Source organism: Haloplanus sp. C73, assembly GCF_051195115.1.
Taxonomy (GTDB): domain Archaea; phylum Halobacteriota; class Halobacteria; order Halobacteriales; family Haloferacaceae; genus Haloplanus.
On sequence record NZ_JBNTJZ010000001.1, the window covers coordinates 162,822 to 216,368 of the forward strand.

Annotated in this window: 62 protein-coding genes and 1 tRNA gene (1 of these 63 cut by a window edge); 37 read left to right on the forward strand and 26 right to left on the reverse strand. The window is 66.5% G+C overall.

The annotated features are described in order from the left end of the window. Positions 1–28: 28 nt before the first annotated feature. The 3 genes from ACQUSQ_RS00875 to ACQUSQ_RS00885 form a co-directional block, all read right to left on the reverse strand. Complete coding sequence (locus tag ACQUSQ_RS00875; RefSeq protein WP_435066600.1) at positions 29–538, reverse strand: winged helix-turn-helix transcriptional regulator; 510 nt, start codon at positions 536–538, stop codon at positions 29–31. Continuing rightward, positions 535–852 (reverse strand): DUF7471 family protein, encoded by a 318-nt coding sequence (locus ACQUSQ_RS00880; RefSeq protein WP_435066601.1) that lies wholly within the window; start codon positions 850–852, stop codon positions 535–537. The genes ACQUSQ_RS00875 and ACQUSQ_RS00880 overlap by 4 nt, the downstream gene beginning before the upstream one ends. A gap of 140 nt (positions 853–992) precedes the next feature. Further along, positions 993–1,077: transfer RNA gene (locus ACQUSQ_RS00885), tRNA-Leu, on the reverse strand. A gap of 149 nt (positions 1,078–1,226) precedes the next feature. Here ACQUSQ_RS00885 and ACQUSQ_RS00890 point away from each other — a divergent pair. Then, a complete protein-coding gene (locus ACQUSQ_RS00890; protein ID WP_435066602.1) occupies positions 1,227–1,787 on the forward strand; it encodes a DUF420 domain-containing protein in 561 nt (186 codons plus the stop codon). Here the strand turns inward: ACQUSQ_RS00890 and ACQUSQ_RS00895 are convergent. Next, positions 1,784–2,059, reverse strand: a complete 276-nt coding sequence (locus ACQUSQ_RS00895; protein WP_435066603.1) for a DUF7521 family protein — start codon at positions 2,057–2,059, stop codon at positions 1,784–1,786. The two genes, ACQUSQ_RS00890 and ACQUSQ_RS00895, sit on opposite strands and share 4 nt — an antisense overlap. Continuing rightward, positions 2,056–2,433, reverse strand: coding sequence for a helix-turn-helix domain-containing protein (locus ACQUSQ_RS00900; RefSeq protein WP_435066604.1), 378 nt, complete (start codon positions 2,431–2,433; stop codon positions 2,056–2,058). Before ACQUSQ_RS00900 ends, ACQUSQ_RS00895 begins: the two co-directional genes overlap by 4 nt. Positions 2,434–2,530: 97 nt before the next feature. On the opposite strand from ACQUSQ_RS00900, the gene ACQUSQ_RS00905 reads away from it, so the two are divergent. After that, positions 2,531–2,929 (forward strand): MoaD/ThiS family protein, encoded by a 399-nt coding sequence (locus ACQUSQ_RS00905; protein ID WP_435066605.1) that lies wholly within the window; start codon positions 2,531–2,533, stop codon positions 2,927–2,929. Positions 2,930–2,995: 66 nt separating this feature from the next. Then, positions 2,996–3,628, forward strand: coding sequence for a helix-turn-helix domain-containing protein (locus ACQUSQ_RS00910; RefSeq protein WP_435066606.1), 633 nt, complete (start codon positions 2,996–2,998; stop codon positions 3,626–3,628). Here ACQUSQ_RS00910 and ACQUSQ_RS00915 read toward each other — a convergent pair. From ACQUSQ_RS00915 to ACQUSQ_RS00930, 4 genes are all read right to left on the reverse strand, one after another. Beyond that, a complete protein-coding gene (locus ACQUSQ_RS00915) occupies positions 3,625–4,353 on the reverse strand; it encodes a halocyanin domain-containing protein (protein ID WP_435066607.1) in 729 nt (242 codons plus the stop codon). The two genes, ACQUSQ_RS00910 and ACQUSQ_RS00915, sit on opposite strands and share 4 nt — an antisense overlap. 84 nt (positions 4,354–4,437) lie before the next feature. Then, entirely contained in the window at positions 4,438–5,916 is a 1,479-nt protein-coding gene (purF, locus tag ACQUSQ_RS00920; RefSeq protein ID WP_435066608.1) for an amidophosphoribosyltransferase, read from the reverse strand. A 127-nt stretch (positions 5,917–6,043) separates the two neighbouring features. Further along, complete coding sequence (locus ACQUSQ_RS00925) at positions 6,044–6,217, reverse strand: 50S ribosomal protein L37e (protein WP_435066609.1); 174 nt, start codon at positions 6,215–6,217, stop codon at positions 6,044–6,046. Next, positions 6,214–6,447, reverse strand: coding sequence for an LSM domain-containing protein (locus ACQUSQ_RS00930; RefSeq protein ID WP_435066610.1), 234 nt, complete (start codon positions 6,445–6,447; stop codon positions 6,214–6,216). Before ACQUSQ_RS00930 ends, ACQUSQ_RS00925 begins: the two co-directional genes overlap by 4 nt. Before the next feature lie 121 nt (positions 6,448–6,568). Here ACQUSQ_RS00930 and ACQUSQ_RS00935 point away from each other — a divergent pair, with 121 nt between their 5' ends. From ACQUSQ_RS00935 to ACQUSQ_RS00945, 3 genes are read left to right on the forward strand one after another with little or no spacing between them, the layout of a single operon-like run. Then, positions 6,569–7,333 (forward strand): ABC transporter ATP-binding protein, encoded by a 765-nt coding sequence (locus ACQUSQ_RS00935; protein WP_435066611.1) that lies wholly within the window; start codon positions 6,569–6,571, stop codon positions 7,331–7,333. Then, positions 7,330–8,934 (forward strand): hypothetical protein, encoded by a 1,605-nt coding sequence (locus tag ACQUSQ_RS00940; protein ID WP_435066612.1) that lies wholly within the window; start codon positions 7,330–7,332, stop codon positions 8,932–8,934. Before ACQUSQ_RS00935 ends, ACQUSQ_RS00940 begins: the two co-directional genes overlap by 4 nt. Before the next feature lie 46 nt (positions 8,935–8,980). Next, positions 8,981–9,283 carry a hypothetical protein gene (locus ACQUSQ_RS00945; protein ID WP_435066613.1) on the forward strand — a complete coding sequence of 101 codons (303 nt, stop codon included), beginning with the start codon at positions 8,981–8,983 and terminating at the stop codon, positions 9,281–9,283. Positions 9,284–9,290: 7 nt separating this feature from the next. Here ACQUSQ_RS00945 and ACQUSQ_RS00950 read toward each other — a convergent pair whose 3' ends face one another. Further along, the gene (locus ACQUSQ_RS00950) at positions 9,291–10,796 is read right to left on the reverse strand and encodes an RtcB family protein (protein WP_435066614.1); all 1,506 of its coding nucleotides are present in this window, start codon (positions 10,794–10,796) and stop codon (positions 9,291–9,293) included. 35 nt (positions 10,797–10,831) lie between these two features. Then, on the reverse strand, positions 10,832–11,242 hold the full coding sequence (locus ACQUSQ_RS00955) for an archease (RefSeq protein WP_435066615.1): 411 nt from the start codon (positions 11,240–11,242) through the stop codon (positions 10,832–10,834). 103 nt (positions 11,243–11,345) lie between these two features. On the opposite strand from ACQUSQ_RS00955, the gene ACQUSQ_RS00960 reads away from it, so the two are divergent. Next, positions 11,346–11,822, forward strand: a complete 477-nt coding sequence (locus ACQUSQ_RS00960; protein ID WP_435066616.1) for a GNAT family N-acetyltransferase — start codon at positions 11,346–11,348, stop codon at positions 11,820–11,822. Here ACQUSQ_RS00960 and ACQUSQ_RS00965 read toward each other — a convergent pair. Next, positions 11,819–12,667 carry a translation initiation factor eIF-2B gene (locus tag ACQUSQ_RS00965; RefSeq protein ID WP_435066617.1) on the reverse strand — a complete coding sequence of 283 codons (849 nt, stop codon included), beginning with the start codon at positions 12,665–12,667 and terminating at the stop codon, positions 11,819–11,821. The genes ACQUSQ_RS00960 and ACQUSQ_RS00965 overlap by 4 nt on opposite strands. A 368-nt stretch (positions 12,668–13,035) precedes the next feature. Next, positions 13,036–13,272, reverse strand: a complete 237-nt coding sequence (locus tag ACQUSQ_RS00970; protein WP_435066618.1) for a DUF5822 domain-containing protein — start codon at positions 13,270–13,272, stop codon at positions 13,036–13,038. A gap of 81 nt (positions 13,273–13,353) precedes the next feature. Here ACQUSQ_RS00970 and ACQUSQ_RS00975 point away from each other — a divergent pair, with 81 nt between their 5' ends. Next, positions 13,354–14,256, forward strand: a complete 903-nt coding sequence (locus ACQUSQ_RS00975; RefSeq protein WP_435066619.1) for a hypothetical protein — start codon at positions 13,354–13,356, stop codon at positions 14,254–14,256. Here the strand turns inward: ACQUSQ_RS00975 and ACQUSQ_RS00980 are convergent, their stop codons facing one another. Beyond that, positions 14,257–15,024, reverse strand: a complete 768-nt coding sequence (locus tag ACQUSQ_RS00980; protein ID WP_435066620.1) for an alpha/beta fold hydrolase — start codon at positions 15,022–15,024, stop codon at positions 14,257–14,259. Between the two features lie 169 nt (positions 15,025–15,193). Between ACQUSQ_RS00980 and ACQUSQ_RS00985 the strand changes: the two genes are divergently transcribed. From ACQUSQ_RS00985 to ACQUSQ_RS01000, 4 genes are all read left to right on the forward strand, one after another. Next, positions 15,194–15,433 (forward strand): DUF7127 family protein, encoded by a 240-nt coding sequence (locus ACQUSQ_RS00985; RefSeq protein WP_435066621.1) that lies wholly within the window; start codon positions 15,194–15,196, stop codon positions 15,431–15,433. After that, on the forward strand, positions 15,430–17,700 hold the full coding sequence (locus ACQUSQ_RS00990; RefSeq protein ID WP_435066622.1) for a CDC48 family AAA ATPase: 2,271 nt from the start codon (positions 15,430–15,432) through the stop codon (positions 17,698–17,700). Before ACQUSQ_RS00985 ends, ACQUSQ_RS00990 begins: the two co-directional genes overlap by 4 nt. 252 nt (positions 17,701–17,952) lie before the next feature. Beyond that, positions 17,953–20,589, forward strand: coding sequence for a hypothetical protein (locus ACQUSQ_RS00995; protein ID WP_435066623.1), 2,637 nt, complete (start codon positions 17,953–17,955; stop codon positions 20,587–20,589). A 58-nt stretch (positions 20,590–20,647) separates the two neighbouring features. Continuing rightward, entirely contained in the window at positions 20,648–21,685 is a 1,038-nt protein-coding gene (locus ACQUSQ_RS01000) for a pyridoxal-phosphate dependent enzyme (protein WP_435066624.1), read from the forward strand. Positions 21,686–21,691: 6 nt separating this feature from the next. Here ACQUSQ_RS01000 and ACQUSQ_RS01005 read toward each other — a convergent pair whose 3' ends face one another. Next, positions 21,692–22,120, reverse strand: a complete 429-nt coding sequence (locus ACQUSQ_RS01005; protein ID WP_435066625.1) for a universal stress protein — start codon at positions 22,118–22,120, stop codon at positions 21,692–21,694. Between the two features lie 237 nt (positions 22,121–22,357). On the opposite strand from ACQUSQ_RS01005, the gene ACQUSQ_RS01010 reads away from it, so the two are divergent. Continuing rightward, positions 22,358–24,148, forward strand: a complete 1,791-nt coding sequence (locus ACQUSQ_RS01010; RefSeq protein WP_435066626.1) for a bacterio-opsin activator domain-containing protein — start codon at positions 22,358–22,360, stop codon at positions 24,146–24,148. A 1-nt stretch (position 24,149) separates the two neighbouring features. Here ACQUSQ_RS01010 and ACQUSQ_RS01015 read toward each other — a convergent pair whose 3' ends face one another. Together ACQUSQ_RS01015 and ACQUSQ_RS01020 are read right to left on the reverse strand one after the other, a co-directional pair. Continuing rightward, a complete protein-coding gene (locus ACQUSQ_RS01015; RefSeq protein ID WP_435066627.1) occupies positions 24,150–25,067 on the reverse strand; it encodes a sodium:calcium antiporter in 918 nt (305 codons plus the stop codon). Positions 25,068–25,141: 74 nt separating this feature from the next. Beyond that, positions 25,142–25,537 carry a DUF2267 domain-containing protein gene (locus ACQUSQ_RS01020; RefSeq protein WP_435066628.1) on the reverse strand — a complete coding sequence of 132 codons (396 nt, stop codon included), beginning with the start codon at positions 25,535–25,537 and terminating at the stop codon, positions 25,142–25,144. 136 nt (positions 25,538–25,673) lie between these two features. Between ACQUSQ_RS01020 and ACQUSQ_RS01025 the strand changes: the two genes are divergently transcribed. Beyond that, positions 25,674–25,868 (forward strand): DUF2196 domain-containing protein, encoded by a 195-nt coding sequence (locus tag ACQUSQ_RS01025; RefSeq protein ID WP_435066629.1) that lies wholly within the window; start codon positions 25,674–25,676, stop codon positions 25,866–25,868. 10 nt (positions 25,869–25,878) lie between these two features. Here ACQUSQ_RS01025 and ACQUSQ_RS01030 read toward each other — a convergent pair whose 3' ends face one another. Then, on the reverse strand, positions 25,879–26,448 hold the full coding sequence (locus tag ACQUSQ_RS01030; RefSeq protein ID WP_435066630.1) for a phosphoribosyltransferase: 570 nt from the start codon (positions 26,446–26,448) through the stop codon (positions 25,879–25,881). 158 nt (positions 26,449–26,606) lie between these two features. Between ACQUSQ_RS01030 and ACQUSQ_RS01035 the strand changes: the two genes are divergently transcribed. Both ACQUSQ_RS01035 and ACQUSQ_RS01040 read left to right on the forward strand, forming a co-directional pair. Beyond that, the gene (locus ACQUSQ_RS01035; protein ID WP_435066631.1) at positions 26,607–27,164 is read left to right on the forward strand and encodes a response regulator; all 558 of its coding nucleotides are present in this window, start codon (positions 26,607–26,609) and stop codon (positions 27,162–27,164) included. A 41-nt stretch (positions 27,165–27,205) separates the two neighbouring features. Further along, positions 27,206–27,628: a universal stress protein gene (locus tag ACQUSQ_RS01040; RefSeq protein ID WP_435066632.1), complete on the forward strand. Its 423-nt coding sequence runs from the start codon at positions 27,206–27,208 to the stop codon at positions 27,626–27,628. A 4-nt stretch (positions 27,629–27,632) separates the two neighbouring features. Here ACQUSQ_RS01040 and ACQUSQ_RS01045 read toward each other — a convergent pair whose 3' ends face one another. Beyond that, positions 27,633–30,413: a PAS domain S-box protein gene (locus tag ACQUSQ_RS01045; protein WP_435066633.1), complete on the reverse strand. Its 2,781-nt coding sequence runs from the start codon at positions 30,411–30,413 to the stop codon at positions 27,633–27,635. A 421-nt stretch (positions 30,414–30,834) separates the two neighbouring features. Between ACQUSQ_RS01045 and ACQUSQ_RS01050 the strand changes: the two genes are divergently transcribed. After that, the gene (locus ACQUSQ_RS01050; RefSeq protein WP_435066635.1) at positions 30,835–32,277 is read left to right on the forward strand and encodes a sensor histidine kinase; all 1,443 of its coding nucleotides are present in this window, start codon (positions 30,835–30,837) and stop codon (positions 32,275–32,277) included. Here the strand turns inward: ACQUSQ_RS01050 and ACQUSQ_RS01055 are convergent. After that, entirely contained in the window at positions 32,274–33,248 is a 975-nt protein-coding gene (locus ACQUSQ_RS01055; RefSeq protein WP_435066636.1) for an LLM class flavin-dependent oxidoreductase, read from the reverse strand. The genes ACQUSQ_RS01050 and ACQUSQ_RS01055 overlap by 4 nt on opposite strands. An 89-nt stretch (positions 33,249–33,337) precedes the next feature. Between ACQUSQ_RS01055 and ACQUSQ_RS01060 the strand changes: the two genes are divergently transcribed. Continuing rightward, positions 33,338–34,108 carry an NAD+ synthase gene (locus ACQUSQ_RS01060; RefSeq protein WP_435066637.1) on the forward strand — a complete coding sequence of 257 codons (771 nt, stop codon included), beginning with the start codon at positions 33,338–33,340 and terminating at the stop codon, positions 34,106–34,108. 1 nt (position 34,109) lies between these two features. Here the strand turns inward: ACQUSQ_RS01060 and ACQUSQ_RS01065 are convergent, their stop codons facing one another. Then, a complete protein-coding gene (locus ACQUSQ_RS01065; RefSeq protein WP_435066638.1) occupies positions 34,110–34,502 on the reverse strand; it encodes a response regulator in 393 nt (130 codons plus the stop codon). Between the two features lie 219 nt (positions 34,503–34,721). Between ACQUSQ_RS01065 and ACQUSQ_RS01070 the strand changes: the two genes are divergently transcribed. From ACQUSQ_RS01070 to ACQUSQ_RS01110, 9 genes are all read left to right on the forward strand, one after another. Further along, on the forward strand, positions 34,722–35,150 hold the full coding sequence (locus ACQUSQ_RS01070) for a universal stress protein (protein WP_435066639.1): 429 nt from the start codon (positions 34,722–34,724) through the stop codon (positions 35,148–35,150). 72 nt (positions 35,151–35,222) lie between these two features. After that, positions 35,223–35,372 carry a twin-arginine translocation signal domain-containing protein gene (locus ACQUSQ_RS01075; RefSeq protein ID WP_435066640.1) on the forward strand — a complete coding sequence of 50 codons (150 nt, stop codon included), beginning with the start codon at positions 35,223–35,225 and terminating at the stop codon, positions 35,370–35,372. A gap of 2 nt (positions 35,373–35,374) precedes the next feature. Further along, on the forward strand, positions 35,375–35,602 hold the full coding sequence (locus ACQUSQ_RS01080; protein WP_435066641.1) for a hypothetical protein: 228 nt from the start codon (positions 35,375–35,377) through the stop codon (positions 35,600–35,602). A gap of 55 nt (positions 35,603–35,657) precedes the next feature. Next, positions 35,658–36,296: a phosphoribosyltransferase gene (locus ACQUSQ_RS01085; RefSeq protein ID WP_435066643.1), complete on the forward strand. Its 639-nt coding sequence runs from the start codon at positions 35,658–35,660 to the stop codon at positions 36,294–36,296. A 112-nt stretch (positions 36,297–36,408) separates the two neighbouring features. Beyond that, entirely contained in the window at positions 36,409–36,567 is a 159-nt protein-coding gene (locus ACQUSQ_RS01090; RefSeq protein WP_435066644.1) for a DUF7563 family protein, read from the forward strand. Between the two features lie 30 nt (positions 36,568–36,597). Next, positions 36,598–37,938, forward strand: a complete 1,341-nt coding sequence (locus ACQUSQ_RS01095) for an erythromycin esterase family protein (protein ID WP_435066645.1) — start codon at positions 36,598–36,600, stop codon at positions 37,936–37,938. 157 nt (positions 37,939–38,095) lie between these two features. Beyond that, entirely contained in the window at positions 38,096–39,193 is a 1,098-nt protein-coding gene (nirK, locus tag ACQUSQ_RS01100; RefSeq protein ID WP_435066646.1) for a copper-containing nitrite reductase, read from the forward strand. 377 nt (positions 39,194–39,570) lie between these two features. Further along, positions 39,571–40,857, forward strand: coding sequence for an MFS transporter (locus tag ACQUSQ_RS01105; protein ID WP_435066647.1), 1,287 nt, complete (start codon positions 39,571–39,573; stop codon positions 40,855–40,857). A 214-nt stretch (positions 40,858–41,071) separates the two neighbouring features. Beyond that, positions 41,072–41,512, forward strand: a complete 441-nt coding sequence (locus ACQUSQ_RS01110) for a dual specificity protein phosphatase family protein (RefSeq protein ID WP_435066648.1) — start codon at positions 41,072–41,074, stop codon at positions 41,510–41,512. A 57-nt stretch (positions 41,513–41,569) separates the two neighbouring features. Here ACQUSQ_RS01110 and ACQUSQ_RS01115 read toward each other — a convergent pair whose 3' ends face one another. Next, positions 41,570–43,006, reverse strand: coding sequence for a PQQ-binding-like beta-propeller repeat protein (locus tag ACQUSQ_RS01115; RefSeq protein WP_435066650.1), 1,437 nt, complete (start codon positions 43,004–43,006; stop codon positions 41,570–41,572). A gap of 304 nt (positions 43,007–43,310) precedes the next feature. Between ACQUSQ_RS01115 and ACQUSQ_RS01120 the strand changes: the two genes are divergently transcribed. The 3 genes from ACQUSQ_RS01120 (at position 43,311) to ACQUSQ_RS01130 (ending at position 45,758) form a co-directional block, all read left to right on the forward strand. After that, a complete protein-coding gene (locus ACQUSQ_RS01120) occupies positions 43,311–43,919 on the forward strand; it encodes a trimeric intracellular cation channel family protein (RefSeq protein WP_435067256.1) in 609 nt (202 codons plus the stop codon). A gap of 853 nt (positions 43,920–44,772) precedes the next feature. Beyond that, positions 44,773–45,348: a cyclodeaminase/cyclohydrolase family protein gene (locus ACQUSQ_RS01125; protein ID WP_435066651.1), complete on the forward strand. Its 576-nt coding sequence runs from the start codon at positions 44,773–44,775 to the stop codon at positions 45,346–45,348. A gap of 251 nt (positions 45,349–45,599) precedes the next feature. Further along, positions 45,600–45,758 (forward strand): hypothetical protein, encoded by a 159-nt coding sequence (locus tag ACQUSQ_RS01130; protein ID WP_435066652.1) that lies wholly within the window; start codon positions 45,600–45,602, stop codon positions 45,756–45,758. A gap of 30 nt (positions 45,759–45,788) precedes the next feature. On the opposite strand, the gene ACQUSQ_RS01135 is transcribed toward ACQUSQ_RS01130, so the two are convergent. Then, the gene (locus ACQUSQ_RS01135; RefSeq protein WP_435066653.1) at positions 45,789–46,106 is read right to left on the reverse strand and encodes an RPA12/RPB9/RPC11 RNA polymerase family protein; all 318 of its coding nucleotides are present in this window, start codon (positions 46,104–46,106) and stop codon (positions 45,789–45,791) included. Between the two features lie 139 nt (positions 46,107–46,245). On the opposite strand from ACQUSQ_RS01135, the gene ACQUSQ_RS01140 reads away from it, so the two are divergent. Continuing rightward, positions 46,246–46,446, forward strand: a complete 201-nt coding sequence (locus ACQUSQ_RS01140) for a hypothetical protein (protein WP_435066654.1) — start codon at positions 46,246–46,248, stop codon at positions 46,444–46,446. A 24-nt stretch (positions 46,447–46,470) separates the two neighbouring features. On the opposite strand, the gene ACQUSQ_RS01145 is transcribed toward ACQUSQ_RS01140, so the two are convergent. Both ACQUSQ_RS01145 and ACQUSQ_RS01150 read right to left on the reverse strand, forming a co-directional pair. Then, complete coding sequence (locus ACQUSQ_RS01145) at positions 46,471–46,707, reverse strand: DUF2249 domain-containing protein (protein WP_435066655.1); 237 nt, start codon at positions 46,705–46,707, stop codon at positions 46,471–46,473. A gap of 206 nt (positions 46,708–46,913) precedes the next feature. Next, a complete protein-coding gene (locus ACQUSQ_RS01150; RefSeq protein ID WP_435066656.1) occupies positions 46,914–47,177 on the reverse strand; it encodes a DUF2249 domain-containing protein in 264 nt (87 codons plus the stop codon). Positions 47,178–47,415: 238 nt separating this feature from the next. On the opposite strand from ACQUSQ_RS01150, the gene ACQUSQ_RS01155 reads away from it, so the two are divergent. Together ACQUSQ_RS01155 and ACQUSQ_RS01160 are read left to right on the forward strand one after the other, a co-directional pair. Further along, complete coding sequence (locus tag ACQUSQ_RS01155) at positions 47,416–47,790, forward strand: cupin domain-containing protein (protein WP_435066657.1); 375 nt, start codon at positions 47,416–47,418, stop codon at positions 47,788–47,790. Then, entirely contained in the window at positions 47,787–48,092 is a 306-nt protein-coding gene (locus tag ACQUSQ_RS01160) for a cupin domain-containing protein (protein WP_435066658.1), read from the forward strand. The genes ACQUSQ_RS01155 and ACQUSQ_RS01160 overlap by 4 nt, the downstream gene beginning before the upstream one ends. A 1-nt stretch (position 48,093) precedes the next feature. Here the strand turns inward: ACQUSQ_RS01160 and ACQUSQ_RS01165 are convergent, their stop codons facing one another. Beyond that, on the reverse strand, positions 48,094–49,458 hold the full coding sequence (locus ACQUSQ_RS01165; RefSeq protein WP_435066659.1) for a hypothetical protein: 1,365 nt from the start codon (positions 49,456–49,458) through the stop codon (positions 48,094–48,096). A 111-nt stretch (positions 49,459–49,569) separates the two neighbouring features. Here ACQUSQ_RS01165 and ACQUSQ_RS01170 point away from each other — a divergent pair, with 111 nt between their 5' ends. The 4 genes from ACQUSQ_RS01170 to ACQUSQ_RS01185 form a co-directional block, all read left to right on the forward strand. Further along, entirely contained in the window at positions 49,570–50,142 is a 573-nt protein-coding gene (locus ACQUSQ_RS01170) for a hypothetical protein (protein ID WP_435066660.1), read from the forward strand. A 127-nt stretch (positions 50,143–50,269) separates the two neighbouring features. Further along, entirely contained in the window at positions 50,270–50,935 is a 666-nt protein-coding gene (locus ACQUSQ_RS01175) for a helix-turn-helix domain-containing protein (RefSeq protein ID WP_435066661.1), read from the forward strand. Between the two features lie 157 nt (positions 50,936–51,092). Further along, the gene (locus tag ACQUSQ_RS01180) at positions 51,093–52,106 is read left to right on the forward strand and encodes a PAS domain S-box protein (RefSeq protein ID WP_435066662.1); all 1,014 of its coding nucleotides are present in this window, start codon (positions 51,093–51,095) and stop codon (positions 52,104–52,106) included. A gap of 164 nt (positions 52,107–52,270) precedes the next feature. Further along, positions 52,271–53,547: the 5' portion of a PAS domain S-box protein gene (locus ACQUSQ_RS01185; RefSeq protein ID WP_435066663.1), read on the forward strand. The gene runs 409 nt beyond the window's last position; 1,277 of the gene's 1,686 nt are visible here — the first part of the coding sequence; it begins with the start codon at positions 52,271–52,273; the stop codon falls past the right edge of the window.

Genomic DNA, 53,547 nt, shown 5'->3' on the forward strand with positions numbered 1-53,547 from the left:
CAAAGCGGGTTGTGGTTCGCCTCTCGAATCACTCCACCAGCGTGTCGACCAGCCGGGTGAAGCGGTCGACCAGACGGTCCGGGACCGAGGGCTCGACGGTTCGGAGCAGTGCCGCCGTCTCCTCGGGGTCCGCGAGCGCGAGCGTCACCCGTCCGCGCTCGTCGCGTCGCTTCTCGACCAGCGCCTGTTCGTGCAGGTGGTCGGCGTGCCATTCGAGCGTGCTTCGGGCGATTTCGAGCGCGTCAGCGACCGATTGGGGACTGCTCGCGCCCGCCTCGGCCAGATAGAGCAACACGTCGCGGGCCGTCTCGCGGCGCATCACGGCGACGGCGCCGCGCTCCCACGCGTCGTACTCCGGCGTGTAGTAGTGGGTGCGGCCGTACAGCGACTCCGCGACGACAGCGTCGTCGCGCCGGAGTTTCCCGAGGTGATACTGGAGTTGGCCCGTCGCGAGGTCGAGTTCGCGCCCGAGTTCGTTGAAGTGGATGCCGGGGTGGTCGTCGATGTGTCGATAGATTCGGTCGCGCTGGTCGGTCACGACGCCGACACCTCCCGCGTCACCGTCCGGGCGTAGTACACCGCGGCGACGACGAGCGCCACCAACACCACGTCGAGGCCGTGTTCGAGCAGGTGGTGTTGGGCGGGCGAGAGGACGCCCACGAGACTGAGCCCGACGACTGCCGACCGGCCGAGCAGCGCCGCGAACGCGGCGACGAGCAGGAGATAGGGTCGGGAGCGCCGGCGGACGAAGGCCGCGAACGCGAGGCCGAGAAGGACTGCCGTCCCGAGACCGGCGACGGTCACGAGAGCGACGAGGGCCGGTGAGGAGACGGTGTGGAGCGCGACGACCATATCGGCCGTTCGCAGTGGGCGTACCTCAACGCTTCGCCGGTGGCTCGTCGGGTAGCGTCGTGAGAAGTTGTGCGTGGGTGATGTCCTGGATAGGAATCACCTGCATCTTTCGGCACTCGCGTATGCTCGTGCCGATGCGATGCGTGGGACCGGATTTGAACCGGCGGACCTCTACAGGACAGCGCCCTCAACGCTGCGCCGTTGGCCTAGCTTGGCTACCCACGCTCGCATGGGTTCTGTTGTGCGCATCTCTCTGTTACCGGGGGTATTTGAAATGGCTTTCCTTTTCCCTGCCGTCGGTCACGTGGCCGACACCTCCGCGCGGGCGACGGCGACCCGCCGCCGTTTTGTGGATTGCGGACCGACTGCGGGCCATGACCCGCAACGCACGCGACCACGTCCCCGCACTCACCGCCGTCTGCTCGCTCGCGTCGCTGGGACTCGTGTTCGGCGCCGTACTCGGTGTTATTCCGCGCGGCGCCATCCCCCGCGCACCCGCGGGCGTCGTCGCCGCCATCCCGCATCTCAACGCCGTCGTCAGCACCGTCGCCATCGGCACCATCGCCGCCGGCGTCGCCTTCGCCCGTCGCCGCGAGTTCGGCCGCCACCGCGCCGCGATGCTGACTTCGCTCGCGCTCTTTGCCACGTTCCTCGTCCTCTATCTCTACAAGGTGATTCTCGAAGGCCCGGCGACGTTCCCCGGCCCCGACGCCGTGTACCAGTGGGTGTATCTCCCGCTTCTCGCGGTTCACATCCTCCTCGCCGTCGTCTGTATCCCGCTCCTGTACTACGTCCTCCTGCTGGCGACGACCCGACCGGTCGCGGCGCTACGAGAAACCGCTCACGCCCGCGTCGGCCGCGTGGCCGCGAGTCTGTGGCTCGTCTCCTTTCTCCTCGGCGACGTCGTCTACGCGCTCCTGTACGTGGTGTACTAGTCCACGTACAGCGAGTAGACGATGACCGCGAACCCGAGGAAAGTGAGCGCGCTCTCGATGACGACGGAGTGGGCGAGTTCGAGCGACGTGAACTGGTGGCCGACGCCCGCGAGGAGGGCACCGACCGTCACGAGGCCGAACCCGACGGCGAGCGCCCGGAGCGCCGGCGACCCGGTTCTCCGATGCGCCTTCAGCGAGAGGTAGGTGATGAGCCCACCGAGCGCGAGCGTCCCCGTCTTGACGGCCACGAGTGCGACATCCAGATGGCTCATGTCTCCTTTCGCACCTCCGACCACAGCGACGCGAGTCGCTCCTCTGCGCTCCGTGCCGGTCGCGTGACGTCGACGGCGAGCGTCTGGTCCGCGGTCACCCCGATTTCGACTGCCTCGAAGTCGACGTAGTACCGCGTCGCGTGGTGGCCGTCGGGCCGAATCTCCGTGCTCTCTGCGAGCAGCGATGCCTCCGTCAGCAGGTCCAGTTTCCGATAGGTAGTCGACATGGGAATGTCACACGCCTCCGACACCTCGCTCGCCGTCATCGGCTCGTCGAGGTGGTGGATGATGGTCCGACAGTCGGCGTCGTCGAGGGCGTCGAGAACCGACTGCAGGCCGGGCGCCTCCGCTCCCGACTGCGGATTGCGCACCATGCCGATTGCTCGGCCGGGGACTCACTTATACTGTCGGATGGGCACGAACATGTTCGGATATATCTTTTCGGGGGTTCAATCCCACCTAGTAGGCGTCATGAGCGCAACCACCGACACCACGAGCGAGCGCGACACGACGACTGTCGCTCTCCGCGCGACTGGGCACGTCCGGGACGCGATGGAGACGCCCCATCAGGAGTTTACGTTCGAGGGCGACACGCTCCGTGACCTGCTGGAGACGTTTTTCGACGAGCAACCGGAACTCGCCGAGATGCTCATCGCAGAGACGGAGGCGGAGGCGACGACATCGGGATGGGCCGAACCGCCCGAGAACCTCCCCGGGACGTGGCACAAGAACCCCGAGGGCGAACAGACCAAGCCGTTCGCGCGCGTCCTCGTCAACGGGAAGTTCAACGAGGTACTCGACGGCTTCGACACGAAAATCGAGGACGGCGACCGCGTGAGTTTCGTCTACCCCTTCATCTTCTGCTGCTGACGGGGTCGTCTTCCGCGACGCACCGACAACGGACCGTATATGTCCGCGGCGCCAAAGAGTGGGGGTATGCCCACGGCGACGCTCGCGGTTACGCTCCCCGACGACATCTGGATAGCCGACATCTCGACGCGATTTCCCGACGCAACCTTTCGCGTTCTGGCGGCGCTTCCGGACGACGAAACCGGCGTCGGTCTGGTCGAAATCACGGCCGACGACATCGGCACCGTGCTCACCCGCCTCGACGAGACGCCCGGTGTCCGGGTGTTCGAGACGCTCTATCGCGGCGACGACCGAGCGCTCGTCCAGTTCGAGACTGACGACCCGCTACTTCTCCTCTCCATTCGCAACTCCCGTGCTCCCTTCGAGCCACCGGTGACGATAACGGACGGCATCGCGACCCTCGAAATCACGGCGCCACGGGACCGGCTCTCGTCGCTCGCCGAACAGTTCCGGACGCTCGGGTTGGAGTTCGACGTCCGGTCCGTCCGCACGACCATCGACTCCGAGTCAGTCGTGACCGAGGCGCAGCGACACCTGATAGAGACGGCCATCGAGGAGGGGTACTACGACACGCCCCGGACCTGCACGCTGACGGAACTCGCCGACCAACTCGATATCGCAAAATCGACCGCCAGCGAGCGTCTCCACCGCGCCGAGAGCGCGATTATTCGCGCCTTCGCCGCCGACGGACCGAGCTAGTCTTCGTGGCTCGCGCCGCCGTGTCCTGCGCCACCTGCCTCCTCGGGCGACTGGTCGCCCGTGTCGCGGAGCATCAGTATGAGGCCGAAGACGATTGGTGAGAGGAAGGCGGCGACCAGCGAGCCACCGACCATCAGCGACATGTTGAAGCCGCCCTGACCCATGCCGCTACCGCCTTCACCGCCGCTTCCGCCCTCGCCGCCGCCTCCGCCACCGCCGCCACCGCCGCCGCTGACGACTTCGGCGCTCGAAGGGACGTTGTCGCCGACGACGACGACGCCTTTCATGCCCATGGCCTGATGGGGCTGGCAGTAGTACTTGCTGACGCCGCCGGATTCGAAGACGTGTTCGAACGTGTAGCCGGCTTCCTGTGCCAGTTCGCTCGAGTAGTCGCCGCCGGATTCGGCGACGACGTTGTGCATCCCGCCTTCGCCCGTCCACTCCCAGACGACAGTCGTGCCGGGGTCGACCTGAATCGCCGCGGGGCCGAAGCCGTACGCGGCCTGATTCGCCTCGGCGCCGACGTCGACGGTTACCTCGCTCTGGCCCGTCATGTCGTGCACGCCGTCGTAGTTACTCACGTCGCTCATCCAGCCGCCGAATGGGCCTGACTGTGCCGCTGCGGTTCCACTCACACCTGCACCGACGAGTCCGGCTCCGACCGTGCCGGCACCCGCCCGTAGCAGCCCTCGCCGTCCCAGCCGAGCGTCGCGTTCGTCGCTCATGGTCGCTACCCCCTAAGCACGACCCCTCAAAAATGTTGCCGGTTTCGTCTCGTTTGCCGGAATCCCGGCCGTCGTGCCCGGGTTTCAGTCGTCGGCTGGCGCGGACTCCCCGCCGACGGTGGGGCGATTCACGTCGCGGTCGGTCTGTTCCCCCTCGATATCGTAGGGGTACTCGCCGGTCACACAGCCGAGACAGAGGTCGCCTTTCGTCCGCCCGAGGACGGAGGCAATGGCGTCGATAGAGAGATACGAGAGGCTGTCGGCGCCAATCGTCTCGCGGATGTCCTCGACGCTCTGGTCGGCCGCGATGAGTTCGTCACGGCTCGCCATGTCGATACCCATGTAACACGGGGCGACGATTGGCGGCGCGCCGATGCGGACGTGGACCTCCTCGGCGCCGGCGTCACGCACCAAGTCGACGAGTTGCGTCGAGGTGGTGCCCCGGACGATGCTGTCGTCGATGATGGTGACGGTTTGGCCTTCGACCGTGCTCCGAATCGGGTTGAGCTTCAGCCGGACCGCCCGCTCGCGTTCGTCCTGTGTCGGCATGATGAACGTCCGCCCGACGTAGCGGTTTTTCATCAGCCCCTCCGCGAACTCCACGTCGGTGCCGTCGGCGTTTGCGGCCTCCGCGTAGCCCGACGCGAACGAGCGCCCCGAGTCGGGGACGGGCATCACGACGTCCGTCTCGATGCCGCTCTCGGCCCAGAGTTCGCTCCCGAGTTCGCGTCGCACGTCGTAGACGAGCTGGTCGTCGATAATCGAGTCCGGGCGGGCGAAGTAGACGTGTTCGAAAAAGCAGTGGGCCGTGTCGTCTCGGTCGACGAGTTGATAGGAGTCGAACCCGCTTCCGTCCGGTTCGAGGACGATGAGTTCGCCCGGGTTCACGTCGCGGACGAGTTCGCCGTCGAGCGTGTCGATGGCCGCCGATTCCGACGCCAGAACGTACCCGTCTTCGAGTTTTCCGATGCAGAGCGGGCGATTCCCCTCAGGGTCACGAACGCCCAGAACGGACTCGTCGTGCATAATCGTCAGCGCGTAGGAGCCGTGAATGCGGCCCATGGTCCGTTTGACTGCACGCACCAAGTCTTCCTCCAACAGGTTGCGCGCGAGGTCGTGGGCGATAACCTCGGTGTCGCCGGTGGACGTGAAGGCGTGTCCCAGCGCCTCCAGTTCCGAGCGAATCTCCTCGGCGTTGACGAGGTTGCCGTTGTGCGCGAGGCCGAGCGACCCCGACTTGAACGAGACGGAGAACGGCTGGGCGCACGAGGCGTTGACGCCGCCGGACGTGGGGTAGCGAACGTGACCGATGCCCGCCGTCCCGTTCAACTGGTCGAGGTCGTCGGCGTCGAAGGCGTCGCCGACGAGGCCCATTTCGACGTGACTGTGTTGCTGAAAGCCGTCGTGTGTCACGATACCTGCCGACTCCTGTCCTCGATGCTGTAACGCGTAGAGGGAGTAATACAGGGGCCGGGCGGCGCCGCGGTCTGACAGTGAGACCCCGACGACGCCACACTTCTCGGTCATCCCGTTCGGGGTACGGTGGTCCCGCCCGTGTGCCATGGATGTTCGTTGTATGCCGCGGGGTAAAAAGCCACGCTATTAGGCTCGATTACAGGTGGTTTTGCCGAATCAGAACACGGCGGTTCAGCCGCTCAAACGGCAGCAGAACGTAGAAACGCCGAAAGAGTTACTCGCCGGCTTTGCCCTGCCACTCGTAGTCGCGGCGTTTGGCCGATTTGCCAAAGCCACACGACGAGCAGACCTTCTTCCGAACGTGGTACGATTTCTCACCGCAGCGTCGACATTTGACGTGGGTCGTCTTGTTCTTCTTGCCCTGACTCGGCGTTCCTGCTCCCGTCATGTACTTATCGTCACGACGTTGTCGCCGCGTATAATGGTTGTGTTGTCGACCGACTCGATTTCCGGTTCGCCGAGGATACCCTCGCCAACCTCGTCGGCCGGGTCGAGGACGACGTTCATGTGTTGGTCGTAGCCGCCGAGAACGCCGTGAAACGCTCGGCCGTCCTTGAGATGCACCGTCACTTCCTCGTCGAGTGAGGCCTCCAGCACGTCGAGGGGTCGTCCGCTCATGGCAACAAAGGCGGGGGGTGGGAATAATAAACGTACCGAAGGTCGTCACGCCGCTCCCGCCCCGACAGCCGCTTGCGGAGTCGTAACGATTAGGCGCGGCCGTGTGAAACCGGCACACGTCATGCCCTCCACAACTCCCGCCGTCGACGCCGCCGACCTGCGGAAGCGCTACGGCGACAAAGTCGCTCTCAACGGCGTCTCGCTCTCGATATCCGCCGGAACGGTGTACGGCTTTCTCGGCCCCAACGGCGCCGGCAAGACGACGACCATGCGACTCCTGACCGGACTGTCGACCCCCGATTCCGGCTCCGTTAGCGTGTGTGGCGTTCCCGCCACCGACCGGCGGGCGCTCGCCCCCCGTATCGGCTATCTCCCCGAGACGCCGCCGCTGTACGACGAGTTCAGCGCTCGCGAACAACTCGACTACGTCGCCGACCTCCGGGACATCGCCGACGCCCGCGACCGAATCGACACCTACCTCGACCGGTTCGACCTCGCGGCCGACGCCGACCGCCGTCTCGGGTCCTACTCGAAGGGGATGCGACAGAAGACGGCGTTCATCCAGAGCGTCCTGCACGACCCCGACGTGCTCTTTCTCGACGAACCCACCTCCGGACTGGACCCGCGCGCCGCCCGCCGCATCCGCGAGTCGATTACCGACTTCGCCGACGCGGGCACGACCGTCTTCCTGTCGACGCATATCCTGTCCGTCGTCGAGGCCGTCGCCGACGAAGTCGGAGTGCTGTTCGACGGGCGACTGGTCGCGGAGGGGACGCCCGAGGAGGTAACCGCCCGCGCCGAGACGGGGGCGAGCGCGTCGCTCGAAGACGCCTTCCTCGCCGTCACCGGCGCCGCCGACCGCCCCGACGCGGCCGAGGATGCATGAGCCTGCGCCGTGACCTCCGCCACGGCCGTCGCATCGCCCGCGCCGAGTTCCGGCGGAGCATCCGCCGCTACGCCCAGAACACGCGCCGTCTCGTCGGCCTCGGGGTCGCCGTCCTGTTTTTCGGCGGCTACCTGCTGCTCGCTCTCCCCGCGGCGTACGCCGTCGGGCTGACGGCCACCTCTCCCGACGCGATTCCGCTGTTCGGCGCGGGGGCAACGGCGATACCTGTCTTCCTCCTCGGCCTCGCCGTCCTCCGGACGATGGAGCGTCTCAGCCGCATCGACGCCGAACCGCTCGTGCTGCTGACTGTCCATCCGCGCGCCGTCGTCGTCGGCCTCGTCGGGGGCGAACTCGCTCGACTCGGGGCGTGGTTCGGCGTGCCGCTCGTGGCCGTCGTCGCCGCCTTCGCGCTCGGACTCGGCGCGCCCGCCCTCCTCGTCTCGGCCCCGCTCGTCGCCCTCCCGCTCGTCTGTGCCGCGTCCACCTGCGGGTACGCGCTCGGACTCGGCCTCCTGCGCGCCTTCCGCCGACTCCCCAGCCTCCGACGCGTCGCGAAAGCGGGGGGCGTCCTTGCGATGGTCGCCGTCATCGCCGGGTCGCAGTTCGCCGGGCGCGTCCTCGTCGAGTACGGCGCGTCGCTCTCGACGCTCGCCTCGCGGCTCACCGTCCCGCCGGTGGCCGACTACGTCGCACTCGCCCTCGTCCCCACGCCGCTCGGCCGCCCGCCCACCGCCTCCGCCCTCGCCGTCGGCCTCGCCTGTCTCGCGCTCATCCCGCTCGGACTCGCGGCCGCGACGCGACAGGCTTCGACCCTCTGGTTCACCGACGCGCCGACCCGCGACGCCACACGCGCCTCGTCGTCGGGCTGGTTCGACGTCCCGCGTCCCTTCGCGTGGCGGCCGGCGGGTCGCATCGCGTGGAGCCACCTCGTCCGCGCGGCTCGGCAGCCACAGGAGTTCGCCCATCTCGTGATGGTGCTGTTTTTCCTCGGTCCCATCGGGACGACGATGGCGGAGTCGTCGGGCGACGCCCTCGCCGTCCTCGTCGCCGCGGCGGGCGTCGGACTGGGAACCTATCTCGCCGGCGCCGTCTTCGGCTTGAACCCGCTCGGCGACGACGAGTCGACGCTCCCCCTGCTCCTGCTCACCGAGCGGTCGCCGGGGACGCTCGTCCGGGGGCGCGTCCTCGCCGGCCTCGCCGTCGGCCTCCCGATTGCGGTGGTCGTGCCGTTCGCGTCCGTCCCGTTCGGGACGGCCCCGCACTCGGCCGTCGCCCTCGCCGCGCTCGGGACCGGCACCTGTCTCGCCGCGTCGCTGTTCGCAGTCGGCCTCGGTTGCGCCTACCCCGTCTACGAGGCACGGACGTTCTGGGGCACCGAAACCGTCGTTCCGTCGACGCTCGTGATGTTGGCGTATCTCGCCGTCGTCGGCGCCGGGACCCTCATCTGTCTGGCCGCGACGTGGTTCGCGCTCACCGGTGCGCTCGCCCTCACGCCCGTCGCGCTCAGCGTCGCGGGCGGCTACGCTCTGTTCACCGCGCTCGTGTCGCTGGGGTCGTATCGCTACGCCGTTCGGCGCTACCGTCGGTACACGATGGCCTGACCCGCGCGGGCAGACGGTATAAGTTCGTCTCGCCCCTACGGCGACCATGAGCTATCCCGTCACCTACCACTGTCCGCACTGCGAGGCCATCGTCGAACTCGAACGCGAGGGGTATCTCGCCGACAAGTCGGTGACGCCCTATCCGCTCGTTGGGTGGGAGTACGCCGACGCCGACGGCGACATCGAGGCCGCCGACGGCGTCCGCTTCGTCTGTGGCGACGACGGCACGCTCCGCGACGACGACGCGACCGGGTGTGGCGAGCCGTTCTATCTGAGTTACGTCCGGTACGAGGACGGCGAGGAGGTCACGCCCCGCGCCGAGAGCGAGTACGTCAGAATCGGGCGCTGAGCGGCGGTTACCCCTTGATGTTACAGACGGGGAAGGTGCGGGCCACCTTGTCGCCGATGCCGAGGGCGTCCGAGACACGGACCACCTCGTCGACGTCCTTGTAGACGCCGGGGGCCTCCTCCGCCACCGTCGCGCCGCTCTGAGCCTTCACGTACACCTGATTCTGCTCGCGGAGTTCGTCCTGCACCGTCTCGCCCCAGAACTCCTGTTTGGCCTGCGTTCGGCTCATGAGCCGGCCGGCGCCGTGGGCCGTCGAGCCGAAGGTAAGGTCGAGCGACGACTCGCCGCCGCGGAGGACGTAGCTCCCCGCGCCCATGCTGCCGGGGATGATAATCGGTTGGCCCACGTCGCGGTAGGCCGTCGGCACCTCCGGGTGGCCAGCGGGGAACGCCCGCGTCGCGCCCTTTCGGTGGACGTAGAGTTCGCGCTCCTCTCGCTCGACGGCGTCGCCCGCTTTCGCCGGCCGTCCCTGCGCATCGAGTCCGACCTCGTGAACCTCCTTCTTGGCGATGTTGTGGGCCACGTCGTACAGCAGGTGCATATCCATCGACTCCCACGAGCGGTCGAACACGCGCTCGAACACCTGCCGGACTCGGTGCATGATGAGTTGGCGGTTCACCCACGCGAAGTTGATGCAGGCACACATGGCGCCGTAGTACGCCTCGGCGAGGTCCGACCCGGCGGGCGCCGCCGCGAGTTCCTTGTCGGGCAGGCTGTCGAGAAGGTCCTCGTGTTCCTGCTCGATTTTCCGGAGGTAGTCGGTGCAGGTCTGGTGGCCCAGACCGCGGCTCCCGCAGTGGATGAGGACGACTATCTGGTCGGGTTCGAGGCCGTACGAATCGGCGACGCCCTCGCGGTAGATGTCGGTCACGCGCTGGATTTCGAGGAAGTGGTTCCCGCTTCCCAAGCTACCGAGTTGGTTCTTCCCGCGGTCTTTGGCCTTCTGGGAGACGGCGCTGGGGTCGGCATCCGGGCGCCGCCCCTCGTCCTCGCAGTGTTCCAAGTCTGCGGGGACGGCCCACCCGGCTTCGAGCGCCCAGTCGACGCCGCGGTCGAGGACGGCCTCTATCGTCTCCCGGTCGCCGTCGACGACGCCGCCGCCGCCGAGGCCCGAGGGAACGTTGGCGAACAGCGCCTCGACGAGTTCCTCCTCGCGGCCCTGAACGTCGTCGTAGGTGAGGTTCGTTCGCATCATCCGAACCCCACAGTTGATGTCGTAGCCGACCGCTCCCGGCGAAATACAGCCGGTCTGGGCGTCCGTGGCGCCGACGCCGCCGACGGGGAAGCCGTAGCCCTGATGGCCGTCGGGCATACAGATGGCGTGGTCCGTCATGCCGGGGAGGTGGGTAGCGTTTTTGAGTTGCTGGAGCGTCTTGTCCTCGCCAATCTCGTCGAGTAGCGCCTCGCTGGCGAGGACGCGGGCGGGGACGCGCATCTCGCCCTCCTGTGGAATCTCCCAGACGAACTCCCGGACCTGTTCGAGCCGGATGCCGCCGATTTCGCGCGTGGTCATACTCGGGCCGACGTGACCGACGCGGGAATACGTTACTACACGTCGAGAACGACGTAGGCCTCCCAGCCCGTCTCTGTCTCCTCGATTCGCATCTCGGAGTAGGTGACGGCCTTCACGTCGCGCGCGGAGACGTCGTCGAAGGGCACGCCGCGGGCGCTGGCTTCGACGACCCACTCCCCGTCGCTCTCGCGGACCGTCGCCTCGTTCGCGACGGGGAGGACGCCCCGCACGTCGCGCTCGTAGATGAGTTGGTCGAGATAGTCAAAGAGTAGCGCCTCCAGTCCCTCGGCGCGGACGGTGAGCGAGAAGCGCTCGCCGCTCTCGGGAATCTGGTCGCACATGGCCGCGGCGAGGCCGTCGGCGGCGGCGGCAAACGTCTCCCCGAGCGTCGCGCCCGTCGCCGCCACGGCCACGTCGGCGGTGTGGGGGCGGAGTTCGTAGCCCATGCCGGCTCCTGTCGGGGGAGGGCCAAAACGGTTCCCTCCAAAGCCGGCGACGATGGTCGATGACGGTGAAGTTATATTGTCCGGCCCCGCTAGAACTGCGGTAGTGAGCGTCACCGTCGAGAAACGCGTCGATGGCCCCGGCGCGACCGAGTACGCCGACGAGGCCTGGGAGCTCAAAGAGCGCATTCGCCGGCGCGAAGGGGTTCTCAAGCAACGCAAGCGCTTCTTTATGGACGCCTATCGTCGAGCGACGACGCATCTGCTCTATCTCGACACCGACCTCGTCGGCTTCGCGACGGTGCGCCGCGACGGCTACATCCTCTTTCTCGCCGTCGCGCCCGAGCGCCGCGGCGAGGGCTTCGGCCGCCGACTCGTCGCGGAAGTGGCCGAGGAACACCGAACGGTCACCTGCCACGCGCGAGCGACCAACGACCCCGCACTCTCCTTCTACGAGTCGATTGGCTTCGAAATCAAGCGTCGCATCGAGAGCTACTACGAGGACGACGGCGACGCGTACTACCTTCGGCTCGGCCCGGACGAACGGCTTCGTGACCGTCTCTCAGAGTTGATTCGGCGCTAGAACTCGTAGAACCCTTGGTCGGTCACGACGCTGTCGACGAGAGTCATCGGCGTCGCGTCGTACGCCGGGTTCTCGATTTCGACGCCTTCGACGGGTTCGCGGATGATTTCGGCGGGTTCGCGCTCCTCGTTCTCGAAGACGAAGTCGTCCTCGATGATTTTCGACTGTGACCCGACGACGGTGACGGGGACGCCGACGACGTTCGCCGCGGCGGCGATGGGGAAGGTGCCGACGCGGTTGTAGAGCGTGTCCTCGACGATGCAGTCCATGCCGACGAGCACTCGCTCGCATCGGTCGAGGATGTGCCCGGCGGCGCTGTCGACGAGGAGATGGGGGTCGACGCGGTCCATCTCGGCGAGTTGGCGCGCAGTCTTGCGGCCGAGATAGCGGGGGCGGGCCTCGGTGACGTAGGCGGTGAGGTGGGCGCCCTCGGCAGCGGCGGTTTCGACGGCTTGGAGGACCGTCGAGGAGTAGTCGTGGGTGAGGAAGGTTTCGCCGTCGGTGAAGGTGTCGGCGGCGTGGTCGGCGGCGCGGCTCTTGCCCGTCTCTATCTCCTCGACGATGCGGTCGATTTCCTCGCGGGTTCGCTCCTTCGCGTCCTCGACGGTGTCGGCCGAGCCGAGGACGTGGTCGACGACGTCCTGCATCGCCTTGTGGAGGGAGGCGTGGGAGGGGTTGGCCCGGCGGAGCGCGCCCGCGTTGCGCTCCAAGTCGCGCTCGTAGTCCTCCACGTTTCGGTAGTCCCGGTCGAGGAGTTCACCCAGCGCGACGGTGGCCTTGATGGCGACTACCGACGAACTGTGGGTCTGCATCCGCTGAATCTCCTCGATAGTCTCGTCAATCATATCGGGAGGTGTCGTGTGGGCGGCAAAGCCTTTCCGGCTCTATCGGTGGTAGTGTTCAGATAAGCGGATGAAACTGGGACCACCTCGAAAGCCCCGCCTCGCTGGAGTCGGGAGCCTCGCTGTGCGCGCTCCCTTCGGTCGCGTGCTTGCGTCGGCCGCCTTCCTCCAGCGAGGCGCCCCTTTCAGTCCCGCCCGCATCGGCTGGTCAACCAGCCACCGCCGGGCGGGACTGAAAGGGGCCAGCGTCTCGGCGAACCCGGATGAAGCAAGCACCGCAACGCAGTGAGGAGCGCAGCGAGTCCCGGGAGCCGAGACGCTGGGGGCTTTCGAGGTGTCCGCAATCCAATCGCCCTAATCTGAACAGTACTCTATCGGTCCGCGGCGCGGCGGGCGTAGGCGTACGCGAGCAACGCGGTGACGAACCAGACGAGGGCGCCGACGCGGACGGCGAAGGCGGCGCGAGCGCCCCACGTCGGGAGCGTCGTCGTCGTCGAGAGAAGCGCGACGAGTGGCGCGCCGGCGACGATGGTCGTCACGAACGTCACCTGCATCACCCACCCGAAGTCGACGCCGTCGGGGTCGGTACGCTCGACGCGGCGTGGCACACCCGCAGTACCCCGGCGAGCGAGTAAGGTGTGGCGGTTCGTGGCAGGGTGATTAAGTGTGCCGCCGTCGACACCCCGGCCGTGTCTCCCTCGCCCTCCACCCGGCCGTGGTCACCGCTCGTCACCGAGTTCGCACTCGTCGGCGGTCTTCTCGTCGGCGTCACCCTGTGGTATCGGCTCGTCGGGCGCCTCCTTCGCGTCGTCGGGTCGGGGTCGTCGCTCCTCCGCGACGGTGCGCTCTTCGGCACTCTGTTTCTCGGCGGCTTGGTCGTCGGTGCCGCCGTCTACGTCGCCGCTCGCCATGTCCACGTCGGACTGGCGCGCCCGGCGTGGTCGGAGCGATGGACGCTCGCCGCGGCCGGTGCCGTCCCCGCCGTGCTCGTCGCGTGCACCAAACTCGTCGGCGTCGTCACGGGCGTCCCGTACAACTCGCTGACGCTGACCGCCGTCGCCGCCTCGCCGCCGCTCGGGCCTATCGTGGCACTTTCCGCGCTCACGCTCGCCGTTCGCGTCCCGGCGCTCGTGGTGGTGTCGCAGGTGCTGATACAGGGGAGTTTCGAGCGCGCGGGTGGCGACGCGTTGGCCGCCGTGGCGACGACGCTCGTGACCGCGTTCGCGCTGGTGGACACGACCGGAACCGTCGCGCCGGCGCCGGATGTGGGCAAACTCGCGGCGCTCGTGGCGTTGATGGGTGCGCTCGTGGTGTATCGGGCCGTCGCGACGCGGACCGACCGGCGGCGCGTGCGGTTTCTCGCTGCGATACCGTTCGTGGCCGGTCTCGGCGTCGTCGCCCTCGCGGCCGTCGTCTCGGTCACGTCGGTAGCGGGTGCGCTGTTCGCGCTCACACAGGTCGCCACGTTCGGCGTCGCCGCCGAGGCCTACCGCCGAACCGACTCGCTCGTGTCACCGGCGCTCGCGTACGCGTGCCTGCTCGTGGCGAATCGAGTCGTCGTGGTGAGCGAGGCGGGCGCGCAGGCGTGGTAACTACCCGTCGAGAAACGCCGACACGGGGGCGTCGAACGCGTCGGGGCGTTCGAGCATGGCGAGGTGGGCGGCGTCGTCGACGGTTTCCCACTCCCCGTTCGGAATCCGCTCGGCGAGCGCTTCGTGATACCACGGCGGGGTGAGCCGGTCGTACTCGCCGGCGAGCGCGAGCGCCGGCGTCGAAATCTCGTCCAGTCGCCCCCGGACGTCGAACTCGTGGCAGGTCCGGAAGTCGCGTTCCGTAACGGCTCGGCCCGCGGTCCGGAGCGCGTCGGTCGAGACATCGACCGGCGCCGAACTGGGGTCGTGAAAGAAGCGGTCCGGGCCGCTGAGGAACTCGATGGCGCGCTCGAAATCCGACTGGAGCCACCGGAGAAGGTCGTCCATGACGGCCAAGCGCGCGCCCGTACCGGTGAGGACGACGGCCGACGCGTCGAACTCGCGTTCGAGGAGGAGCGTCAACACGACGGCGCCGCCGAGGGCGTTGCCACACAGGACGCCGGCGTCGGTGGCCTCGGCGACGGCGAGCGTGTCGTCGACGTACGCCGAGAGCGCCTCGTACCCCGCCGTGGCGGCGATGTCCGGGCTGTCGCCGTGCCCGCTCAAATCGAGTGCAATCAGGGGCCGGTCGCCGTCGAGTCCCCCTAGCGGCTCCCAGACCGCGTGTGACCCCCCGCTCCCGTGGACACAGAGGACCGGTTCGCCGTCGCCGCCGCGGTCGTATCGGCGGTACGACGTCTCCCGGCCGTGGTGTGTGACCGTCTCCATAGTACGAGTAACGCGGGCGGCCGTATAAACCCGCCCGACGGTCGAACTGGTGTCTTCCACCGAGTGTGAACCGCAATACGACGGCGATTTCACGAGACAGTCGCCGTCTGGCGATTTTTAGGACAAAGATTTATATATCTGCGTGGCTAACGTGTGGTTAGGAATCAACATGGTAAGCCAACAATACACCGGTGAGAACGAGCAGTTCGTTCGCCGGTACGATTACGATGGTGAGTGGGTTGTCGCTGCGGACATCGGCGTTGGCGACGACCGGCTGGACGTCGACGTGGCCGGTGGGACGGCTATCGTCCTCGTCGACGGCCAGACCGAACTCGAGTTCGACGTTCCCGGCACCGCCGAGGACGTCGAGACGAACAACGGCGTGCTCGTCGTGCGGGGGAGCCAATGAAGCTCACCGTCAAACCCCTGAAACAGAAGGACGCCGGTCGCGGACTCGCCGCTATCGACCGCGCGGCCGTCTCCGAGATGGGGCTCGAAGTCGGTGACTACATCCGCATCGAGGGGAAGGAAGGCACCGCCATCGCACGCGTCTGGCCCGGTCACCCCGAGGACCAAGGCGCGGGCATCATCCGCATCGACGGTCAGCTTCGCCAGCAGGCCAACGTCGGCATCGACGACCGCGTCGAGGTCGAGAAGGCCGAAGTGAAGCCGGCCGAGACGGTGACCGTCGCGCTCCCCCAGCAAATCGGTATTCGGGGCGACATCGGTCACTACCTCCGCGACAAGCTGACGGACAAGCCGATTACGAAGGGCCAGACGCTTCGCGTCCCCTTCGGCTTCGGCTTCATGAGCGGCCGCCAGAGTCAGGCGCTTCCGCTGAAGGTAGCCGACACCGACCCCTCGGGGACGGTCGTCGTCACCGACTCGACCGAAATCGTCATCAGCGAGAAGCCCGCCGAGCAGATTCGCGAGACCGCAGAGGGGGAGGGTCCGGCCGACACGCCGGACGTGACCTACGAGGACATCGGTGGTCTCGACCGCGAACTCGAACAGGTTCGCGAGATGATAGAGCTGCCGATGCGCCACCCCGAACTGTTCCGCCGGCTGGGCATCGACCCGCCGAAGGGCGTGCTCCTGCACGGCCCGCCGGGCACGGGGAAGACGCTCATCGCCAAGGCCGTCGCCAACGAAATCGACGCCTCCTTCCACAACATCAGTGGGCCGGAGATTATGTCGAAATACTACGGCGAGAGCGAGGAGCAACTCCGCGAGGTGTTCGAGGAGGCCGAGGAGGACGCTCCCGCCATCGTCTTCATCGACGAAATCGACTCCATCGCGCCCAAGCGCGGTGAGGCCGGTGGCGACGTGGAGCGCCGCGTCGTCGCCCAGTTGCTCTCGCTGATGGACGGCCTCGAAGAGCGGGGCGAAGTCGTGGTCATCGGCGCGACCAACCGCGTCGACGCCATCGACCCCGCGCTCCGCCGCGGTGGCCGCTTCGACCGCGAAATCGAAATCGGCGTCCCGGACCGCGACGGTCGCCGTGAAATCCTTCAGGTCCACACCCGCAACATGCCCCTCGCCGAGGACGTCGACATCGACGCCTTCGCCGAGTCGACCCACGGCTACGTGGGTGCTGACCTCGAAAGCCTCGCGAAGGAGGCCGCGATGAGCGCCCTCCGACGCATCCGCCCGGATATCGACCTCGACGCCGACCAAATCGACGCCGAAATCCTCGAATCCCTCGAAGTCGACGAGGACGACTTCCAAGAGGCGCTGAAAGGCATCGAGCCCTCCGCGCTCCGCGAGGTGTTCGTCGAAGTGCCCGACGTCACTTGGGAGGACGTCGGCGGACTGGCGGACACGAAAGAGCGCCTCCGCGAGACCATCCAGTGGCCGCTCGACTACCCCGAGGTGTTCGAGGCCATGGACATGGAGTCCGCGAAGGGCGTCCTCATGTACGGCCCGCCGGGCACGGGGAAGACCCTGCTCGCGAAGGCCGTCGCCAACGAGGCCGACTCCAACTTCATCTCGGTGAAGGGACCGGAACTCCTCGACAAGTACGTCGGTGAGTCGGAGAAAGGCGTTCGCGAAATCTTCAGCAAGGCTCGCGAGAACGCCCCGACGGTAATCTTCTTCGACGAAATCGACGCTATCGCGACCGAGCGGGGTCGCAACTCCGGCGACTCGGGCGTCTCCGAGCGCGTCGTCTCGCAGCTCCTGACGGAGCTCGACGGGCTGGAGACGCTGGAGGACGTGGTGGTCATCGCCACCTCGAACCGCCCCGACCTCATCGATTCGGCGCTCCTGCGCCCCGGCCGACTGGACCGACACGTCCACGTCCCGGTGCCCGACGAGACGGCGCGCCGCGCCATCTTCGAGGTCCACACCCGCGACAAGCCGCTCGCTGACGACGTCGACCTCGACAGTCTCGCGCGCCGCACCGAGAACTACGTCGGCGCCGACATCGAGGCCGTCTGCCGCGAGGCGTCGATGGCCGCCAGCCGCGAGTTCATCCACAGCGTCTCGCCCGAGGAAATCGGCGAGTCGCTGAGCAACGTCCGCATCACGATGGACCACTTCGAGCAGGCGCTGGCGGAAGTGACCGCGAGCGTCACCGAGGAGACGCGCGAGCGCTACAGCGAAATCGAGCAGCGCTTCACGAACGAGGAGCCGGACGTCGGCGGCCAGCAGGAGACGAGCCGGACGTTCCACTAATCGGCTCGCTCGATTCGACGGTCATTTTTTATCAGCCCCATCGCTGAGGGGGGTCGCAACGACTCGCACCTAAGACGATAGGTGTCTCTGCGCCGGTCGATAGCGGAACCACCGATTCACCGCTAAGCACGTAGGCAGGCTCGTCATACGCTGAGAGACGTGATTTGGTAGTACGGAGCGACCCCGATACGGTCGCTCGTTCCCCCCATCATGACCAATCATAGCTCACGCGCGGTGGCACTCTGTCTACTGATGGTGTTTTCGGTCGTCACCATCAGCGGCGCTGCGGCCGCCGCGACGAACGTCTCGATCAGCCCGGACGACTCGACAGCGGACGCGACGAACGTCACGTACACCGCGGAGGGTAACGTCGAACTCAACAATAGTGACACGCTCCAGTACGTCGACGTGCATCTCTCGCCGGCGAACGTCAGCGCCGTCGGCTCCGGCGATATCACTGTGTATATCGACGGGGGCGAGTACACGGACGGCATCACGGAGTTCAGCGCCTCGGACGGCACCGTCGAGTTCAAGCTCTCGAACTCACAGAGCCTGAGCGACGGTGACCGCGTTCGCGTCGTCGTCGGCAACGTCACGAATCCGAGTAGTGACTTCACGGCGAACGCGACGCTGCACGACACCGGCGACGCCCAGTTTCAGGAGTTCACCGACAGCGTCACCATCACGCAACCTGCGAACATCGTCTACGACGACTTCGCCGTCAACAACACCTCCGTCGACACCGGCGAGGACGTTCGCGTCTCTGCGACGGTCGAAAACACCGGCGGAGAGAGCGGCACGTACAACGCCTCGCTGACGGTGGACGGCTCGACGCAGGCGTACAACAACGGCACGCTCGACGCGGGCGAGAGCACGACCACGACGTTCGTAACCAACTTCAGTTCGACCGGCGAGTACGACGTCAGTATCGAGACGCTCGGCCCGACGACGGTGTCTGTCTCCGACTCGCTCGCCATCACCGGCGGCTCCGCGACGCCCAGTCAGGTCGAGTCGGGAACGACCGTCGACAACCAAGTGGTGTCGTACGACGTCACCAACCTCAGTCAGGACGGTGACACCGACGTTCACTACATCGAGTTCCCGAACGCGCTCGCGTCGGGGCTCTCGGTCAACTACGCCAACTCGACGGCGACGAGCATCACGTCGAGCGCGAATCTGGTCGACGGCTTCGACGACGACGGCACCGACGACACCGTCAAGTTCGCGACGAGCGGTGACGGTGGCGGCGGCGTCGACACCACGCTGTCGGTCGACACCAGCGTCACGTACGCCACGAGCGGAACCTACGACGTCGACGTCCGGACCGTCGACAGTGATGGAACTGTCGTGTCTCAGCAGGCGGTCACGTCGGTCACGGCGTCCGGCGACAGTAGCACCGACGAGACTGCCGGGGGCGACAACGAGGGCGTCGTGCCCTACACCGGCGACGAGGACCCCACCGTCGAGGACGTCGACTTGACCGCACACAGCGTCGACGTCGACCTCGTCGTGACGACGAACATGACCCTCGACCAACTGCAAGTGTCCGTCAGCGGCCCAGTCGACGAGACGTTCGACCGCGAGGACTTCGACCTCAGCCGACAGGACGGACACTACGAGTACACCACGGACGTCGCGGAGACGAGCGGCACGTTCGAGGCGACGGTCGAAACCATCGCCGACGACGGGACGACCGTCTCACTCGACCAGACTGACACGCTGACCGTCGGCCTCCCCGGCCCACCGTCGTCGAGCGCCGTCGCCGCACCCCCGTGGACCGGCGACAGCGAGAGCGTCCACACCCTCTCGACGACGGTTCCCGAGGGGGCGAGCGTCACCGGTGAGACGCTCCGAACCGTCGAAATCGGATACAGCGACGCCTTCCTCGACGCCGGCGGGAGCGTCAGTTCCGTGAGCGACGACCAGAACGTCGCCACTCTGACCGTCGTCGGCGCCGACGGCACGGTGAAGTCGCGGATGGGCGGGACGGACGCCGTCACGGTGAACACCGACGACGGCACCGTCGCCCTGAATCTCGCCGACGTGGACAGTTCCCGCATCCCCACCCTCGAAGCCGGTGACCGCCTCGTCGTCGAGATTCGACCGGTTACCAACCCCGAGGAGGCGGGCACGTACGAGACGACGCTGACGCTCGGCACGGACACCGAGCGCGCATCGACGGACCTCCCGCTCCAGATTCGGGCCGACGACGACGCCGCGTTCGCGGCCGCGACGGTCACACCCGCCACCGAGCAGGCGTCGGTCGACCTGACGCGGTCGTCGGCCATCGAGTCGGTCACCGTCGCCGCCGAATCGGACGGCGCCGGGGCCGTTCGGGTGGCCGTCCCGCAGCCCCGTCCCAACGCGACCGAGAACCTCTCGGGGAACGTCGTGACCGCGCTGACGGTCACGCGACCGCCCGCAGTCGAAGACCAGCCGACGACCCTCTCCACGTCGCTCTCGCGCGACGCGTTCGAAAGCGCTCCCGAGGCGCTCACCGTCGCGCGCTACGACCGCGAAACGGGCGAGTGGGTCGAACTCGACACCACCGTCGCCGAGACTAGCTCCGACACGGTGACGCTCTCGGCCACCGCGTCCGAAACCTCGCTGTTCGCCGTCACGGCACCTGTCCAGACGGCGAGCGACTCGGCCGAGATGACCGCGAGTGACACCGACGAGACGACCGAGATGCCGGCCGACGAGCAGTCGACGAGCGACGGGGGCACTCAGGCGACGCCGGCGGCTGACGACCAGCAGGCACAGACGTCTCAGGACGCGACTGCCACGGCGACGCCCGGCGAGACGCGGTCGCAAGCGCCCGGCTTCGGCGCCCTCCTCGCCGTCCTCGCCACGCTCGGCGCGGCGCTCTTGCTGGCCCGGCGAGACTAGCGGTCGCTTCTTCTGATTTGGCGGCGCGCCTTTTTGACCGGCTGTCGATAGGGTTGGCATGAGCGGTGCCAATCCGTCCGCAGTCGGCGAGACGCCGTTGCTCGAACTCGACGTCGACGCGCCGCCGACGCTGTACGCGAAAGTCGAGTGGTTCAACCAGCCCACGGCCAGTCACGGTGGCGGGTCGGTCAAGACCCGTATCGGGAAGTCGATGCTGGACGCCGCCCGAGCGACGGCGTCCGACTTCGGCGAGCGGACGCTCCTCGAAGCGTCGAGCGGGAACACCGGCACGGCTGTCGCTCGCTTCGGCGCCACCCACGGCTGTGACGTCGAAATCGTCCTCCCCGAGGACGCGGGCGACGGGAAGATAGAGGCCATCGAGGACGCGGGCGCGACGACGACGTTCGTCGACCCCGACCGAGGGTACGACGCGTTCGTCGAAACCTGCCGGTCGAAAGTCCGGGACGCGCCCGAGGAGTATCACTATCTCAACCAGTACGAGAACCCGGCCAATCCGGGTGTTCACGCCGGCACGACGGCCGTCGAACTCTGGAATCAGACCGACGGGGCGATGACGCACTTCGTCGCCGGCGCGGGAACGGGGGGGACGCTCGTCGGCGTCGGGCGAGCGCTGGCCGACCGCGGCGTCGACGTCTACGGCTTCGAGCCTGCGACCCCCGACCACGACATCGCCGGTCTCAAACACATGCACTCGACGGGCCACTACGTGCCGGGGACCTACGACGCGGCGGCCGTCGAGACACAGTCGTTCGTCTCGACTGACGTGGCGTACCGGTACGTCGAGTGGCTCCGCCGTCGCGACGCCGCCCGCCCGGTCCGAATCGCCGACTCGGGCCAGTGGACCGAGTCGTTCGTCCGTGACCACCTCCGGGTCGATGGCGACCTTCTCGTCGGCCCGTCGAGCGGCGCCTGCCTCGCCATGGTCGACCGACTGACGGCGATGGGCGTACTCGACGGCGACGACGTCGTCGTCGTGCCGTTCCCCGACCGGGGCGACCGGTATCCGAACCGCGACCTCTCGGCGACTGCCTCGCCGGAGCGACCGGGGCCGCTCCTGCGAAGCGACCCGGCGTGAGCGCGTTCAGTCCTCGTCGGGCGTGACCGCGAGAACGGGGACGGTGCTCGTTCGAAGCACTCGCTCGGCGACGCTCCCGAGGAGATAGCGGTTCAGCCCCGACCGCCCGTGGGTGCCCATCACGACGAGGTCGGCCCCCGTCTCCGTGAGCAGGCTGTCGATTTCCGCCTCGATGCGCCCGTCGGCGACGTGGGTCGTCACCGCGACGCCGGCATCTTCGGCCCGTTCGCGACGGCTGTCGAGAATCTCCCGGCCCGTCTGTTCGAGTTCCTCGATGACCGTCCCCACCGAGGGAGCCGCTGGCGTCGCCGGCTCTCTGACCACGTAGAGCAGGTGTAGCGCCGCGTCGTACTGAGTGGCGAGTTCGATTGCGTGGTCGAGTGCCCGGTCCGCACACGGGCTGCCATCCGTCGGATGCACAATCGTATCGTACATGTCACGACAGACGAGCGGGGCGCCCTTAATCCCGGACCATAGTCCATTCAATCGCCGATTTCGAGGCGTCTGGGCGGCGAACGGCGGCGTCGTGTGGTCACCGCTCTCGAATCGGGACCGAAGTTATTAGGCCCGGATGAGTTTGTCCCCCCAAGTCGTGAGTGTTACTATGTTCGTTCGCTCGAGTTGGGGACGGGGTGCGGGGGCGGTCCACTGGGTCCGCGCGGGTGGCCAACCATGAGTCAGTCGAAGGGGAACGCCGACGAGGGTGTCGACCTTCACGAGACCGACGACGGAAAGCCGACGATACTCATCGTCGACGACGACGAGGACCTCGCGGACACGTACAGCGTGTGGCTCTCGGACGACTTCGACACCGAGACGGCCTACGGCGGCGTGCAGGCACGCAAGCAGATTCACGACGGGCTCGACCTCGTCTTGCTCGACCGCCGGATGCCGGGCATCCCGGGCGACCGCATCCTCGAAGACATCCGCGAGCGAGGCATCGACTGTCAGGTGGCGATGCTCACCGCGGTCGAACCCGACACGGACATCATCGACCTGCCGTTCGACGAGTATCTCGTCAAGCCCGTGACGCAGGCGGAACTTCGGGAGACGGTCGACGACCTGCTTCTCCGACAGGGGTTCGACACCGACGCGCAAGATTACTTCGCGATGGAGTCGACGGCCGAGGCGCTGGGCACGCGCGACGAGGAGAACCTCCGCGACCCGGATGCGGCGGCGGCGTTCGAAGCCGAGGCGGCGACGGCGGGCGAGTCAGAGCAGATACAGGAGATGAAAGCCCGGCTCGAACGCCTCCAGCGCATCACCTCCGTCATCCGCGACATCGACAAACAGCTCGTGGTCGCGACGAGCCGGGAGGAAATCGAGCGGACCGTCTGTGAGCGTCTGGTCGAGTCCGACCCCTACGGGCTGGCGTGGATAGGCGATTACACGCTCAGCTTCGACCAAGTGACGCCGAACGTCGTCGCCGGCGTGGACGACGCGTCGCTCGACGACCACCCCATCGCCGACGGCGGCGGTGGCCCGGCGTCCGAAGCCGTCTCCTCCGGCGAGGTTCAGGTGGTCAACGACCTCTCCTCGGAGCGGGGGCGGCAGATGCTCGACCCGCTCGATTTGGACGACGAACCGGAGTACGCCGCCGGGGCCGTCGTCCCCCTCATCTATCGCGACACCGTCTACGGCGTGTTGAACGTCTGTACCGACGACCGAGAGGTCTTCGACGACCGCGAACTCTCCGTCCTCTCGGAACTGGGCGACAGCATCGCCAACGCCATCAACTCCGTCGAGAGCAAGCGGCTGATGCTCTCGGACACGCTCGTCGAACTCGAGTTCGACGTGCAGGACGACACCGATGTCTTCATCGCGCTCTCGATGGAGACGGGCGCGCGCATCGAGTTGAAGAGCTTCGTCCCCGCGTCGGACGGTGACCTCACGAGCTACGTCGAAGTGACCGGGGCGTCGACCGAGACGTTTCTGGACGCGGCGACGGCGATGCCGGAACTCGAGAAGGTGCGCGGCGTCGGCGAGTCGAGCGAGGGCGGCCTCTACGAGTGTCGCGTCTCCGACTCGACGGTCGTCCTCTCGCTCATCGACGCCGGGGCGAACGTGGAGTCGATGCGCGTCGACGAGGGGCAGAGCCACGTCACCGCGACGGTGGCGCCCGAGACGGACGTCCGGACGGTCGCCGAGGCGATTCAGGACTCGTTCGACGATGTCGACCTCGTCGCCAAGCGCAAGGTCGAACGCGATTTCCAGTCGACGGAGGACTTCAGGCAGTCGCTCGAAAACCGCCTCACCGACCGGCAGTATTCGGTGCTCGAAGCCGCCTACGCCGCGGGCTACTTCGCGTGGCCCCGCGAGTCGACGGCGAAAGAGATTGCCGACTCGCTCGACCTCGCGCCGCCGACGCTCCACGAACACCTCCGCGGAGCGAAGATAGCGCTCATCGAGGCGTTTTTCGAGGAGACGGGCGAGTTCGACGACAAGCGCCTCCGCGACGACTGACTCACAGCAGATACGTCGGCCCGTAGAGGGCGATACAGCCCACCGCCGCTCGTCGGCTGATTCCCCCGTTGACGTAAAAGAGCAGGACGACGAGCGCCGCGACCCCGAGCATGTACGTGCCAGATGCCATCGTCGCGCCGACGTGGTCGATGGCGTACCCGTCGACCAGCGCACCCAACCCCAGCGAGAACAGCGGGTCGGTCACGTTGCTCCCGAACAGAGTGCCGATGGCGATGTCGCCCTCGCCGCGCCCGACAGCGAGCGCGGCAATCACTATCTCCGGGGCCGTCGTCCCCAGTCCCGTCACGAGTCCAATCAGGTACTCGGGGACTGCGAGCGCGACGGCCAGCGACCGGCTGTTGACGACCAGCAGGTGGCCGCCGACGGCGACGAAGGCGAATCCGAGGACGACCCAGAGGGCGGCCCGGCCCAGCGACCGGTCGTCGTCGCGGTGGCGTTCGACGGCGCCGACGTGGTCGTCGTCGCGGAGGCGAATCCCGACGAAGACGAGGTAGGCCGCGACGAGGAGGCCGCCCTCCAGTCGGGTGATGGTCCCGGACCGGACGCCGAGAAGCATGAGCGACATCGCGGCAATCATCGCCACGCCGTACACCGTCACTTTCTCGCGGCGCAACTGGAGCGGCGACAGGAGCGCGACGACGCCGACGCCGAGCGTAATCTGTGACGTGGCGGAGCCGATGATGTGGCCGACGACGAAGTCGCCCGCGCCGTAGACGCCGGCGTAGAGGGCGGTCGTAATTTCCGGAAGCGAACTCCCAACGGCGACGAGCGTTCCGCCGACGAGTAGCGTCGGCACGCCGAACGCGCCGGCGATGGCGACCACCGACTTGACGACGCGGTCCGCGCCGTACAGGAGGAGTGCGAGGCCGACGAGGAGCGCAAGCGCGTCGCCGAGCATTCACGCCTCCCCCCGAGTCGGGAGCATCTCGGGTCGAGCGTCGGCGCTGACGGGGAAAAAACGCCCGGAAGTGTCTACCAGGGGACGCTCTGCGCCTCGGCGAGTTCGAAGAGGTCGCCGAACTCGTCGGGGAGTTGGGCCTGCACGTCGGCCATCTCGCCGCCCGTAGCGAGTTCACTGACCAGCGACACCACCGCCTGCGCGTAGAACGCCGCCTCGCTCTCCTCCACGTTCGCCCGGTCGGCCACGCGGTCGACGAATTCGTCGTAGGAGAACTGCTGGCCCGACTCCGCGGCCGTCAGGTAGCGGTCTATCTCCATCGGGAGCGGGGCGGCGAGGTCCGACGCTTCGCCCGCGTCGAGGCGTTCGCCGAGCGTCGTCAGGACGGCCCGAGTCGCGCGGGCCGCCTCGCCCTGTGAACTCAGTTCGAGTCTGTGCTGGATTTCGCCGAGAAAGTCCTCGTAGTTCATGGTGGGTCACCGGTTCGGTCGAACCGAACGCATGCGATGGTTCCGGCCGAGAGAGGGCCAATCCCCGGCCTATCTACTTCATCTCCCACACACGTTAGGCCGAACGCTCTTGTGTGCAACGTTGCTGGCTCCGCGCATGGCCGACACACCGAACAAGGCCGCGTTGGAGCGAGGCATGACCGTCGTCGTCGACCAGACGGGCGCCGACGAAGACGAACTCATCGGCGAAGTCGGTGCCGTGTTGGAAGACGAGTCGACCCATCCCGACGGCGTGCTGGTGAAACTCAAATCCGGCGTGACCGGGCGGGTCAAACGAATCGGCGAGCCCTAGCGGCGCTCGCTCACCCGTCGCCGTAGCACTGTTCGAGGAGGGCGCTGGTCGGTGTCGTCTCCGGCACCACCACCGCGTCGGCGACGGCGTGGAGTTCGGCGACCGCTTCGGGCGGGCCGACGGGCGTCGCAGCCACCACGTCACACGTTTCGACCCGACTCAGCGCCGACGCACAGGCCTTCATCGCCCGCCCGGTTACGACGCCGTCGTCGACGAGCGTGACGGTCCCCTCCGGCGTCGGGGCGGTGTCGACGTCGTCGGGGCGGCCGGTTCGAGCCTCGCGAAACGCCCGGTGTTTCTCGTCGTCGAGTCGGTCGTCGTCCACCGCGAACGCCTCGACGAGGCGGTCGTCGACCCACGCGTGGCCCGTGTCCGTCACGGCGCCGATGGGTAGGGCGTCGTCGCTCGCTCGGACGGGCGCCGTGGCCATCGCGCCGAGGGTCGCGTCGAACCGGTCGGCGACCGGGCGAGCGACCCGCGCCCCATCTTCCCCGATGGCGAGGACGACGTCGGGGCATATCCGTCGCTCGCCGAGCGACTCGCCGAGCGCCCGTCCCGCCGCGGTCCGGTCCGCGTACATGCACGGCGCTTCGTCTCGCCGTGGATAATCCGTCTCCCTAACCGGCGAGGCGTCCGCGCGCCGTTCGGATACTTGGCTGGCCTTTGATGGATGTCGGAGCGGCACGTACGGGCACGTCGCGACGCCAGCGTCGAGTCTGCCGCCCGCTCCCCCCACACATGGACCAGACCCAGCACGAGACCCCGACCGTACTCGTCGTAGAGGACGACAAAGACCTCGCGGACACGTATGAACTGTGGCTCGACCCCGAATACGAGGTGCGGACGGCGTACTCGGGCGCCGACGGTCTCGCGCTGTACGACTCGTCGGTCGACGTCGTGTTGCTCGACCGGTGCATTCCAGACCTGTCGGGGCTCGACGTGCTTCGGTCCATGTCGACACGCGACATCAACGACCAGAAGGCGATGCTCACGGCCGTCGACCCCGGTCACGAACTCGTCGACCTGCCCTGTGACGACTACGTCACCAAACCCGTCTCGAAGTCGACGCTCCGGGAGACGGTGCAGGAACTGCAGGTTCGAACCCGACTCGACGACGACATCCAGCGACACTTCGCGCTCACGTCGAAAATCGTCGCGCTCGAACAGAGCGACGCCGACGGCGTCGACCCGGCCATCGAGAAACTCCGCCGCGACGCCAGCCAGATTCGGGCGCGCATCGACGACCGTCTCTCCGAACTCGACGGGTACGACTCGGCGTTTCTGGCGCTGGAGTAATTAGGGGGCGGATTTTCGGCCACTCCGCGACGACATGGGCCGTGTACGACGAACTCCTGATTCCGACAGATGGCAGTCACGGCGCCGAGCGAGGCGTCGAACACGGCATCGAACTCGCGACCCGATACGACGCCGCCGTCGACGTGTTGTACGTCGTCGACGAGTCGATTTACGGGGAGACGCCCGCGCTCAGCCCGGCAGAACTCCAGTTGGAGCAGGTCGAGGCGACGGGCCGCGAACTCGTCGACGACGTCGTCCACCGGGCGACCGAACGGGGACTCGACGCCGAGGGCTTCGTCACACGCGGGCGGCCAGCGGACGAAATCGTCGCCGTCGCCGACCGCGAGGGCGTCGACCTGATAGTCATGGGCGTCCACGGAACGCGTCCCGACGCCGACTCGCATATCGGCCACGTCACGGACCGCGTCATCAGGACCGCCGAGATGCCGGTGTTCCCGGTATAGGGCCTCAGGCGCGCTGGAAGACGAGCCGGAAATGGGCTCCCTCCGGGTCATTATCGTCGACCGTCACGTTGCCCCCGTAGGAGTCCATGATCTCGTTGACCAGATAGAGGCCGAACCCGGTCCCCGGGTTGTCGAACGTCTTCACCTCGCGACGGAAGAGGTCCGATTTTCGGTCGTCGGAGATGCCGGGGCCGTCGTCGGCCACCGACACCACCACTTCGTCGTCCTCGGCGGTCACGTCGACCCAGACGGTCGGGTTGGGCGACGGGTTGTGCTGGGCGGCGTTGATGAGGACGTTGTCGAGAACCTCAGTCAGCAGATCGTCGGCCAGAACGTCGACCGAGGGGATGGTCGAAACGTTGAACTCGGCGTCGGGGTAGCGGTCGCTCGCGTGGTCGATACGCGTCGTGAGGACGTCCTCGATGTCGACCGGGCCGAGTTCGTGGTCCGCGTCGTCGCTCTGCTCCATGACCTTCGTCACCTTGCGGACCGTCTCCACGAAGTCTATCATCTCGCGGGTCCGGGCGAGCGCGGTGTCGAGGTGGCCCGTCACTTCGTAGTCGACGCGGCCGTCGAGCATATCGAGTCGCGCCTCGATGACGTTGAGACTGTTGAGCAGGTTGTGACGCAGCAGGCGGTTCATAAACTCCAGTCGGTTGCGCTCGCGTTCGAGGGCTCGGTCGCGCTCCACCGACGAGAGGGCGTGTGCGATAATCGAGCCGAGGCGTTCGAGCGCCTCGCGCTCCTCGTCGCTGAACGCGTCCGCTCGCGCGGAGTAGAGATTCAGCGTCCCGTACATCTCGCTGCCGTCGACGAGGGGTATCGCCGCCGACGCGCGGTAGCCGTGTTCCTGTGCGTGGTCCCGCCACTGCTCGTACACCGGATTGGTTTCGACGTCGCGGACCACCTGCATCTCCTCGGTCCGGTGTGCGTGGGCGGTCGGGCCGCGCTCGTCGGGCGGGTCGTCGAGCGAGAGCGTCATGCTGTCGAGGTAGTCCTCGACGCCCGCCTCGGTGTCGACGACGACGGTCCCGTCCTCGACGGTGCCAATCCACGCGAACTCGTAGGAGTCCGAGGTGGCGAGTTGGTCACAGACCACCCCTCGAATTTCGTCCTGTGCCGACAGGCTGAACATCGACTCCGAGAGGCCGTGGACGAGGGAGTTGATGTCGTTGATGGCCGACAGCCGCTCGTGCTGGCGGCGAAGCGCCTCCTCGCTCCGGTGGCGGCGGATAGCGGCCGCGAGGATGTTGGCCACCGACTGCACGAAGTTGACGTCGTGGTCCGAGAAGGAGCGCCGCGCCGTGTCGTGAGTCCCGAGGACGCCCCACGGCTCGTCGGTCGGGCCGATGATGGTGCTGATGCCGCTCCGCACGTCGTGTTCGGTGAGGAGAGCCGGCCCGCTGAACCGGGTTTCGGTCGTCAGGTCCTCGACGACGATTGGTTGGGCGGCGTCGAGCGTGTGCGCGGCCTGCGAGTTCTGGTCGACGGCGGAGACGGTTGCCTCGCCGACGAGGCCCTCGTCCCACCCGACGCCCTGCCGAAGCAGGAGTTCGTCGCCCGACTCGTTCAGGTCGAGCACCTTGCAGTAGTCGGTGTCGAGCGTCTCCGCCACCCGCGCCGTCGCCTCGTCCATCAGGCCGTCGAGTCGCTGGGTTTCGAGGGCGTGTTTGCCGAGTTCAGTCACGACTTCCTGCTGGCTGATTCGGTCGTGCAGTTCGCGCTCTCGCTCTCGGCGCTCGCTGACGTCGCGCACGACGCCACAGCGCCCGGTCCCCTCGGCGAGCGAAAACGGCATCAGCCGCGTTTCGACGGGGCGGCGCTCGCCCGCTTTCGTCTCGAGTTCGAACTCGATGGTGCCCACGTCGCGCTCGCCGCGGGCCACTTTGGCGGCGAGTTCCTCGGCGCGCGCCCGTATCTCGTCGTCTTTGATGCGTGTCGCGTGTTCGCCGATGAGTTCGTCGCGGTCGTAGCCGGTCATCTCACAGAACGCGTCGTTGACGACGAGGAATCGCTCGTCTTCGTCGAGGGCGTACACGCCGTCCTCCACCGTCTCGACGATGCGCTGGAACAGTTCGAGTTTCCGTTCGCGCTCCCGTCGCTCCGTGATGTCGCGGACGATGCCGACGCGGTCCCCGTTCGGCAAGAGGGAGAACGTCGCCTCGGCTATCAGTTCTTCCCCGTCCGCGCCGGTGAGCGTCGCGGTCATCGTCGCCGTCTCGCGCTCTCCCGCGGCCAGTTCGTCGCCGAGTGCGGCGGCCCGGTCGGCCGTCTCCTCGTCGACGACTTCCGTCACCGACGCGCCGAGAAGGTCCGCGCGCTCGTAGCCGAGCATCGCCGCGTAGGCTTCGTTGACCATCGCGAACTCGCCCTCGCTGTCGACGACGTAGATGCCCTCGTGGGCCGTCTCGACGATGGTCTCGTACCGTTCGAGTTCGGTTTCGTAGGCCCGGCGCTCGCTCACGTCGTGGAAGTAGACGGATAACCCCGTCTCCGAGGGGTAGGCCGTCACCTCGAACCAGCGTTCGAGCGGCGGGTAGTACTCCTCGAACGACACCGACTCCTGTGTCTCCATCGCTCGCTCGTACTCGTGTTGAAAGGTCGTGTCGACGGCCGCCTCGAACTCCTCCCAGACGACGTTCCCGAGGACCTCGTCACGCTGGACGTCGAGGACGTCCGTTGCCCGGTCGTTCAGATACGTAAATCGCCACTCGTCGTCGAGTGCGAAGAAGGCGTCGTCGATGCGCTCGACTATCTCCTCTACGCTATCGTGTACTCGCTCCATATCACTGATGTCCCCCTGCCGATTTCGGACTGCCCGTCGTCGTGCACCACCCGATTCGTATTGGGTGCTTCGATTACCCGGTCTGTCGTGACATCGACAGTCCCCTCCCTACCGAGTTCGGAAATAAAAGGCTCTCGGGGCGGCGCTGTCCGTGAATTGTGTTCGAAATCGACGAGGGTACTGTGATACTCGGCGTGACAAAGGGGGTGCCGCGCCGACGTGACGCGGCGAGTTGGGGGGTGAGTCGACGACGGGGTGTGGGGTCGTCCGCGTCGTACGTGCGAGCGGGTCCTCCCCACCCGCGTCCGACTGTTCCATATCCAACACCTTGGTTCGGCGGCCTATCGTCTTTGGTCGCTACGGGCTCCCTCGCGAGCCGTTAGGACAGGCTTTTTTGTTCGCCGACGGCGAGATTCACTCGATGAGCGGACCGGTTCGACACCTCCGGTCGCGCAGGTTACTCGCCGGCGGGAGTGTCAGCCTTCTCGGCTGTCTGTTGCTCGGCGTCCCACTCTTCGACATCTGGGACGACGCGACGAACCTCTCTTGGAGCGTGCTGACGTCGCTCGCGGAGAACGCCCTGTTTTTCGTTCTCGCCAGCGCGCTCGTCTGGGGCGGCGTCTGGCTCGCCCGAAGCGACTGGGGAACCGACCGCGTCACCGTCGTCGCCAAGCGGACGGTTCTCGCCACCCTCGTCTTCGCCGGCCTCATCGCGTGGGCGGCCTACCTCCAGTTGCAGGTGATGGGCGCGCTCAAGCCACAGATACTCGCGATGGACGGGGTCATCATCGGCGCCGTCACCTCCTTCGGCATCAGCATCGCGTCGACCCGAGCGGACGTGTACCGGGCGGCGGCGGACGAGGAGCGCGCGCTGAAGGAGTCGCTCGAACTCCTCTATCGCATCGCCAACGAACTCGAAGGCGCGACGACCCACGAGGAAGTGTACGGGATAACTGACCACGGCCTCGACGACGTCTTCGGGGCGACGCCCGTGCGCGTCGTCATCGACGAGACGGTGGTCATCGACGCCGACGCGCCCGACTGTCAGCCGTCCGAGCGCGTCCCCATCGGCGAGCGTGGCTACATCGAACTGTGGGGCGACGACTTCGCGCGCCACGACGTCACGACGGCGGAACTGTTCGGCACGCATCTCGACGAGGCCATCCGCCGCATCGAGCGCGAGACGCGGCTCCGCGAGGAGCGGGACATCCTCGAGTTCGTCAATCGGACGCTCCGCCACGACTTGCTCGGCGACCTCTCGCTCGTCGAGGCGCGGCTCCGGATGCTCGACCGCAACGTGGTGTTCGAAGACCCCGCACACGCCGACCACCTCGACGTCTCGCTGGACCGCGTCGACGACATGCACGAGTTCATCCGGACGATGCGGACGTACATGGAGGCGCTGCTCGATGCGGACCACTCGCTCGAAGCCACGCCGCTCCCGCCCGTTATCGACGAGGAACTCGAAGACATCCGCGAGGCCCACCCCGACGCGGTGGCCGAGCGCTCGGCGATTCCCGAAGTCGCCGTCGAGGCCGACGACCTGCTCAGTCACGTGTTCTCGAACCTGTTTCGGAACGCCGTCGAACACAACGACGCCGAGACGCCCGAGGTCATCGTCGACGCCGAGTTGGCGGGCGACGTCGTCTGCGTGACCGTCGCCGACAACGGCCCCGGCGTCCCCGAGAGCCGCCGCAAAGATATCTTCGAGAAGGGCGCTCACGGCACCGAGAGCAGCGGCAGCGGGTTCGGGCTCTTTCTCGTCAAAGACGCCGTCGAGAACTACGGCGGCGAGATTCGGGTACGGGACAACGAGCCACGGGGCACCGTCTTCGAACTCGAACTGCCGGTCGCGAGCGGTTAGTCGCCCGACAGCACCGTCTCGCCCATCTCGTCGACGAACGCCTCGATGTCCGGCGTCGACACCAGCAGTTCCACCTCGTCGAAGCCGGCCCGCTCGTGACGCTCGATGAGGGCACGAACCTCGTCGAGGTCGGTCGTGACGAGGCCCCAGTCGCGCCAGTTCTCGCGCGGGATGTCGCGCGCTCGCTCCTCGATGACTCTGGGGTCGAACACGTCGTCGTCGAAGTCGATGGCGAGCGTTCCCGTCCAGAACTGAATCGCCTCTACCGCCGCCTCGGCGGTGTCGGCGTAGGCGACTGTGGCCTGCTTGATGCGGTCGATGTCGTCGGGGTCGCGACCGGCCGTCTCCGCCCCCTCTCGGAGCGCTGGCACCAGCGTCTCGCGGTAGGTGTCGATGTCGACGAGCGTCAGGAACCCGTCGGCGTAGCGGCCGGCGACCGTCGCCGTCTTCGGGCCGTTGCCGGCGACGTACATCGGCGGCCGCGGCTCCGGTCGCGTGTAGAGTTTCGCCGTGTCGAGGGTCCAGTAGTGGCCGTCGTAGTCGTGGAACCCTTCCTCCCAGAGGCGGTCGACGATTTCGCAGGCGTCGACGAGGCGCTTCCGGCGCTCCGGATACGGCGGCCACTCGAAGCCGAGTGGTCGCTCGTTGAGCGCCTCGCCCGTCGCGAGCGTGAGGTGGGTGCGACCGGGGTACATCGACTCCAGCGTGGCGACCGACTGTGCCAGCAGACCGGGGTGGTAGCGAGCGATTGGTGCGGTCACGCCCGTCCCCATCCGGACCCGGTCGGTGCGTTCGAGCGCTGCGCCGAGCCACGGCCACGCGGCGCCACACGAGGCCCCCGAGTGCCACCACGGGTGGAAGTGGTCGCTCGTCCAGACCGTATCGAAGCCAGCGGTTTCGGCGCGCGCCGCGAGCGTCGCGAGTCGGTCCGGCGCGTACTGTTCGTGCGGGGCGAACAAGCCGACGTCCATAGCCCCGCTTCGAGCGCCCGCGCCTTTGACCTGCCCCCTATCGTGGCCGTCATCGGTGTGACTTTCCGGCCGGCCGCGGATGGGCCGGTATGGTCGACGTTCCGCAGGCCGTCGAGCGCATGGAGGCGTTTCTCGCCGACCAGATGGAGGCGGCTGGCGTCGACGGCTACGTCGTCGGCGTCAGCGGCGGCCTCGACTCCGCCGTGGCGACGACGCTCGCGACCCGAGCCGTCGGCAGCGACGCGGTGTTCGGACTGATTATGCCGGGCCGGCCCAACGACGAGGAGAACATGGCCGACGCGCGGGCGCTCTGTCGTGACCTCGACGTAGCGTTCGAGGAGCTATCCATCCAGCCCATCGTCGACGCCACCGACGCGCAACTCCCGTTCGACGCCTCGCGACTCACGCTCGGGAACGTCCGGGCGCGGACGCGGATGGTCCTCGAATACGCGGTGGCGAACGAGCAGGACCGGCTGGTGCTCGGCGCGGGCAACCGCTCCGAGCGCTTGCTCGGCTACGTCACGAAGTACGGCGACGAGGCCGTCGACGTCCAGCCGATGAAAGACCTGTACAAGACGGACGTCTCCGCGGTGGCCCGCCACGTCGGCGTCGACGAGCGGTTCATCGAGAAGACGCCGACGGCGGCGCTCTGGGAGGGACAGACCGACGAGTCGGAACTCGGCGCCGACTACGAGACTATCGATACGGTGTTGCGCCGCGTCGTCGACGCCGAGCAATCGCCCGGGCGAGTCGCGAGCGAGACGGGTATCGACCGCGAGACGGTCGACCGACTGGTCGAGTTGTGGCAGTCCTCGGCGCACAAGCGAACCCAGCCGCCGGGGCCGAGCCTCCGGGACTGAGTCACCGAACCTCGGCCAGCGTCTCGACGAGTGCGTCGCCGTCGATTGGCTTCGTCAGATACGCCGCCGCGTCGTCGTCGTCCAGATGATCGTCGGGTTCGAAGGCGCTGAGGACGACCACTGGTCCGTCGAAATCGGTATCGTCGAGGCGGTCGATTACCTCCGGGCCGGAGAGGTCGGGCATCCGCCGGTCGAGAATCATCGCGTCGACGTCGTCGTCGAGTTTCGACAGCGCCTCCGACCCGCTCGACGCCGTTCGCGTCTCCCACGGGCTGTCGGCCAGCCACAGGAGGAGCGTCTCGCGGAACGCGTCGTCGTCGTCGGCGACGAGGACGGTGTCTGCCGTTGCGGTCGAATCTCGACTGGGCGCCGTGTTGGATGTGTTTGAGGGCATCGGTGGTCTGACTCGCGCGTGGTAACGCGGGTCCGCGCGTCGGCGACGCGCGGCGGGGGGACGCCCGGTGACTCTCCGCACAAGGAGCAGTCAACCACGACGGGGTCGTGTACAACTATCGCTCGGAATCGCATAAGTGTTTTCGGCGTCGCTGCCCGTCGCTCGTCCCCCTACGGTTCGGCACCCCTATTACCTGCCCGTGTCACTTCTGTCGACGCGATGTACGATTCGATACTGGTTCCGGTCGACGGGAGCGAGCCGAGTGCCGCCGCCGTCGACCACGCCTGCGGTATCGCCGCCGGCGAGACGACGATACACCTGCTTCACGTCGTCGAGCATCCGGAGCGAGGGATGGTGGGCGGCGATATCCCTGAGTCGCTCCTCGAACAGTTGCGAACGGACGGTGAGCGCATCGTCGAGGCGGCGACGGAGACGGTCCGCGACGCCGGCATCGACGTCGAATCAGCCGTCGTCGAGGGAATGGTCACTCGCGAGATTGCCGACTACGCCGATGCCAACGATATCGACCTGCTCGTTATGGGCACGCACGGCCGGAGCGGGGTGGAGCGATACCTGCTCGGGAGTACGACCGAGCGGACGATTCGGACCGTCGACCGGCCCGTCCTGACCGTGGAATCGAGTCCGTAACGATGCCAGCGCCGGGTTCAGACACTGGAGCGGCGTAACATATACATGAGTCCCTCAACTCGAGACGAGTAGATGACTACCCGCCGACAGTTTCTAGCGCTCGGAACGCTACTGACGGCGGCTGGTGGAATACGGACGCTTCGCGGCCCGCACACGTTCGACCAGACGGCACGGCTACCCGAGGAACCCGGTGTCATCGAGCCGTCAATCCGGCACCCCTGATTATGCTCCTCGCGCTACCGCTGCTCCTGTTCTACACTCGGGACATTCATCAACAGCTCTACGAACTCGCTCGTCTCCGCCGAATCCTACTCGGTGGACTCGGGGCTGGCGTATTGGGGTTCATCATTCAGATGTGGCTCTCCCCCGTTTGGGCCATCCTCAGTAGTATCGTCATCTTTGGGTTGATTACCGTCGGCGGGGAGATACATCACGTCGTCGAAAACGAGTAGGGCCACCGCGCCGATAGGTGGCGGATTTTTGACTCGTCGCCGTCATCTGACGCCCATGTTCGATGACCGAGCCGAGGCCGGTGACCGCCTCGCGGCGGCGCTGGCGGACCGCGATATCGACGCCGACCTCGTGCTGGCGATTCCGCGTGGGGGGCTGCCCGTCGCCCGCCCGGTGGCCGACCGACTCGACGCACCGCTCGACATCGTCGCCGCTAAGAAGATGGGGATGCCGGGCAACGCCGAGTTCGCCATCGGCGCCGCGGCGAGCGACGGGAGCGTGTGGTACAACGACGAGGTAATCGACCGATACGGCGTCGAGGAGTCGTATCTCGAAGAAGAGCGCGACCGGGCCGCGGAGACGGCGCGCGAGAAAATCGACCGCTACCGCGGTGACCGCGACCCGCCCGAGATGGCGGGCAAGACGGTGGTCGTCGTCGACGACGGCGTCGCGACGGGCGCGACGGCCCGCGCGTGTCTCCGACAGGTCAGGAACGCGGGGGCAGACCGGGTCGTGCTCGCAGTACCGCTCGGCCCGCCCGACTCCCTGCGCGCGCTGGAGTCGGAGGCCGACGCCGTCGTCGCCGTCGAGGAGCCACAGCCGTTCAACGCCGTCGGCGCCCACTACCGGACGTTCGACCAAGTGACCGACGCGGAGGCGATGGCCTACCTCGGCTGGGAGACGCCGGCCGAGTGAGGCGGCGAACTAACCGTGTAGGGTGGCCCCTTATCCGGTCGCCCGTGCCTCGATGTGGTATGCGCTCACGAACGAATTCGGTCGACCGCCGCGCGCTGGAGGTGGCGTGACGATGCCGACGTGCCAGAACTGTGAATCGTTCGTCACGACTCAGTACGCGAAGGTGTTCACCCCGCCCAGCGAGGAGGAACCGCGCGTCTGCCCACACTGCCCGGATAAGCTTCGCGACGGCGCGACCGTTCGCGAGGCGCGGTCGACTCGCAATGGCTAGTCAGACTCGCCACGCCGGGGGTGCGTAGCCGTGGCGCATCTCGACCCGCGCGGCCGGTTCCAGCCCGACGCTGACGTCGAGCCAGCCGTCGCCGCCGTCGACGACTACGCGCAGGCCGTGGACCGAGCGGGGTCGCTCGACCCGCTGATCGAGCGCCTCTCCGACGCCGACTGCGTCCTCCTCGGCGAGGCGTCTCACGGCACCTCGGAGTACTACCGCCTGCGAAGCCGGCTCTCGGCGCGTCTCCTCCGTGACCACGACTTTTCCTTCGTCGCCGTCGAGGGCGACTGGACGAGTTGTTACGCGGTCAACCGGTACATCAAGGGGTATCCCGACGCGCCGGCGGATACGCAGGCGGCGCTGGAGTCGTTCGACCGCTGGCCGACGTGGATGTGGGCCAACTGGGAAATCGAATCGTTCGTCGACTGGCTCCGCGCAGCGAACGACGAGCGCCCCGTGGGCGACCGCGTTGGCTTCTACGGGCTGGACGTCTACGGCCTCCACGAGTCCATGCGCGCCGTCGTCGACTATCTGGAGCGGGTCGACCCCGAGGCGGCGGAGCGCGCCCGCGAGGCCTACCGCTGTTTCGAGCCGTACGGCGAGGACGCACAGGAGTACGCCCGCGCGCTCAAGATGGTGCCCGAATCCTGTCGCGAGGACGTCATCGAGGTGCTTCGCGAACTTCGCGAGAACGCGCCGACCTACGGCGAGCGGACGCCGGACGACCGGTTCGACGCCGAACAGAACGCCCTCGTCGCGCGCAACGCCGAGGCCTACTACCGCTCGATGGTCGAGGGCGAGGAGGACTCGTGGAACGTCCGCGACCGGCACATGACCGACACGCTGGAGCGCCTGCGCGACCATCACGGCCCGGACGCGAAGGGCATCGTCTGGGCGCACAACACCCACGTCGGCGACGCCCGCGCGACGGATATGCCCCAACATGGTCGCATCAACATCGGGCAACTGGCGCGGGAACGCGATGCGCTGGGCGAGACGTACGCCGTCGGCTTCGGCTCCCACCGGGGCGACGTCGTCGCCGGCAACTCGTGGGGCGCACAGATGCAGACGATGGACGTCCCACCCGCCCGGAGCGGAAGTTACGAACAGGTGTTTCACCGCGCCGACCCCGAGGACGCGCTACTGTTCAGCGCCGACCTGCCCGACGACAGCGCGCTAGCGGAGCCACGCGGCCACCGCGCCATCGGCGTCGTCTACCACCCCGACCGGGAAGCGGGCAACTACGTGCCGACGGTCCTCCCCGAGCGCTACGACGCCTTCCTGCATCTCGACGAGACGAGGGCGCTCCATCCGCTCGCGCTCCACCCCGACCGTGACCGCGTGCCCGAACTCTACCCATCTGGCTTCTGACCGGCGTGGGACGACGCGGCGCAGTTTCGGAGCGACCTATCCCGTCTCACCGCCGCTCACGAATCGAACACGTTCGGGGGCGCTCCCAGCACGCGGGAATCGGCTCGCCGGTTCATGGGTGTAGCGCCCCGAACTGCACGTGTAGAGGTGACACCCAATGTTCGAAACGACCCGGCGTCGGGTGCTCCAAGCGCTCGGTGCCGGTGGCACGGTGGCGGCCGCGGGATGCACCGTTCAGGCCCCCTCGGCGGAGGCGGCCCAGGAACAGCGCGACCGCGTTGAGCAGCAGTCGACGCCGACCGTCGACCGGGTCGCGGCCGACCCGACCGACATCCCGGAGCCGATAGACCGGGACGAACCGGCGGAGGTGGACGTGACCCTCCGCCCCGAGGAGGTGACCGCCGAAGTCGAACCCGGCGTCACCTTCGACTACATGACGTACAACGGACAGGTTCCCGGGCCGATGGTCCGGGTCCGCAAGGGCGACACCGTGAATCTCACCTTCGAGAACCTCTCGGAGAACGCCCTGCCACACAACGTGGACTTCCACGCCGCCGCTGGCCCCGGCGGCGGCGCCGAAGCGACGATGACAGCCCCCGGCGAGACGGCACACCTGAAGTTCGAGGCCAGATACCCCGGCGCGTACATCTACCACTGTGCCGTCCCGAACATGGACATGCACATCAGCGCCGGCATGTTCGGAATCATCCTCGTCGAACCCGAGGACGGACTCCCCGAGGTCGATACGGAGCTCTATCTCGGCCAGCACGAGCTGTACACCGACGGCCAGCCCGGCGAGGGGGGCAAACACAGCTTCGACATGGCGGCGATGAAAAACGAGAATCCGACCTACGTCGTCATGAACGGGGAGAAGTACGCCATGACGCCGGACGTCCACGGCTCGGCAGCGACGGTGTCCACCGACGACACCGCGCGGGTGTTTTTCGTCACCGGCGGCCCCAACCTCACCAGTAGCTTCCACCCCATCGGCAACGTCTGGGAGGAGTTCTGGCCGCAGGGGTCGCTCACGACGGAGCCACAGACCCACATCCAGACTTCGCCGGTCGCTCCCGGGAGCACCTGTATCGCGACGATGGAGTTCCCGGTGCCGGGGAACTTCAAACTCGTCGACCACGCGCTGAGCCGGGTCACTCGCCGGGGCTGTCTGGCCGTCGTCACCGCCGAGGGCGAGAAGCGCCCCGACATCTTCGACCCCAACCCCCAGCAGGGAGGTGGCGAGACCACGCCGGCGTGACCTTTCCCTCGGCGTCACGGCCGGCACCGTGGCGCCGAGTTCCGACGTGCCATACCACACGACGCCACTCCTTCTGGACGTGTCCATTTCGACGCGACGACGGCGCTGCATCCGCTCGCGCTCCACCCGGCCGTGACCGCGTGCCCGAACGCTATCGGCTTCTAACCGGCAGTTAGGCTCCCGTTTTAATGTGGTTAGACAGGTGACAGTAGATGCGGGTCGCGAAGCTGGCGCCCCTTCGTGACCGGCATGGGACGACGCGGCGCATTTCCGGAGCGACCTGCCCCGGCGCTCCGCTCCCCACACCCCACTTCGCCGCGTCCGGTTTTTCGCTCCCAACCAACACCCTATTGACGCCGCTCCCCGGACCGGAACGTATGTCACTTTCCGCTCGCCAGCGGCGCGCTGCCCTCTGGGCGCTTCTCGCGACCGGGTTCCTGTTCGTCAACTTCCACCGAACGGCGACGGCCGTCCTCGCCGACTCGCTCGCGCGGACGTTCGACGCGACGGGGTCGCAGCTAGGGTTTCTGCACGCCTCGTTTTTCTACATCTACGCTACGCTCCAACTCCCGGCGGGGCTGGTGGTCGACCGCTACGGGTCTCGGTGGGTCGGCGCCGCGGGCCTCGTCGTGCTGAGCGCGGGCGTGTTCTGGTTCGCCCGGAGCGAGACGTTGCTGGCCGCCTTCCTCGCGCGGGCCGTCGTCGGCTTCGGCGGGAGCGTCCTCTACATCGCGACGCTTCGCTTCTGTGCGAACTGGTTCCGTCCCAACGAGTACGCGACGATGACGGGCTACACCGTCTCCGCGGCGGGCGTCGGCGGCATCCTCGCGACGACGCCGCTGGCGCTCGCCATCGACGAAGTCGGGTGGCGGCTCGCGATTCTCGCCACCGGGATGGCGACGGCCGTCGGTGCCGTCGCCATCGCCGGCGTGGTCCGTGACCGCCCGCCCCAGAGTGCCGACATCGTCACGCCCGACCCGGACGGCGGACGGGCGACCCTCGCCGACATCGCCGTCAACACTCGCGCCGTCCTCGGCGAACTCGAAACGTGGCTGATGGGCCTGTTGCTCTTTCTGGTCCTCGGCGTCAACTTCACCGTCCTCGGCCTCTGGGGTGTCCCCTTCGTCGCCGACATCTACGGCGTCTCCGTCGCGCGGGCGTCGACGTACGTCCTCCTCGGCAACGTCGGGTTCGTCCTCGGCTCGCCGGCCTTCGGCACGCTCTCGGACCGGACCGGCCGGCGGACCGAACTCGTCATCGTCAGCGCCGTCGTGTTTGCGCTCGCCTACGCCGCGTTGATGTTCATCCCGCCGCTTCCAATCGTGGGACTGGCGCTCTTCTGTGCCCTCATCGCCAACGGCGGCGTCGCGCTCGTGTTCACCATCGGGAAAGAGCGCCACGCACCCGCCGTCGCGGGCACCGTCACCGGCGTCATCAACAGCCTCGGTTACTTCGGCGCCGCCATCCTGCCGACGGTCATGGGCGCCGTCCTCGACGCCTACTGGACGGGCGAGGTGCTCAACGGCGCCCGCGTCTACACCGTCACCGGCTACCGCGTCGCGTTCGGCATCGCGACCGGTGCCGCCGTCGTCGCCATCGTCGCCGCCGTGGTGCTTCACCGCCGCGCGGTGAGCGAGGAGTCACGCGTCGTCACGGCCGACTGACCGGAGCGCTGTACGAACTCGATAGCGAGCAGTCCGTCGATACGTGTCGAGCGGATGCCCGTGTCGCGCTGTCAGCGAACGGTGGTTCTTTGCCCCGCGGGCCACTCGGGAGAGCCAGTAGTGTTCGACCGTGAGTACCGTCCCTGACAGTTCGTGCCCAGAACTGATAGTCGGTGAAGCCGTCTACGAACGCAGTGAGGCGTGAGTAAGGGATATGGACGAGGTTGCAGATGGGTTGTTCGTTGGAACGGTCGAGGACGCCGGCGACGAGGCGCTGATACGCGACCATGGCATCGCGGCCGTTCTCTCCCTGACACACAGTGACCCGGACGGTGGATTTCCGCCCGGGCTGGCGGTCACAGACGTTCCCATGATGGACGGCCCTCGCAACGACCAGCGACAGTTCGACCGAGCCGTCAGCCACGTTCTCTCTCATCTCGGGACTGGAGACACCCTGCTCGTTCATTGTTCGGCAGGAGCCTCACGCAGTCCAGCGGTCGCTGCGACGGCGCTCGCACTCTACGACGAACTCGATTTGGATACCGCATTCGAACAGGTCGCGAATCGTCGGAGTGCCGTCGAGCCACACGACGCAATCGTTCGGCAGGCAGTCCGCGTCCACGCCCAGTATCGCGACACCGACCGGGGTGACTGAACTGTCACGGGTCCAGCAATCCACGGTCTGCAGGAGACTGGTATCAGTCGTCGTCGATTACGACTCGGCCGAGAGCGCACAGAGTCTGTTCGTCGCGCTCCAGCCGCGATGTCTGGTGCCGACGTAGATAGTGCCGTCGTGGAGTACTGGTGGCGTTTTCACGTTGCCTTCGACGGTCGTTCGCCACCGCTCGTCCCCGCCGTCGCTCGTGTGGGCCAGAATTAGGTTCGCTTTCAGGTCCTCCGGACCGGGCTCGGCAGTGGTCGAAATCGAGTAGACCGTGTCCCCTGCGACAGCCGGCGAAATATTCGTACCGTTGTAGCCAGTCGGCACGGACCAAGCGATGCTCCCGTCGGACCGTGAGAAGGCAAAGAGGTTGTCCGTTCGAGACGGCTCGTCACCGCCGATATCGGCCTTGCAGTTCACGTAGACGTGTTCGTCGTCGACGACCGGGTCCGACGGCAACCAGTCGTGGGCACTGTGCTCCTCGCCGTCCTCGGTAAAGAGACGACTCCACCGAATCTCGCCACGTTCGAGGTCTACCCGATGAACTCTCGCATTCGAACGCCCGTTCGGGCGTGAGACGACGTATGCGGCACCGTCGGCGAGGGCAATCCCGCCCGTTCCCTCGTCGCCGTGCCGTTCGATACCGTTGTCGTCACTGAATCGGACCGCCGTTTCGAGCGTCTCGCCGGTGCCGACGACGTGTCGTCCGAGGATATCTACTTCAGACAGCGATGTTCCATCCGCGGTGTCGAATCCGTAGACGGTTCCGTTGCTTCCGAGGACGGCACCGTATCCATCAGAGACGACGAGTGGGGCCTGAATCGCGCTGGACTGGTCACCGATACCGTCGAGGGACTGTTCCCACACCGATTCGCCGTCCGTCGTGAACCCGAATACACTCCCCTCGGTGGTAACGAGGTGGAGCAGTCCATTCTGGCCGCACGCGCTGTGCGGGGTGAGTTCGTCACCGTCGAACTGCTGCTTCCAAATCTGTGCCCCCGTCTTCGCAGCGGCGGCGCCGACAGAAGCGTCGAGGCCGCCTGCGAGAGACGTTGCCGTGACCACCCGGTCGTCGACGACGATTGGCGTTCGGTAGTGTGTGCCGAGACCTAACCCGTTGGTTATCGAGTCCCCCGACCAGCGAGTCGCTCCAGTCTCGCGGTCGTAACAGTCCAACGTTCCGCCCTGTTTCGCGTACAGATGCGAGTCGGTAAGCGTGAGATACCCCTCTGGGCGGACGTCGAGTTCGACGAGGACACGACTCGTCGGCGCCGTTTGCGGGCCCCGCGTGTTGGGCGTGCTCCCGGTGTTCTGGGCGTCACATCTGGCCATCGGCCACTGCCCACTAACCGCGGGTATCTCGACGGTCGGTGTCTGTGTGGGTGTCGGTTCGGCCGTCGGTTCAGATTCGACACAGCCTGCCAAACCGAGAAGTGGCCCCGTCAGCGACCCGGCTGTGAACCCACGGAGTACCGTTCGCCGTCGCATTCCCCCACGTTCCGATAGCTCGCGCATATATGCTTTGTTTGCCCGCCGACATCTCTCGCTCCCGAGCCCCCGAACACGATACGAGAAGAAATCCGGTGCGGTCTGGGATGGGATACGTTCGGGCTGTCGTACGTCAACCAATCAGACACCTCGAACGTTCTCCGACTTCGCTTCGGTAAACGAGAGTCGTGGGCGTGAGAGAGCGCACCGCATCGAGACGTGGCACTCAAGGGGGCTACGACCGTACTTGGAGGTAGTGCGTCACCAACTCGTCTCGACCCTTTTTGCCGACCCGTTCGCCGTCATGAACACGATTGGGTTGATTGCGTTCGCCCTCGTCGGCTCGTCGAAGGCCATCCGTGAGGAGTTCGACCTTCTCGGAATCACTATCGTCGGGTTGGCGATGGCGTTTGCCGGTGGCGCGACTCGCGATTTACTCGTTACACGCGTTCCGTTGGTGCTTCAGTCGCCGATTGAACTCAGTTTGGGACTGGCCGGCGTCGGCTTGGCCGTCGCACTCAGCGTCGTGTTGTCGACGCCCGATACGCACCCGGTTACGCTCGTCGCGGACGCCATCGGCCTCGCGGCCTTCGCGACAACCGGCGCGATTGTCGCCACCGACGCGGGCGTGTCGGCCTTCGGCGTGGTTGCGATTGCAACCATCAACGCTGTGGGCGGCGGGACAGTTGCGGATATCCTCCTCGACCGTGCTCCATTCATCCTCTTCGATGATTTCTACGCGAGTTGTGCCGTACTCGGAGGATGTGCCTACTGGGTCGTGGGAACGATGGGTACCGGTGGGAACACCGCCGCCGTGGCGTGTGCCGGTGTGACCGTCGTCACCCGGTTAGCTGCGGTGACTTTCGATTGGGACCTTCCGACAGTCCAGCAGTTGGGGACGCGGCGTGACTGACTCGTTGCTAAGCTCTCCCCTCTGAGGGCGCAAGCGCACGGCTACATTCGCCGCATTACGGTGGAGTGCCTGCTGGGAGTCTCTCTCTTGTCACGACACTAATCCGAGGCGCGCGATGCGGATCGCCACGGAATACATTAACGACAAGTATCAGAAAGACAAAGAGAATGGCAGAGAATGGAGGGAAAATCAATCACAGAGCTCACTGACGAAGAGTTCCGAAACCGCTTCGATCAGGCGCTTGAACCGGTGCAAGAGTACTTGGAGGAAAAAACCGGGAAGCGTCTCGAAGATTTCTAAAGCAGATACTTCGAGAACATGTCTTACTCCAAACCTCGTCAATCCCGTGGTTGGTTTCACAGAGGTGTCGCCGTCGATTGTATTCGAAAATTCGCATCGAACTGGAGACTAGACCTGATATAAAAATCCGGCGGCGGCCTGCACGGCTCCGTGGCCGAAGGGCGGTTTATACCACGGTCGGCATCGAGTGTCGAACCGCGTATGCCCCCGCAACGACATCGGTCCTCCAACAAGACGCGCCGTCGGATACTCTCCATGGGCGGTGTGGCGCTGGCGTCGCTATCGGCGACACCGCTATCGTGTGGACGAGCGTGAACAGGCACGAGAGCCCGCATCTGGAAGCGCTCGTCGACGCCGCCGTCTCGCTGGGTGGCGTCGGGCTTGGCTATGCGCTCTGGGGACGCTCAGCCGACGACGCGGACGATTCGTAGTTCCTCCGGAGCGGGCGGGTCCCGATGGCGAGGAACTTATCGGGTCGTTCGACGTCATCCCCGGCGCTCGTGCTACGGCCACGCGAATCGCTTACGTATCGGCGAAGCGAATCGGCGGTACGGTGACCTCCAACAGACCGGCTATCGAGCGGTTCCTCGGCGACATCGCGTCCGAACACGTGGCGCCGGCGGGCGGGACGGCCACCGCAGTCGTCGGTGCGGTCGGCGCGTCGCTGTGCGAGATGGTCTGTATCCACACCGCCGAATCGGACGCGGCGACGGAGTTGGCCGACGTGCGCGCGGACCTCTCGACGGAGCGCGGCCATCTCCTCGACCTTGCCGAGGCGGATGCGACCCTCGTCGACGACCTGTTCGGCGGGGCCGCCGGTGCCCCGGACGACGCGGACATCGAGCGGGCGGTTGGCGTCCCACTCGCAATCGCCGAATCGTGTCTCACCGTCCTCGAACTGGCGGGCGACGTGACGGCGACGGGGGCCCCGACCGCCCTAGCTGACGCCGCCACGGGCGTCACCCTGACTCACGCGGCGCTTCAGGCCGCGCTCTTCACCGCCCGGCGTAATCTGGACCGCCTCGACGACACGTCGTTCGTCGACGAGACGGAGCGGCGTCTCGCCGAACTCGAGGTTCGCGCCGACGACACACGCGACCGGGCGATGCGACACGTCGAAGCGGAGTGAGACGTCGCTTCGGCCCCGTCGAATGGCAGCCGAAGCCGTTCGCGAAAGCGCCTATCAGGGCGGGCCACCTCCACGGGACCGATGACGAACCTCGACCTCCGTTCCGGACAGCGCGACGCCCGCTGAGAGCCGATTTTCGAGGCGCTGGACGATACGCGGGCGAGGCGGTGATGCGTTTCCCACGCTCGACCGCTCGGCGCAGGACGACTACCATCCAGTAGGTATTTCGGTCGGCTCTCTTGGGTTCCGATATGGGTTCCCGCGAGAATCAGATACTGGTCGCCTCCGGCGTCGTCGCCCTCGCTGTCCTGTTCGCGCTCCGGGCAGTCACGAACGTGGGGGTGGTGTCGCGGTTTGCGATTGTCGTCGTCGCTATACTCGTCACACAATCTGCTCTCGGACGAGTGTAAGTACGGTGGGTCGGCGGTCGAAGTTCGCCGTCAGGACTCGCGCCACTTGTGGCTGCACTCGACGCAGGTGAACAGCCGAACTTCGTAGGACCCGCCCGGCTTCGGTAGCATCTCGTAGTAGGCCCGGTCGCCGTCGCAGTCCTCGGCCGGACAGGGCTCCTGCATCGTTTCGGTGGCGCTCTGGGTCGCGTCGGCCACGTCGGGTGTCCCGTCGTCTCGCTGTTTGTCTTGGGTCGTCATCGCCGCTTCCGCTCGTGAATCCCGCGACTCCTCGTTCTCACAGGAGCGACACGTCCACGTATCGCCCTCCGTATGCATCATCGACCCACACTCGTCGCAGAATTGCATATACCGTCGGAACGGACGCGCTCGGATATATGTTAACGTCCTCGGCACCTCTTTGCCGTCGCCGACGTCGAACGGAGAGAGCGCATTGAGCCGACTCGGAAGCGGTGTATCAAAGTGGTGTCGTGCCGATGTGTCACGTATGTCCGCCACCGATGGTCCGCCGCGGTGGACGAACCCGGCGTACGTGGCCACCGTCGTCGGCGTCCTCGCTACCGGTGGGCTCGTGTTTTATAGCGCCCTTACCCAGTCCGGCCCGACCGTCGACGAAGTCATCTTCGTCGTTCTGAGCATATCCCTTCCCGCGACTGTCGCGTACGAACTCGCCCGCCGCTGGCGGTAAGATGCGTCCGGAGCCGAGACGGGGTCACGCTCGCTCGATTTCGACGTGCCACTCGTCGGGCTCCGGGTTGGCCGTCTCGTAGTCGTATCCGCGTTCTTCGAGGACGTCGTAGAGCGGTTCCGGCTCGAAACTGTTTATCAACAGTAGCGTTTCGTCGTCCGACAACGCCTCCAGCGCTCCCATGATGTCCCCGAACGGTTCGCCGTCTATCTCTCGGGCGTCTACTGTCCTGTCGGCGTCACCGAATCGTTTCGAGCGCATATCTACACGTTCGTGTCCGGAGAACTATGCGTTCGCCCGATGATGTTCGTTTCCCGAACATCTATTCTGATAGGCCGGTAACGAGGACTATGGGCGACCCAGCGTGTTATCGGGCGTACTGCCCGGAGTGTGACCTCGAGGTGACGATTACCGACGAGGCGTGCCCGGAGTGTGGCACCCGTCTGCCAGCGGAGTGTGCGTGACGCTCACACTCTCCAGATTACCGTGACGACGCCGTCCTCGGTTTCGAGCGTGTCGTACTCGTACCCCCGGTCGTCCAACTTCGGATACAGATGTTGCGGTCGGCGGTCGTTGAGTTGAATCAGGACGGCCGCGTCGTCCATCTCCGAGAGCCGTTCCAACGTGTTGCGGAGCGGTTGCGGCGGGGGTAGCTCACTGGCATCGAGCGTTTCACACGGCCGGTCGTCCGGCGCCCCGGTCTGTGACAGGTACGTGGCGGTTCGGGCCATGCGCTCACGTCCGCGTTCGGAGGTAACGACGGTTCGGCCGAAGGTGTTCCCGTCGCGAGTTATGCGGGAGCGACTGATGCACGGGCGCGGCCCTCGAACTAACGCATCGTGCCGCGCTGTGGGCGTCCCTTCCGTAAGGTGAGGGCCAGAGACGTTCGGCCAAACGGATTTCGTGGCTGACTGCGAGTCGGGAGACGACGATGCTCGAATCAGTCGTTTCCGACCCCGAGGTGAGCGGATGACCGCGACGAGTTTCGACGCCGAGCGCGCCTACGACGACGACCGGTTCTCGGCGGTCGAGGTGTTCCGCAGCGAGCAGATGAAAGCCGTCTGTGGCTACTTCGAACCGGGGCAGTTCATCCCGGTCCACGCGCCGGGGAGCGACGTCGCCATTCACGTCCGGTCCGGGACCGGCCTGATACGTGACGGCGACGAGGACCACCGCGTCGAACCCGGCGACGTGGTCGTCGTCGAGGCGGACCGCGACCGGGGTGTCAGGGCCGACGACGACACGCGTCTCGAAGCTTTCCTCGTCACGGCGCCCCCGCCGACCGACGCCGAACACGGCCCCGTCCGGCAGGGCCTCAAAAACGACGAGTTCGACCCACGATGACGTCGATTCGAACCCTCTCCGAACTGGACGGCGAGCGACACGCGAACGTCTTCCCCGACGCGGAGCCGAAGACGATTCGACTCACGCTCGATGCGGGCGAGGCGGTCGCTCCCCACACGCATCCCGGCCGCGAAATCGTCTTCTACCTCGTCGAGGGGCAGGTCGAACTACGGCTCGACGACGAGACACACGAACTCGCCGCGGGCGACGTCGCGCGCTTCGACGGCGAGCGAGAGGTCGCGCCCCGGGCTATCGAAGCGTCGACGGCCTTGATAGTCCTCGCGGCACGAGCGGACGACTGAGTCACTCTCTCACGGGAGCGTCGCCCGTCGGCGCCGTTTTTTGCCGCGGGTCGAGCGAACCGACGAGGATGCGCCCGACCGAGTGGGGGCTGTGTCGCCGAACGACCAGTAGCATGTTGGCGCCGAACACGAGGGTCCCGAGGGTCACGAGGCCGCCGCCGACGAGGCGGAGCGTCGACGGAAACAGACCCGCCTCAGACGCGACCAGCAGGAGGGTGCCACTCACCAACAGCGTCGCGTCGGCCGTCGCGAGCGTATCGGAGTAGAGGTCGTCAATCATCGGCACGTCCTCGAGTCCGAGGCGGTCGCTGTACCGGTGGACCCAGATGATGAAGGGGACGATGTGATAGAGCGTGCCGAGGACGACGAAGCCGATGGTGCCGAGAGCGAGGAGGTGGACAGCCTCGGGGGCTCCGAAGCGATGGGTCGGCGCCGTCGGAGCGGACAGCCACGCCGGAGCCGTGAGAAGCGCCCACGCGACCAGTCCGGGCACGACAACCGCATACCGCGTGTGCATCGGCGTCCACGCCACCTGCATCTCGTAGAGCTTTCGCCCGAGTATCGCGCCGAACGCGAGCGCGGCCACGAGTACGAGCGCCGCACCGAGACGGGCGACGAGGACGGCATCCAGTAGTCTGCCGACCGCCAGAAGGACGACGCCGACCGGGTGGCCGACCGCTTCAATCGGCTGGAGGTACTCGTCCACGCCGTGGAGGTCGGTCTGGGTGAACATCGTCCCGAGTTGATAGAGGGCGCCGTAGACGGTCGTCAGGATGGCTCCGAAGACGGCGACCGTCGCGTGCATCGCAACGACGTTCGGGCGGGAGACGGCGACGGACGTGAACACCGGCCTCGTGAAGTCGAGAGCGAGGAGGAGTCCCAGCGGGGCGAGGAGGGCGAAAAACCCCAGCGCGAGCAGGAAATGGCGCTCGGTCACGTCGTAGTTGTCGAGCGTCAGCAGCGTCCGGGTGACGTTGTACACGAACGCCCAGAATCCGGCGAGCATGAGGCCGCCGAAGGGGACGAGCCACGTGAAGGAGTTGAGCAGGAGGCTGGTCACGAACCCGACCAATCCCACGACGACGAGGGGCAACTGTGCGCTCGCGAGTCGCTGGGAGTGAAGGGTGGTCCCCGACCAGACGGGCACGAACTGGGTCATCGCGCCCATGATGGTGAGACAGACCCATCCCGCCAGCAGCAGGTGGACGTGTGCCAGCGTCCCGAGGCCGGGGACGGCGTCGACAGCGACGCCGATGCCGACGACGGCGCCGGCGAACAGGAATCCGAGTCCGACGACGAAATGTCGGAGCGGGAGCGCCATCGGGGGTCGTTGCTCCGTCTCGATGGTGCCCGGAACTGCGCCCATACGTCGCGATTGGACCGTCGTCTCCCTGACTGTCGCTCCGAACATGTTCTCGCCCCGCGCACGAACATCTCCGGCAACAGGGGTACAGGGGCCAGTCTCGAATTGGCAGTTATGCCCAGTCTTCCGTCTCCCTTCGGCAACGCCGACGACGCGCCGTTCGATAGCTACGACGAGTTCGTCCCGGCGCACACCCCGTCGCCCGACCGGTTTCTCGACGGGCACGACGTGCTAGCGGGGCGGGACCACGTCGCCTTCCATCGGCTGACGAGAGCGCTATTCGAGGACCGGAACGTCTACGACATGACGTTCGACTACAACCTCGCGCGGCTGAACTTAGACACGCGACACGAGGACGCCGGCTACCGCTACGCCGTCGAGGACCGGAGCGCCCCGGACGCCGTCGACGACGAGAGCGTGGGTCGAGTCCTTCGCGCGGAGTTCACCCCGACGACGCCGTTCTGTCCGCAGACCCACACCCTGACTATTGGCTCGTTCCGGGCGTGGAACGGTCTCTCGGACCGACACGAGTACGACCTCGTTCGAGTTCGCCCGGCGCCGGTGCATCACCAGAGTGAGGCGATTAGCGACCGACTCGCGGAACTCGAACGAACGTATCTGGAGACGGGGGACGTGACGGCCGATTCGGACGGTAGCGCCGGCACCGGACCGCTCCCGACGGAGTGACGGCCCGCTTTCGCTCTCGAACGCACCGCTTCAATCCCCCGAATATGTTCACGCAAATCTACGTTAGGAATGCCTAAAAAATAGGGGACGACGCACATCGGAGTGACACAATCACCCGACAACGCTCATGCCCCACGCACAACTCACGCTCACGATTCCGGATTCGGTTTGGATGAGCGAGGTGTCTCGCTCTTATCCCAACACGCGATTTCGCGTGCTCGCAGCCACGGCGAACACGGCGACTGGCGTCGCCCGAATCGAGATACTCGGCGACGACCCCGAGGCCGTCTGTGACGCGTTCGAGCGCTACGACTCGGTGACCGACCTGACGGTCTTCGAATCGGGTCCGGAGGCGTGTCGAATCCAAATCGAGACGACCGTTCCGCTACTGCTGAACTCGTTGCAGGAGGCAGGCGTCCCGCTGGAGATGCCCTTCGAGGTCAGAAACGGCAAGATGACCCTCGAAGCGACGGTGCCCCAAGGGACGCTCTCGGACCTGAGACAGACGCTCGACAGGTTCGGCATTCAGTACACCGTCGAACGAATCCAGCAGGAACTCGATTCGGAGGCGCCGCTGTTGACCGAGCGCCAGCAATGGTTGCTGGACGAGGCAATCGAGCGCGGCTACTACGACACACCTCGGCGCACGACGCTCGTCGACCTTGCCGACGAACTGGACATCGCCAAATCCACCTGTAGCGAGATTCTCCATCGCGCGGAGGAGCGCGTGTTGAAAGCGAACAGAGACGGCGAGCGCGATATATCGTCTCGCATCACCGCCGCGTCCGATTGAGAGTGCTCCCTTCGACCGCTGCTGTGGTCGGCACCGACCCGTCCCGGCGGAGCTACCGGCTTCGAGACGGTGGAGCGAGGCGATTCAGCAGTTCGAGATTATTCGAATTGATTCTGTAACAGGTATTCTTAACTGACGTCCAAGATTTTTCCCGTTAATGGCTCCACAGAGGACGGAACAGGCTTTTGAAGAACTCATCGCCCACACTGTGGATGTCTTGACGATACTGGACGACGAGTGCGTCGTGCAGTATCAAAGCCCGTCCATCGAGAGCGTTCTCGGCTACGCCCCCGACGAACTCGTCGGCGAACGCGTCGTCGAGTACGTCCATCCCGACGACCAACAGATGGTTCTCGAACAGTTCTACGAGTTAATCGAGGCGGACGTGGAGTACACCACCGCAGGCGTCGAATTTCGATTCCGACACGACGACGGCTCGTGGGTTTGGCTCGAGGCCCGAGGAAGCAATCAGACGGGGAATGCCCTCGACGGCTACGTCGTTTCCTCGCGTGATATCTCCGCCCGTAAGGAGTACGAACAGCAACTGAAACGAGAACGCGACCGACTCGACCGATTCGCCAGCGTCGTCTCTCACGACCTCCGTAACCCGTTGAACGTGCTACAGGGGCAGATAGAACTCGCCCGAGAGGACTGCGAGAGCGAGCACTTCGATGCGATGGAGCGGTCGGTCGACCGGATGAACGAACTGATAGACGACGTGTTGGCGTTCTCACGAGAGAGCGAGACCGACCCGCTCGTAGACGCCGTGAACGTCCGGGAGATGAGCGAGAACTGTTGGCAGAACCTCGATACGAGGGCGGCGACGCTCGACATCGAGACGGCACAGCCCGTCGTGGCGGACGAAAATCAGTTCAAGCAGGTGCTCGAAAACCTCTTTCGCAACTCGATTGAACACGGCGGGGACGACGTGACAATCACGATCGGTGCGGTCGATGACGGCTTCTACGTCGAGGACGACGGTCGGGGACTCCCCGAAGGCGCGCGTGACTCGATTCTCGAATTCGGCTTCTCAACGAAGGCCGACGGGACGGGATTCGGCCTCAGTATCGTGAACGAGATTGCCGAGAACCACGATTGGGACCTGCGTGTCGCGGAGGGGCAGGAGGGCGGTGTGCGGTTCGAATTCAGAAACGTCGCTCGGCCTGACTAGCGTCGGCGACTCCGCAAACATATCCGGACGTGAATTTCTATCCCGGAGCGACTCGACGGCCCCAGACTCAAGACTACTCAGATTACCCGCTTCGGAGTGTTCGAGGCCCGCTGGAATATCAGCTGAACAACACTTATTTTTATCTCGAACAGTATCGTCAATCAATGGCCGATTATCAGGAATCTTCAGAGAAGAATCCTGATACACGTCCGTCTCACGCCCCGGACCGATTCTGCGAGCAGTTTGGATACACCCGAGCGGAGCTTCTCGAACTGAGTTTCGAGGAGTTCGTCGCCGAGGAGTCCCACGCGTTGCGTGGCGAAACGGGGGCCGGCGAGGCCGCTCCGGTCGAAACCTATCTCGAAGCGTTGCGGACAGCCGCCCGGCAACTCGTGGAAGCAGACACCGTTGAGGAGGTTGCCGAACTCACAGTCGACACACTCCACGGCCTCGTGGGGTCGTCCCACGCTGGCATCTACACCTCCGACGAAGACGAGTTGGTTCCGGTCGTGTCGTCGGACCAGACTGCGGCGTCACTCGGCGACTCGCTGACCGTCGAGCGGGGGGAGGAGATGGCGCGGACGGCCTACGAAACCGGGGAGCCACAGTACGACGCCTCGGTGGGTGAGCGAGACGACCCCACCGACGGACGATGCCTGCTAGCCCTCCCGCTCGACGAACACGGCGCGCTCCTCGTCGGGTCGGCCGAGACGAACGCATTCGGCGACAGAGATATCGAGATTGCGCGCACGCTCACGCTTCACGCGACCACCGCTCTCGACCGAATTTCGGCCGACCAGACCCTCCGGGAGGAGTGGGTTTTCGTCGACCAGACGCTCGATACGATTGCCGACCTGTTCTACGTTCTCGACCTGAACGGGACGTTACAGCGGTGGAACGACCGCCTTCCGGAGGTCACCGGATACGCCGACGCGGACATCGAGGGCATGAACGCAGTCGAGTTCTTCCCCGAAGACGAGCATGGGCGAATCAGCGACGCAATCGAGACGGTCCTCACGACCGGACAAACGACAGTCGAAGCGGACCTGCTCACCGCTGACGGGGAGCGCATCCCCTACGAGTTCATCGCGAATCGCTTGACTGACCGCGACGGCACCCCCTCCGGACTCGTTGGCGTCGGTCGCGACATCACCGAGCGAAAGGAGCGTGAACAGCAGTTAGCACGGCAGAACGAGCGCTTGGAGGAATTCACCAGCGTCGTCAGCCACGACCTCCGAAACCCCCTGAACGTCGCACAGGGACGGCTCAAACTTGCCCGCAAGGAGTGCGACAGCGACCATCTCACCACGCTCGCCAGCGCCCACGACCGGATGGAGACGTTAATCGAGGACTTGCTGGCGCTTGCCCGCGGCGGAGCCACCACGATGGACCCCGAAGACGTGGCGCTCGCAAACGTCGTCACTCGCTGCTGGCAGAACGT

Coding starts and splice junctions, on each gene's coding strand:
- ACQUSQ_RS01105 (WP_435066647.1), top strand. CDS start 39,571: ATGTCACTTTCCGCTCGCCAGCGGCGCGCTGCCCTCTGGGCGCTTCTC.
- ACQUSQ_RS00995 (WP_435066623.1), top strand. CDS start 17,953: ATGGTGTTTTCGGTCGTCACCATCAGCGGCGCTGCGGCCGCCGCGACG.
- ACQUSQ_RS01170 (WP_435066660.1), top strand. CDS start 49,570: ATGCCCAGTCTTCCGTCTCCCTTCGGCAACGCCGACGACGCGCCGTTC.
- ACQUSQ_RS01010 (WP_435066626.1), top strand. CDS start 22,358: ATGAGTCAGTCGAAGGGGAACGCCGACGAGGGTGTCGACCTTCACGAG.
- nirK (WP_435066646.1), top strand. CDS start 38,096: ATGTTCGAAACGACCCGGCGTCGGGTGCTCCAAGCGCTCGGTGCCGGT.
- ACQUSQ_RS00945 (WP_435066613.1), top strand. CDS start 8,981: ATGAGCTATCCCGTCACCTACCACTGTCCGCACTGCGAGGCCATCGTC.
- ACQUSQ_RS00895 (WP_435066603.1), bottom strand. CDS start 2,059: ATGAGCCATCTGGATGTCGCACTCGTGGCCGTCAAGACGGGGACGCTC.
- ACQUSQ_RS00925 (WP_435066609.1), bottom strand. CDS start 6,217: ATGACGGGAGCAGGAACGCCGAGTCAGGGCAAGAAGAACAAGACGACC.
- ACQUSQ_RS01025 (WP_435066629.1), top strand. CDS start 25,674: ATGGCCGACACACCGAACAAGGCCGCGTTGGAGCGAGGCATGACCGTC.
- ACQUSQ_RS00935 (WP_435066611.1), top strand. CDS start 6,569: ATGCCCTCCACAACTCCCGCCGTCGACGCCGCCGACCTGCGGAAGCGC.
- ACQUSQ_RS01120 (WP_435067256.1), top strand. CDS start 43,311: ATGAACACGATTGGGTTGATTGCGTTCGCCCTCGTCGGCTCGTCGAAG.
- ACQUSQ_RS00910 (WP_435066606.1), top strand. CDS start 2,996: ATGCCCACGGCGACGCTCGCGGTTACGCTCCCCGACGACATCTGGATA.
- ACQUSQ_RS01035 (WP_435066631.1), top strand. CDS start 26,607: ATGGACCAGACCCAGCACGAGACCCCGACCGTACTCGTCGTAGAGGAC.
- ACQUSQ_RS00905 (WP_435066605.1), top strand. CDS start 2,531: ATGAGCGCAACCACCGACACCACGAGCGAGCGCGACACGACGACTGTC.
- ACQUSQ_RS00890 (WP_435066602.1), top strand. CDS start 1,227: ATGACCCGCAACGCACGCGACCACGTCCCCGCACTCACCGCCGTCTGC.
- ACQUSQ_RS01020 (WP_435066628.1), bottom strand. CDS start 25,537: ATGAACTACGAGGACTTTCTCGGCGAAATCCAGCACAGACTCGAACTG.
- ACQUSQ_RS01080 (WP_435066641.1), top strand. CDS start 35,375: ATGCTCCTCGCGCTACCGCTGCTCCTGTTCTACACTCGGGACATTCAT.
- ACQUSQ_RS01180 (WP_435066662.1), top strand. CDS start 51,093: ATGGCTCCACAGAGGACGGAACAGGCTTTTGAAGAACTCATCGCCCAC.
- ACQUSQ_RS00990 (WP_435066622.1), top strand. CDS start 15,430: ATGAAGCTCACCGTCAAACCCCTGAAACAGAAGGACGCCGGTCGCGGA.
- ACQUSQ_RS00950 (WP_435066614.1), bottom strand. CDS start 10,796: ATGACCACGCGCGAAATCGGCGGCATCCGGCTCGAACAGGTCCGGGAG.
- ACQUSQ_RS00985 (WP_435066621.1), top strand. CDS start 15,194: ATGGTAAGCCAACAATACACCGGTGAGAACGAGCAGTTCGTTCGCCGG.
- ACQUSQ_RS01075 (WP_435066640.1), top strand. CDS start 35,223: ATGACTACCCGCCGACAGTTTCTAGCGCTCGGAACGCTACTGACGGCG.
- ACQUSQ_RS01115 (WP_435066650.1), bottom strand. CDS start 43,006: ATGCGACGGCGAACGGTACTCCGTGGGTTCACAGCCGGGTCGCTGACG.
- ACQUSQ_RS00965 (WP_435066617.1), bottom strand. CDS start 12,667: ATGATTGACGAGACTATCGAGGAGATTCAGCGGATGCAGACCCACAGT.
- ACQUSQ_RS01050 (WP_435066635.1), top strand. CDS start 30,835: ATGAGCGGACCGGTTCGACACCTCCGGTCGCGCAGGTTACTCGCCGGC.
- ACQUSQ_RS01005 (WP_435066625.1), bottom strand. CDS start 22,120: ATGTACGATACGATTGTGCATCCGACGGATGGCAGCCCGTGTGCGGAC.
- ACQUSQ_RS01070 (WP_435066639.1), top strand. CDS start 34,722: ATGTACGATTCGATACTGGTTCCGGTCGACGGGAGCGAGCCGAGTGCC.
- ACQUSQ_RS01140 (WP_435066654.1), top strand. CDS start 46,246: ATGTCCGCCACCGATGGTCCGCCGCGGTGGACGAACCCGGCGTACGTG.
- ACQUSQ_RS00940 (WP_435066612.1), top strand. CDS start 7,330: ATGAGCCTGCGCCGTGACCTCCGCCACGGCCGTCGCATCGCCCGCGCC.
- ACQUSQ_RS00915 (WP_435066607.1), bottom strand. CDS start 4,353: ATGAGCGACGAACGCGACGCTCGGCTGGGACGGCGAGGGCTGCTACGG.
- ACQUSQ_RS01135 (WP_435066653.1), bottom strand. CDS start 46,106: ATGCAATTCTGCGACGAGTGTGGGTCGATGATGCATACGGAGGGCGAT.
- ACQUSQ_RS01130 (WP_435066652.1), top strand. CDS start 45,600: ATGGGTTCCCGCGAGAATCAGATACTGGTCGCCTCCGGCGTCGTCGCC.
- ACQUSQ_RS00980 (WP_435066620.1), bottom strand. CDS start 15,024: ATGGAGACGGTCACACACCACGGCCGGGAGACGTCGTACCGCCGATAC.
- ACQUSQ_RS00930 (WP_435066610.1), bottom strand. CDS start 6,447: ATGAGCGGACGACCCCTCGACGTGCTGGAGGCCTCACTCGACGAGGAA.
- purF (WP_435066608.1), bottom strand. CDS start 5,916: ATGGCACACGGGCGGGACCACCGTACCCCGAACGGGATGACCGAGAAG.
- ACQUSQ_RS01065 (WP_435066638.1), bottom strand. CDS start 34,502: ATGCCCTCAAACACATCCAACACGGCGCCCAGTCGAGATTCGACCGCA.
- ACQUSQ_RS01060 (WP_435066637.1), top strand. CDS start 33,338: ATGGTCGACGTTCCGCAGGCCGTCGAGCGCATGGAGGCGTTTCTCGCC.
- ACQUSQ_RS01045 (WP_435066633.1), bottom strand. CDS start 30,413: ATGGAGCGAGTACACGATAGCGTAGAGGAGATAGTCGAGCGCATCGAC.
- ACQUSQ_RS00880 (WP_435066601.1), bottom strand. CDS start 852: ATGGTCGTCGCGCTCCACACCGTCTCCTCACCGGCCCTCGTCGCTCTC.
- ACQUSQ_RS01150 (WP_435066656.1), bottom strand. CDS start 47,177: ATGGCCCGAACCGCCACGTACCTGTCACAGACCGGGGCGCCGGACGAC.
- ACQUSQ_RS01055 (WP_435066636.1), bottom strand. CDS start 33,248: ATGGACGTCGGCTTGTTCGCCCCGCACGAACAGTACGCGCCGGACCGA.
- ACQUSQ_RS01175 (WP_435066661.1), top strand. CDS start 50,270: ATGCCCCACGCACAACTCACGCTCACGATTCCGGATTCGGTTTGGATG.
- ACQUSQ_RS01015 (WP_435066627.1), bottom strand. CDS start 25,067: ATGCTCGGCGACGCGCTTGCGCTCCTCGTCGGCCTCGCACTCCTCCTG.
- ACQUSQ_RS01155 (WP_435066657.1), top strand. CDS start 47,416: ATGACCGCGACGAGTTTCGACGCCGAGCGCGCCTACGACGACGACCGG.
- ACQUSQ_RS00955 (WP_435066615.1), bottom strand. CDS start 11,242: ATGGGCTACGAACTCCGCCCCCACACCGCCGACGTGGCCGTGGCGGCG.
- ACQUSQ_RS01160 (WP_435066658.1), top strand. CDS start 47,787: ATGACGTCGATTCGAACCCTCTCCGAACTGGACGGCGAGCGACACGCG.
- ACQUSQ_RS01110 (WP_435066648.1), top strand. CDS start 41,072: ATGGACGAGGTTGCAGATGGGTTGTTCGTTGGAACGGTCGAGGACGCC.
- ACQUSQ_RS00900 (WP_435066604.1), bottom strand. CDS start 2,433: ATGGTGCGCAATCCGCAGTCGGGAGCGGAGGCGCCCGGCCTGCAGTCG.
- ACQUSQ_RS01000 (WP_435066624.1), top strand. CDS start 20,648: ATGAGCGGTGCCAATCCGTCCGCAGTCGGCGAGACGCCGTTGCTCGAA.
- ACQUSQ_RS01145 (WP_435066655.1), bottom strand. CDS start 46,707: ATGCGCTCGAAACGATTCGGTGACGCCGACAGGACAGTAGACGCCCGA.
- ACQUSQ_RS01165 (WP_435066659.1), bottom strand. CDS start 49,458: ATGGGCGCAGTTCCGGGCACCATCGAGACGGAGCAACGACCCCCGATG.
- ACQUSQ_RS01090 (WP_435066644.1), top strand. CDS start 36,409: ATGCCGACGTGCCAGAACTGTGAATCGTTCGTCACGACTCAGTACGCG.
- ACQUSQ_RS01085 (WP_435066643.1), top strand. CDS start 35,658: ATGTTCGATGACCGAGCCGAGGCCGGTGACCGCCTCGCGGCGGCGCTG.
- ACQUSQ_RS01030 (WP_435066630.1), bottom strand. CDS start 26,448: ATGTACGCGGACCGGACCGCGGCGGGACGGGCGCTCGGCGAGTCGCTC.